General features: G+C 70.8%; 49 protein-coding genes and 1 pseudogene (2 of these 50 only partly in view). 26 read left to right on the forward strand and 24 right to left on the reverse strand.

Annotation, left to right across the window (positions count from 1 at the left end; translation table 11 throughout):
- Together KIK06_RS16395 and KIK06_RS16400 are read right to left on the reverse strand one after the other, a co-directional pair.
- A protein-coding gene (locus KIK06_RS16395) for a DNA helicase (protein ID WP_268643887.1) crosses the window boundary here: on the reverse strand, positions 1–1,095 show its start. Its footprint begins 2,025 nt before the window's first position; 1,095 of the gene's 3,120 nt are visible here — the first part of the coding sequence; the start codon lies at positions 1,093–1,095; its stop codon lies beyond the left edge, outside the window.
- A gap of 200 nt (positions 1,096–1,295) precedes the next feature.
- Positions 1,296–2,738, reverse strand: coding sequence for a PucR family transcriptional regulator (locus KIK06_RS16400; protein WP_268643888.1), 1,443 nt, complete (start codon positions 2,736–2,738; stop codon positions 1,296–1,298).
- Between the two features lie 155 nt (positions 2,739–2,893).
- Between KIK06_RS16400 and gabT the strand changes: the two genes are divergently transcribed.
- Complete coding sequence (gene gabT / locus KIK06_RS16405; protein ID WP_268643890.1) at positions 2,894–4,231, forward strand: 4-aminobutyrate--2-oxoglutarate transaminase; 1,338 nt, start codon at positions 2,894–2,896, stop codon at positions 4,229–4,231.
- Positions 4,232–4,571: 340 nt separating this feature from the next.
- Here the strand turns inward: gabT and KIK06_RS16410 are convergent, their stop codons facing one another.
- Both KIK06_RS16410 and KIK06_RS16415 read right to left on the reverse strand, forming a co-directional pair.
- Entirely contained in the window at positions 4,572–5,060 is a 489-nt protein-coding gene (locus KIK06_RS16410; protein WP_017596730.1) for an Lrp/AsnC family transcriptional regulator, read from the reverse strand.
- Between the two features lie 154 nt (positions 5,061–5,214).
- Entirely contained in the window at positions 5,215–6,819 is a 1,605-nt protein-coding gene (locus KIK06_RS16415) for a PucR family transcriptional regulator (RefSeq protein ID WP_268643893.1), read from the reverse strand.
- A gap of 183 nt (positions 6,820–7,002) precedes the next feature.
- Between KIK06_RS16415 and KIK06_RS16420 the strand changes: the two genes are divergently transcribed.
- Both KIK06_RS16420 and KIK06_RS16425 read left to right on the forward strand, forming a co-directional pair.
- Positions 7,003–8,289, forward strand: a complete 1,287-nt coding sequence (locus tag KIK06_RS16420) for an aspartate aminotransferase family protein (protein WP_026127259.1) — start codon at positions 7,003–7,005, stop codon at positions 8,287–8,289.
- Positions 8,290–8,740: 451 nt separating this feature from the next.
- On the forward strand, positions 8,741–10,249 hold the full coding sequence (locus KIK06_RS16425) for a CoA-acylating methylmalonate-semialdehyde dehydrogenase (RefSeq protein WP_268643894.1): 1,509 nt from the start codon (positions 8,741–8,743) through the stop codon (positions 10,247–10,249).
- 756 nt (positions 10,250–11,005) lie between these two features.
- On the opposite strand, the gene KIK06_RS16435 is transcribed toward KIK06_RS16425, so the two are convergent.
- Positions 11,006–11,833, reverse strand: a complete 828-nt coding sequence (locus tag KIK06_RS16435) for a carbon-nitrogen hydrolase family protein (protein WP_268643896.1) — start codon at positions 11,831–11,833, stop codon at positions 11,006–11,008.
- Positions 11,834–12,018: 185 nt separating this feature from the next.
- Here KIK06_RS16435 and KIK06_RS16440 point away from each other — a divergent pair, with 185 nt between their 5' ends.
- The 3 genes from KIK06_RS16440 to KIK06_RS16450 are packed head-to-tail and all read left to right on the forward strand — an operon-like array spanning position 12,019 to position 15,266.
- Positions 12,019–12,699, forward strand: coding sequence for a TetR/AcrR family transcriptional regulator (locus tag KIK06_RS16440; protein WP_268643898.1), 681 nt, complete (start codon positions 12,019–12,021; stop codon positions 12,697–12,699).
- 48 nt (positions 12,700–12,747) lie between these two features.
- Complete coding sequence (locus KIK06_RS16445; RefSeq protein ID WP_017596736.1) at positions 12,748–13,671, forward strand: ABC transporter ATP-binding protein; 924 nt, start codon at positions 12,748–12,750, stop codon at positions 13,669–13,671.
- On the forward strand, positions 13,668–15,266 hold the full coding sequence (locus KIK06_RS16450; protein ID WP_268643900.1) for an ABC transporter permease: 1,599 nt from the start codon (positions 13,668–13,670) through the stop codon (positions 15,264–15,266). The genes KIK06_RS16445 and KIK06_RS16450 overlap by 4 nt, the downstream gene beginning before the upstream one ends.
- A gap of 73 nt (positions 15,267–15,339) precedes the next feature.
- On the opposite strand, the gene KIK06_RS16455 is transcribed toward KIK06_RS16450, so the two are convergent.
- Complete coding sequence (locus tag KIK06_RS16455; RefSeq protein ID WP_017596738.1) at positions 15,340–15,819, reverse strand: hypothetical protein; 480 nt, start codon at positions 15,817–15,819, stop codon at positions 15,340–15,342.
- Between the two features lie 19 nt (positions 15,820–15,838).
- Entirely contained in the window at positions 15,839–16,936 is a 1,098-nt protein-coding gene (gene rlmN, locus KIK06_RS16460) for a 23S rRNA (adenine(2503)-C(2))-methyltransferase RlmN (protein WP_017596739.1), read from the reverse strand.
- Between the two features lie 203 nt (positions 16,937–17,139).
- Between rlmN and KIK06_RS16465 the strand changes: the two genes are divergently transcribed.
- The 3 genes from KIK06_RS16465 (at position 17,140) to KIK06_RS16475 (ending at position 20,938) form a co-directional block, all read left to right on the forward strand.
- A complete protein-coding gene (locus KIK06_RS16465) occupies positions 17,140–18,243 on the forward strand; it encodes a suppressor of fused domain protein (protein WP_268643902.1) in 1,104 nt (367 codons plus the stop codon).
- Between the two features lie 126 nt (positions 18,244–18,369).
- Entirely contained in the window at positions 18,370–19,536 is a 1,167-nt protein-coding gene (locus KIK06_RS16470; RefSeq protein ID WP_268643904.1) for an undecaprenyl-diphosphate phosphatase, read from the forward strand.
- Between the two features lie 139 nt (positions 19,537–19,675).
- The gene (locus KIK06_RS16475) at positions 19,676–20,938 is read left to right on the forward strand and encodes an MFS transporter (RefSeq protein WP_268643906.1); all 1,263 of its coding nucleotides are present in this window, start codon (positions 19,676–19,678) and stop codon (positions 20,936–20,938) included.
- 26 nt (positions 20,939–20,964) lie between these two features.
- Here the strand turns inward: KIK06_RS16475 and KIK06_RS16480 are convergent, their stop codons facing one another.
- Positions 20,965–21,339, reverse strand: coding sequence for a BlaI/MecI/CopY family transcriptional regulator (locus KIK06_RS16480; RefSeq protein ID WP_026127262.1), 375 nt, complete (start codon positions 21,337–21,339; stop codon positions 20,965–20,967).
- A gap of 547 nt (positions 21,340–21,886) precedes the next feature.
- Here KIK06_RS16480 and KIK06_RS16485 point away from each other — a divergent pair.
- Positions 21,887–25,519 (forward strand): multifunctional oxoglutarate decarboxylase/oxoglutarate dehydrogenase thiamine pyrophosphate-binding subunit/dihydrolipoyllysine-residue succinyltransferase subunit, encoded by a 3,633-nt coding sequence (locus KIK06_RS16485; RefSeq protein ID WP_040687659.1) that lies wholly within the window; start codon positions 21,887–21,889, stop codon positions 25,517–25,519.
- A gap of 15 nt (positions 25,520–25,534) precedes the next feature.
- Entirely contained in the window at positions 25,535–25,714 is a 180-nt protein-coding gene (locus KIK06_RS16490) for a DUF6104 family protein (protein ID WP_017596745.1), read from the forward strand.
- A gap of 65 nt (positions 25,715–25,779) precedes the next feature.
- Here KIK06_RS16490 and KIK06_RS16495 read toward each other — a convergent pair whose 3' ends face one another.
- Positions 25,780–26,367 carry a hypothetical protein gene (locus KIK06_RS16495; protein WP_268643907.1) on the reverse strand — a complete coding sequence of 196 codons (588 nt, stop codon included), beginning with the start codon at positions 26,365–26,367 and terminating at the stop codon, positions 25,780–25,782.
- Between the two features lie 213 nt (positions 26,368–26,580).
- On the opposite strand from KIK06_RS16495, the gene KIK06_RS16500 reads away from it, so the two are divergent.
- Both KIK06_RS16500 and KIK06_RS16505 read left to right on the forward strand, forming a co-directional pair.
- A complete protein-coding gene (locus tag KIK06_RS16500; protein ID WP_017596747.1) occupies positions 26,581–27,432 on the forward strand; it encodes a DUF4097 family beta strand repeat-containing protein in 852 nt (283 codons plus the stop codon).
- Positions 27,433–28,563: a PadR family transcriptional regulator gene (locus tag KIK06_RS16505; protein ID WP_268643908.1), complete on the forward strand. Its 1,131-nt coding sequence runs from the start codon at positions 27,433–27,435 to the stop codon at positions 28,561–28,563. It begins immediately after the preceding gene.
- 73 nt (positions 28,564–28,636) lie between these two features.
- On the opposite strand, the gene KIK06_RS16510 is transcribed toward KIK06_RS16505, so the two are convergent.
- The 3 genes from KIK06_RS16510 to KIK06_RS16520 form a co-directional block, all read right to left on the reverse strand.
- Complete coding sequence (locus KIK06_RS16510) at positions 28,637–28,861, reverse strand: type II toxin-antitoxin system HicA family toxin (protein WP_268643909.1); 225 nt, start codon at positions 28,859–28,861, stop codon at positions 28,637–28,639.
- Entirely contained in the window at positions 28,861–29,070 is a 210-nt protein-coding gene (locus KIK06_RS16515) for a type II toxin-antitoxin system HicB family antitoxin (RefSeq protein WP_268643910.1), read from the reverse strand. The genes KIK06_RS16510 and KIK06_RS16515 overlap by 1 nt, the downstream gene beginning before the upstream one ends.
- A 143-nt stretch (positions 29,071–29,213) precedes the next feature.
- Entirely contained in the window at positions 29,214–30,407 is a 1,194-nt protein-coding gene (locus tag KIK06_RS16520; RefSeq protein WP_017596749.1) for an NAD(P)-dependent malic enzyme, read from the reverse strand.
- Between the two features lie 389 nt (positions 30,408–30,796).
- On the opposite strand from KIK06_RS16520, the gene KIK06_RS16525 reads away from it, so the two are divergent.
- The 3 genes from KIK06_RS16525 to KIK06_RS16535 are packed head-to-tail and all read left to right on the forward strand — an operon-like array spanning position 30,797 to position 33,483.
- The gene (locus KIK06_RS16525; protein WP_017596750.1) at positions 30,797–31,669 is read left to right on the forward strand and encodes an ABC transporter substrate-binding protein; all 873 of its coding nucleotides are present in this window, start codon (positions 30,797–30,799) and stop codon (positions 31,667–31,669) included.
- Positions 31,670–31,720: 51 nt separating this feature from the next.
- Positions 31,721–32,683, forward strand: coding sequence for an amino acid ABC transporter permease (locus KIK06_RS16530; protein ID WP_017596751.1), 963 nt, complete (start codon positions 31,721–31,723; stop codon positions 32,681–32,683).
- On the forward strand, positions 32,683–33,483 hold the full coding sequence (locus tag KIK06_RS16535) for an amino acid ABC transporter ATP-binding protein (protein WP_268643912.1): 801 nt from the start codon (positions 32,683–32,685) through the stop codon (positions 33,481–33,483). Before KIK06_RS16530 ends, KIK06_RS16535 begins: the two co-directional genes overlap by 1 nt.
- A 229-nt stretch (positions 33,484–33,712) precedes the next feature.
- Here KIK06_RS16535 and KIK06_RS16540 read toward each other — a convergent pair whose 3' ends face one another.
- Entirely contained in the window at positions 33,713–34,129 is a 417-nt protein-coding gene (locus KIK06_RS16540) for a DoxX family protein (protein ID WP_268643913.1), read from the reverse strand.
- A gap of 264 nt (positions 34,130–34,393) precedes the next feature.
- Here KIK06_RS16540 and KIK06_RS29390 point away from each other — a divergent pair.
- The 6 genes and pseudogenes from KIK06_RS29390 to KIK06_RS16570 all read left to right on the forward strand — a co-directional run.
- Positions 34,394–34,459, forward strand: a pseudogene (locus KIK06_RS29390) (hypothetical protein); the annotation flags it as partial.
- Between the two features lie 70 nt (positions 34,460–34,529).
- Positions 34,530–34,874: an NAD-binding protein gene (locus KIK06_RS16550; protein ID WP_268646029.1), complete on the forward strand. Its 345-nt coding sequence runs from the start codon at positions 34,530–34,532 to the stop codon at positions 34,872–34,874.
- A 383-nt stretch (positions 34,875–35,257) separates the two neighbouring features.
- Positions 35,258–35,848: a class I SAM-dependent methyltransferase gene (locus KIK06_RS16555; RefSeq protein WP_017596757.1), complete on the forward strand. Its 591-nt coding sequence runs from the start codon at positions 35,258–35,260 to the stop codon at positions 35,846–35,848.
- A gap of 71 nt (positions 35,849–35,919) precedes the next feature.
- Positions 35,920–36,411: a GNAT family N-acetyltransferase gene (locus tag KIK06_RS16560; RefSeq protein WP_017596758.1), complete on the forward strand. Its 492-nt coding sequence runs from the start codon at positions 35,920–35,922 to the stop codon at positions 36,409–36,411.
- A 125-nt stretch (positions 36,412–36,536) separates the two neighbouring features.
- Positions 36,537–36,962 (forward strand): anti-sigma factor, encoded by a 426-nt coding sequence (locus tag KIK06_RS16565; protein WP_026127264.1) that lies wholly within the window; start codon positions 36,537–36,539, stop codon positions 36,960–36,962.
- 41 nt (positions 36,963–37,003) lie between these two features.
- Positions 37,004–37,762: an RNA polymerase sigma factor SigF gene (locus tag KIK06_RS16570; RefSeq protein ID WP_051059085.1), complete on the forward strand. Its 759-nt coding sequence runs from the start codon at positions 37,004–37,006 to the stop codon at positions 37,760–37,762.
- A gap of 25 nt (positions 37,763–37,787) precedes the next feature.
- On the opposite strand, the gene KIK06_RS16575 is transcribed toward KIK06_RS16570, so the two are convergent.
- The gene (locus KIK06_RS16575; RefSeq protein WP_268643916.1) at positions 37,788–38,177 is read right to left on the reverse strand and encodes a hypothetical protein; all 390 of its coding nucleotides are present in this window, start codon (positions 38,175–38,177) and stop codon (positions 37,788–37,790) included.
- Between the two features lie 149 nt (positions 38,178–38,326).
- Between KIK06_RS16575 and KIK06_RS16580 the strand changes: the two genes are divergently transcribed.
- Positions 38,327–39,259, forward strand: coding sequence for a diacylglycerol/lipid kinase family protein (locus tag KIK06_RS16580; RefSeq protein WP_017596762.1), 933 nt, complete (start codon positions 38,327–38,329; stop codon positions 39,257–39,259).
- Between the two features lie 288 nt (positions 39,260–39,547).
- Positions 39,548–39,802 carry a WhiB family transcriptional regulator gene (locus KIK06_RS16585; RefSeq protein WP_017596763.1) on the forward strand — a complete coding sequence of 85 codons (255 nt, stop codon included), beginning with the start codon at positions 39,548–39,550 and terminating at the stop codon, positions 39,800–39,802.
- A gap of 206 nt (positions 39,803–40,008) precedes the next feature.
- Here KIK06_RS16585 and KIK06_RS16590 read toward each other — a convergent pair whose 3' ends face one another.
- Positions 40,009–41,553, reverse strand: a complete 1,545-nt coding sequence (locus KIK06_RS16590; RefSeq protein ID WP_268643918.1) for a PAS domain-containing sensor histidine kinase — start codon at positions 41,551–41,553, stop codon at positions 40,009–40,011.
- Positions 41,554–41,698: 145 nt separating this feature from the next.
- On the opposite strand from KIK06_RS16590, the gene KIK06_RS16595 reads away from it, so the two are divergent.
- Positions 41,699–42,439 (forward strand): GntR family transcriptional regulator, encoded by a 741-nt coding sequence (locus KIK06_RS16595; RefSeq protein ID WP_268643920.1) that lies wholly within the window; start codon positions 41,699–41,701, stop codon positions 42,437–42,439.
- Positions 42,440–42,790: 351 nt separating this feature from the next.
- Here KIK06_RS16595 and KIK06_RS16600 read toward each other — a convergent pair whose 3' ends face one another.
- The 4 genes from KIK06_RS16600 to KIK06_RS16615 form a co-directional block, all read right to left on the reverse strand.
- Positions 42,791–44,125 carry an HD-GYP domain-containing protein gene (locus KIK06_RS16600; RefSeq protein WP_017596768.1) on the reverse strand — a complete coding sequence of 445 codons (1,335 nt, stop codon included), beginning with the start codon at positions 44,123–44,125 and terminating at the stop codon, positions 42,791–42,793.
- Positions 44,125–45,438, reverse strand: a complete 1,314-nt coding sequence (locus KIK06_RS16605; protein WP_017596769.1) for an HD-GYP domain-containing protein — start codon at positions 45,436–45,438, stop codon at positions 44,125–44,127. Before KIK06_RS16605 ends, KIK06_RS16600 begins: the two co-directional genes overlap by 1 nt.
- Positions 45,439–46,278: 840 nt before the next feature.
- A complete protein-coding gene (rsrA, locus tag KIK06_RS16610) occupies positions 46,279–46,635 on the reverse strand; it encodes a mycothiol system anti-sigma-R factor (RefSeq protein ID WP_017596770.1) in 357 nt (118 codons plus the stop codon).
- Entirely contained in the window at positions 46,632–47,306 is a 675-nt protein-coding gene (locus KIK06_RS16615; RefSeq protein WP_017596771.1) for a sigma-70 family RNA polymerase sigma factor, read from the reverse strand. Before KIK06_RS16615 ends, rsrA begins: the two co-directional genes overlap by 4 nt.
- 346 nt (positions 47,307–47,652) lie before the next feature.
- Here KIK06_RS16615 and KIK06_RS16620 point away from each other — a divergent pair, with 346 nt between their 5' ends.
- Complete coding sequence (locus KIK06_RS16620; RefSeq protein WP_017596772.1) at positions 47,653–48,474, forward strand: class I SAM-dependent methyltransferase; 822 nt, start codon at positions 47,653–47,655, stop codon at positions 48,472–48,474.
- Between the two features lie 120 nt (positions 48,475–48,594).
- Here KIK06_RS16620 and thiC read toward each other — a convergent pair whose 3' ends face one another.
- The 5 genes from thiC to KIK06_RS16645 all read right to left on the reverse strand — a co-directional run.
- Positions 48,595–50,271: a phosphomethylpyrimidine synthase ThiC gene (gene thiC / locus KIK06_RS16625; protein WP_083923984.1), complete on the reverse strand. Its 1,677-nt coding sequence runs from the start codon at positions 50,269–50,271 to the stop codon at positions 48,595–48,597.
- A gap of 225 nt (positions 50,272–50,496) precedes the next feature.
- On the reverse strand, positions 50,497–51,354 hold the full coding sequence (locus tag KIK06_RS16630; RefSeq protein ID WP_017596774.1) for an SOS response-associated peptidase: 858 nt from the start codon (positions 51,352–51,354) through the stop codon (positions 50,497–50,499).
- A gap of 10 nt (positions 51,355–51,364) precedes the next feature.
- Complete coding sequence (locus KIK06_RS16635) at positions 51,365–52,402, reverse strand: DUF3068 domain-containing protein (protein WP_268643923.1); 1,038 nt, start codon at positions 52,400–52,402, stop codon at positions 51,365–51,367.
- Positions 52,399–56,850 carry an alpha-(1->3)-arabinofuranosyltransferase gene (locus tag KIK06_RS16640; protein ID WP_268643924.1) on the reverse strand — a complete coding sequence of 1,484 codons (4,452 nt, stop codon included), beginning with the start codon at positions 56,848–56,850 and terminating at the stop codon, positions 52,399–52,401. The genes KIK06_RS16635 and KIK06_RS16640 overlap by 4 nt, the downstream gene beginning before the upstream one ends.
- Positions 56,847–57,671: the 3' portion of a glycosyltransferase family 4 protein gene (locus tag KIK06_RS16645; protein WP_017596777.1), read on the reverse strand. The gene runs 525 nt beyond the window's last position; the window shows 825 of its 1,350 coding nt (coding positions 526–1,350); its start codon lies beyond the right edge, outside the window; it ends in the stop codon at positions 56,847–56,849. Before KIK06_RS16645 ends, KIK06_RS16640 begins: the two co-directional genes overlap by 4 nt.

Genomic DNA, 57,671 nt, shown 5'->3' on the forward strand with positions numbered 1-57,671 from the left:
GGCGGCGCTCAGCACCGCGTACTGGGACTGGTTGAGCGGGGTGGCCGAGACGGGGACCACCGCGGCGGTGTCCTGCGGCTCCCGGGCGGCGGCGGGCGCCATCCCACGGACGGCCCGACCGGCGGAGGAACGGCGGGCCTGGTCCGGATGGAGCGGGCGGGCGTTGGCGGACCGGCCGAGGAAGGGCTCCAGGGCGGTGCTGACGGCCGCCTCGGGGTCGAGCCCGTCCCGGTCGGAGGGGTCGAGGTCGGCGAGGACGCCCTCGACGGAGCCGGGTTCGTGGTCGTCCCCGTCGAGGTGTCCGCCGGGGCCCGCGCGAAAGAGCACGGCGACGTTGTGCGCCCCGTTGCCGAGGGAGGTCGGCCGTCCTCTCGTGCCGAGGGGGTCGATGTCGTCGACCCGTTCGATCTCCAGCCGGGAGAGGAGGGTGCGCACCTTCGTCGCGAGGTCGGCGACGGCCGCCGGGCGCTGCGCGGCGTCAGGGGCTCCGGTGCGCAGGCGGGTGCGCAGTTCGAACAGGTCGTCGGGGTCCGTGGTCCCGAGCCGGGCGAGGAGGGCGGCGTTGACGTCGGGTGAACCGACGGCGCGGACCGCCGCCCCGGCCTCGGCCTGGAGACCGGGCTCGCACGGGTCCCCGTCGAGGTCGTCCACGACGCGCACGTCCGTGGTGAGCAACGGGAGGGCGACGCGGTCGGCCCCCTGCCCCAGGATCACCAGCGGGTACCCGTACCGGAGGGCCTGGCCGCGCGTCTGCGCCAGGCGCATGACCCGGGCCGCCGCAGGGTGCAGGAGCGCGGTCTCCCGGGCACCGCTGAAGAGGGACTCGGGGCCTGGCGGGAGGCAGGCGCAGGAGTCGGAGGAGAGGTCATGGGGTCTCACGACGTGGGTGTGCACGGCCTCACGGCTCAGGCAGGCGCGCAGGTAGGCGAGGACGGAGCGGACCTCGTCGTGGTCGAGCGGAGGCTTCCAGCGCAGCGACGCCGCCCCCACCCCGGACCGGCCGACCTGGGTGGTGACGGGGCCCGGCGCCCCGGCGACCCCTCCCGGCCCCAACGGCCCGCCGATCTGCTGTTCGTCGTCGCGCAGTGACCTCACGTCGCCCCCCGGTCCGCCAACCCGTGATCGGGTGATTACCGCCCGCTAACAGCGCCCATTGTCGTGGAAGAACGCGCCCCGGACCGGCCGAACAGGGAAACCTCCCCGACTTTCACGCTGGGTGACGGCAGTGCTCGCCGTGCGTGTCCGCTCCAGGGTCCGCGGCGCGGCGGCGGAGCGGAGGCCCAGAGAGAACACGACTACCCGATCCCGAGCACGCGCAGTGCGACCCACAGCTCCGCCCGGTAGTCGGGATCGTCGAGGTCCCCGGGCAGCAGGTCCCGGATACGGGTCATCCGGTAGCGGAGGGTGTGCCGGTGGACGCCCAGGGACTCGGCCGCGGCGTCCCAGCGCCCCGCGCTGGCCAGGTAGGCGCGCAGTGAGGACAGGAGTTCGGCGCCCGTGCGCTGGCCTGTGAGCGGCGCGAGGAGGTCCTCGGCCATGCGCGCCCCCACGGGGGTCTCCGCCAGGCCGAGCAGGCCCCCGGGCAGGTCGCCCGCGCGCACCACCCCGCCGTCCCCCTCCCGGGCGACGCTGCGCGCGCGCTCGGCCTCGGCCAGACCGGTGTCCAGGTCGGCGTAGGCGACGGGCTCGCTCACCCCGGCCGGGCCGTCCAGCACCTCGCGGATCACGGCGCCCGAGGTCCCGGCACCGGCCAGCAGCAGGGCGCGGCCCCCGTGCTCGGCGACGAGGACGCCCTCGGGCGGGTGGGACGCCCCGGCGGCGTCGCCCACGCCCACCACCACCGGCTCGTTCGGCAGCATCGCCCGCAGCGGGGCGGAACCGTCGTGGCGGGGGTCGAGCGCCCCGGTCAGCAACGCCACGAGGACGCCCTCCCCCGCCTGCGCGGAGGAACCCCGGCCGCTGCGTTCCAGTTCGAGCGAGAGCAGGGAGACCGCGGCGTTGACCAGGGTGCGGTCGTCCGATCCCAGGGGGCCGCCGGTCCCCACGGCGAGGTAACCGCGCACGCGCCGCCCCGTGGCCAGGGGCTGGACGGACACCCGCTCGCCCGACGACTCCACGGAGGCGCTGGCGCGCACGCCCGCCTCCCGCAGCCGTGGCAGTTCGCCCGCGATCACGCCCGCGTGCCGCGCCGCGCTGGCGGGCGCCGCGTGCCTGACGGCGCCGTCGTCGCCCAGCAGCAGCACCCGGCCGTCGAGATCGCGGGCGAGGCGGTCGACGATCTCCGGCGCTCCGGACAGCGCCGCCCGGGTGAGCTCGCGCTGCGCCGCGAAGGCCCGGGTGAGCCCCTCGTACTCCTCCTTGGCCAGCAGCCGCGAGACCTCCTTGCCCACCGCGATGAACGGCGTCTCCCGCGCCACCTCGACCAGCGGGACCCCGAGCTCGGCGGCGGCCTCGCGCAGGGGTCGGGGGGTCTCGTCCAGGACGACGCCCACCCCGAACCCGAGCCCGGCCACCCGCCGCTCGGCCAGTCGGCGCACGTAGTCGTGGTGGTCGGGGTCGCTGTCCGCCCAGCGCACTCCGGTGGTCAGGACGAGTTCGCCCCCGGCCAGGTAGGGGGTGGGGTCGGTGAGTTCGCTGACCGCGACCCACGCGACCCTCCGGTCCAACTGGTCCTCGCCGTTGAGCAGACGCAGCCGCAGACGCGGTGTCCGCAGCAGGGCGCCCAGGGTCGGGGGCATCCGCTCTCCCTCCGTACGACGTGTCTCGCGCCGCATTGGCGCAGGTCCCTGGATCAATTATCCACTGTGTCCATGTCTGCCCCGTTCCGCGCCGCCTAAGGTCATGGCAGTCGGATCGACTCCCTCACCCGAGCCCGTTCACAGGAGGCAGCCGCATGGCCACGTCCGAGGTCGTCCAGTCACGCCGGATCGTCACGGAGATCCCCGGCCCGAAGAGCCGCGCGATCCAGGAGCGCCGTTCGGCGGCGGTCGCCCAGGGCGTCGGCAGCGTGCTGCCGGTCTACGTCGAGCGCGCGGGTGGCGGGATCGTCGAGGACATCGACGGCAACGCCCTGATCGACTTCGGTTCCGGCATCGCGGTGACCAACGTCGGCAACGCCGACCCGCGCGTCGTCGAGCGCGCCGCCGAGCAGCTCGGCCGGTTCACCCACACGTGTTTCATGGTCAACCCGTACGAGGCCTACGTGGACGTGTGCGAGGCCCTGAACCGCGTCACCCCGGGCGACCACGAGAAGCGTTCGATCCTGCTCAACTCCGGCGCCGAGGCGGTGGAGAACGCGGTCAAGATCGCCCGCAGCGCCACCGGCCGCCAGGCCGTCGTCGTCTTCGACCACGCCTACCACGGCCGCACCAACCTCACCATGGGCCTGACCGCCAAGAACATGCCCTACAAGCAGGGCTTCGGGCCGTTCGCGAGCGAGATCTACCGCGTGCCGATGGCCTACCCCTACCGCTGGGCGACCGGTGCCGAGAACTGCGGCCCCGAGGCCGCCCGGGCCGCCATCGACCAGATCACCAAGCAGATCGGCCCGGAGAACGTCGCCGCCGTGGTGATCGAGCCGATCCAGGGTGAGGGCGGCTTCATCGAGCCGGGCGCCGGGTTCCTGCCCGCGGTCGTGGACTTCTGCCGCGCCAACGGCATCGTGTTCGTCGCCGACGAGGTCCAGACCGGCTTCGCCCGCACCGGCGACATGTTCGCCTGCGACCACGAGGGGATCGTCCCCGACCTCATCACCACCGCCAAGGGCATCGCGGGCGGCCTGCCGCTGGCCGCCGTGACCGGCCGCGCCGAGCTGATGGACGCCGTCCACGGCGGCGGCCTGGGCGGCACCTACGGCGGCAACCCGGCCGCGTGCGCCGCCGCGCTGGCCGCCCTGGAGGCCATCGAGTCCGACGGCCTGGTCGAGCGCGCCCGCCGGATCGGTGAGCTCATGCTGGGCCGCCTGCGTGAGCTGGCCGCCAAGTACGACATCATCGGCGACGTGCGCGGCCGCGGCGCGATGGTCGCGATCGAACTGGTCAAGGACGCGGACAAGACGCCCAACCCGGAGGCTCTGGGCAAGGTGCTGTCCCACGCGCACAAGCAGGGCCTGATCCTGCTGAGCGCGGGGACCTACGGCAACGTCATCCGCATGCTGCCGCCGCTGGTCATCTCCGACGAGCTGCTGAACGAGGGGCTGGACATCCTCGACGAGGCCTTCGCCCGGCTCTGACCCGAACCACCTTGGCGAACATCGCCCGATCACGGCCTCTCGCGACGAGCTACTGGTATGCCCGCGTCCTCCGTGATCTCGCCAAGGCACGGCCCCGTCCGCGCGTCCTCGTTGGGCGCGGGCGGGGCCGCACTAGGCTCCGCCTCCCCCGGCTCCTTGCCCGCGCGGGGGCTCACCGCGCCGCAGGCGTCGTTTGAGGGTGGTGGAGGGTGACGAAGCGGGCGATACCGCGCCGCAGGCGTCGTTTGAGGGTGGTGGAGGGTGACGAAGCGGGCGATACCGCGCCGCAGGCGTCGTTTGAGGGTGGTGGAGGGTGACGGGCGGGCGGGGCCGCACTCCGCTAACGCGTACCCCAGGCGTAGGTCTGCTTGCGGAGCTTGAGGTAGAGGAAGGTCTCCGTGGTGTCCACCGTGTCGATGGCGCGGATGTCCGCCAGGATCTCCAGGAGCCGGGGGTCGTCCTCGGCGACGACCTCCACCAGCAGGTCGAACGAGCCCGCGGTGATCACCACGTACTCCACGCCCGGGATGTCGGAGATGGCGTCGGCCGCCGTGTTCAGGTCACCGATCGTGCGGACGCCGATCATCGCCTGGCGGCTGAACCCCAGCATCATCGGGTCGGTCACACCCACCACCTGGACGACCCCTGCTTCCAGGAGCCGTTGGACGCGCTGGCGCACGGCCGCCTCGGACAGGCCCACGAGTTTGCCGATGGACGCGTAGGACCGCCGACCGTCCTCCTGGAGGAGTTCGATGATGCGCTTGGCCGTGTCGTCGAGAACGATGCCGTTGTTCCTGCGTGCGGGACCGGAGTCCGCCTGGTGGGTCACATGATCCTCCGCTTGCGTCCGCAAGAATCCGATGAATTCTGGCCTGTGGACTTTTGGAATTCGCCGCTGCATCAGCCACCAACGACGGATTCCACATTACTGCACGGTTGTTTCCCGAAGGTGACCGAGCCATGGAACCCTGCGTCGTCGCAGATCAGCGGTCATCGCGCATCGAGTCCAGGGACAACAGGGCCACGTGCAGTGACAGACAGGTCTCCACGGATTCCAGGTCGGCGTCGAGGGTGTTGGAGATGCGCCGAAGCCGTTCGTAGAAGGCGGGCCTGGACAGGTGGGCCCGAGTGGCGGCGAGCGCCTTGTTGCGCCCCGCTCCCAGGTAGCAGCGGAGCATGTCGGTGAGGTCGTCGCCGTGGCGCGCGTCATGGTCGAGCAGCGGCCCGAGTTCGCGCTCGACGTAGGTCTGGAGGCGCTCGTCGTCGCGGAACAGGTGCAGCAGTCCGCGCAGGTGCAGGTCGGGGAGCCGGTAGAAGGGACGCTGGTCGTTGCGGCGGACGGCCACGTCGCCGACCTGCCGAGCCTCCAGGAAGGACCGGCGCACCTCGCGGATGCCGTCCGCCGACGAACCCACGGCCAGCACGGCGGTGTCCCCGATCGCGCTGCGCACCCGGTCGGCGAGCATGTGCAGGGTCGGCTCCAGCCGCTGTTTGCCCGACAGCGGCAGCAGGATGCCCACGCGCAGGTCGTCGAGCGAGCCCACGAGTGCGGGCAGGCGCAGCTCGCGGCAGGCGCGCGCGGCGCCCTCCGCGGTGTCGGACAGCCGGGCCTGCCCCGCCAGCCCCGTCCCGCTCTCACGCAGCCGTAGGACCAGCCCGACCAGTTCGCGCCCCTTGAGCGGCACGCCGACCGCCCGCGCCCGGACCAGTGCCTCCTCCGGGTCGGAGTAGGCGCGGTCGATGATGCCGGAGATGATCGTGCGGTGCGTCTGGCGCTCCAGGCTCTCCTGGTGGCGTTCCAGCAGCCGGCCGAGTGCCAGGGTGGTGGCGGCGCGTTCGATGAGCATGCTCTGACGCCCGGTCGGGGTCGCGCCGGCGATGAGGATCAGACGCCCCCAGTCCTGGCCGCGCGCGCCGACGGTGGTGACCAGCCAGCCGGTGGTGGGGGCGTGGACGGTGTGGCTGCCCGAGCGGATCGCGCGTGAGCGGCTCTCCCACGAGGTGAGCAGCGTGCCGGGGTCCTCCCCGTTGAGGTCGCAGGCCAGGACCTGGTGGGTGAGGTTCTCCAGGACCACCGGACAGCCGGACAGCTGGGCGACCTCGTGCAGGATCTGGGCGGTGTCGGCGCCCTCCACCGACAGCTGGGTGAAGACCGAGTGCAGCTTCTCCGACTCGCGCAGCTCCTCCAGCTGCTCGTTCACCACGCGGATGTGCACGGCCTCGGTGATCTCGACGAACCGCGCCTCGCGGTCGAGCAGGACGACGGGCACCCCCGCGTCGCGCGCGGCGTCCAGGAAGGCGGGCGGGAGCTCGGCGTGGTACTTGCGGCCGAGCTCGACCGCGATCCCGCTGACCCCGGCGTTGGCGAGGTCGTCGATGTAGCGCCGCAGGGCGTCGGGGTCGTCGGGCATGGCGATACCCGTGCTGAGCACCAGCTCGCCACCGCGCAACAGGTGGGCCAGGTCGGTGACCTCGGCGATGTGGACCCAGCGCACGGGGACGTCCAGACGGTCGGAGCCGACCACGACGCGCGGGCGGGCACGTTGGAGGGCGGGCAGCTGGAGGACCTCGGCGAGAGTGGGAAGCACCCTCCCATACTAGGACGCACTGTCAGGTCCCGGGCCCTGACTCCTTACATCCTGAATCACCCTCCGGCCACCTGACCACCGCAACCGCGTCCTCCGCTGTTCTTTACATCTCGTAAAGCCGACCGCCATGTTGTCAACATGGTGATCCTGGTCATCAGCTGGGGGCGGGGCGAGACTGGGGTCATGTCGGAACTTCTCTCGCGCCACCGCGCGGTCATGCCCTCCTGGCTGCCCCTGTACTACGAGACCCCGCTGGAGATCGTCAGCGGTAAGGGGTCACGCGTCACGGACGCCGAGGGCCGCACCTACCTGGACTTCTTCACCGGCATCGTGACCAACATGATCGGCTACGACGTGGCCGAGGTCCGCGAGGCCGTGGAGCGTCAGATCGCCAAGGGGGTCGTGCACACCTCCACCCTCTACCTCATCAGAGGCCAGGTCGAGCTGGCCGAGAAGATCGCCCGGCTGTCCGGAATCCCCGACGCCAAGGTCTTCTTCACCAACTCCGGGACCGAGGCCAACGAGACCGCCCTGCTCCTGGCCACCTACGCGCGCGGCAGCGACGAGGTCCTCGCCATGCGCGGCAGCTACCACGGCCGCTCGTTCGGCACGGTGGCGGTGACCGGCAACCGGGGTTGGAAGAACTCCTCCCTGTCCCCGCTCAACGTCCACTACCTGCACGGCACCGACCGCGCCGCCCCGGCCTTCCGGGGCATGACGGAGAAGGAGTACATCACCGCCTGCGTCGCCGACCTGCGCGACGTGCTGGACACCACCGCGCCCAACGTCGCGTGTCTGATCGCCGAACCGATCCAGGGCGTGGGCGGCTTCGCGATGCCGCCGGACGGCCTGTACGCCGCCTACAAGGAGGTCCTCGACGAGCACGGAATCCTGTTCGTCGCCGACGAGGTCCAGACCGGGTGGGGCCGTACCGGTACGAGCTTCTTCGGGATCGGCAACCACGGGGTCACCCCGGACGCGATGACCTTCGCCAAGGGGCTGGGCAACGGCTTCGCGGTCGGCGGCGTCGTGGCGCGCGGCGACCTGATGGACCGACTGCACGCGCTGGGCGTGGCCACGTTCGGCGGCAACCCGGTGTCGATGGCGGCGGCGGGGGCGACCCTCGACTACGTGCTGGAGCACGACCTCCAGGGCAACGCGCTGCGCCAGGGCGGGCTGATCGTCGACGGTCTGCGCCCGCTGACCGACCTGCCCAGCGTCAGCGACGTGCGCGGCAAGGGCCTGATGTTCGCCGTGGAGATGGTCGACCCGAACACGGGCGCCCCGTCCTCGGAGCTGGCCGGCCGGGTCCTGGAGGCCACGCGTGAGCGCGGACTGCTGGTCGGCAAGGGCGGCGTGCACGGCAACGTGCTGCGGATGGCCCCGCCCCTGACCCTGTCCGCCGAGGAGGCCGCCGAGGGCCGCGACCTGCTCGTGGACGCGGTGCGCGAGGTCGACGCTCGGGCCTGAGGTGCGCGAGGGGCGTACGGGGTTCTGCAGGAGGAGCCGAGCCGCCGGCGAGGAACGAGCCAGGCGAGGGCGACGACGAAGAACTCCGTTCTCCACGCCCCGAGCCCCGTGCGAACTTGTGAGCACGCATGAGCACAGAGGGGCGTACGGGGTCCCGCGGGACGAGGCGAGCCGCGGGCGAGGAACGAGCCAGGCGGGGGCGACAGGAGAACCGCGCCGCAGGCGTCCGTTGAGGGCGGTGGAGGACGACGGGCGGGCAGAACCCCGTTCTCCACACCCCGAGCCCCGGCCGAGCCCGCGAGGCCGCGCGAGCAGGGCGGCGGAGGCGGGGCAGCACAAGGTGGGCGGCTAGTGAGCGCCCCCTTGTTAATAAGCAAACACGGTGTGCGGCGGGTGCGCCAGTCCGGACTGGCCGCCTGTGGACAACCGGTATCCGACGAAGAGGAAACGCATGAGCGAGAACGTCACCCACTGGATCGGCGGAGCCCGTCACCAGGGTCCCGCGGAGCGTCGCGCGGACGTGTACAACCCGGCGACCGGGAAGGTGTCCGGCACGGTCGACCTGGCCGGTCAGGCCGAGATCGACGCCGCCGTGCGCTCGGCGAGGGAGGCTTTCCCCGGCTGGCGCGACACGTCGCTGTCCAAGCGGGTTCAGGTCCTGTTCCGCTTCCGTGAGCTGCTGCGCGCCAACAGCGACCGTCTCGCCGAGGTGATCAGCGCCGAGCACGGCAAGGTCGTCTCCGACGCCAAGGGAGAGGTGGCGCGCGGCCTGGAGGTCGTCGACTTCGCCTGCGGCATCCCGCACCTGCTCAAGGGCGGCTACTCCGAGAACGTGTCCACGGGCGTGGACTCCTACTCCATCCTCCAGCCGCTGGGCGTGGTCGCCGGGATCACCCCGTTCAACTTCCCGGCGATGGTCCCGATGTGGATGTTCCCGGTCGCGATCGCCTGCGGCAACACCTTCGTGCTCAAGCCCAGCGAGAAGGACCCGTCGGCGTCCCTGCTGATCGCCGAGCTGTGGGCCGAGGCAGGGCTGCCCGACGGGGTGTTCAACGTGCTCCAGGGCGACAAGGTCGCGGTGGACGGCCTGCTGGAGCACCCGGACGTGGCGGCGGTCAGCTTCGTGGGTTCGACCCCGATCGCCCAGTACATCTACGGCCGGGCGGCTGAGAACGGCAAGCGCGTGCAGGCGCTGGGCGGCGCGAAGAACCACATGGTCGTGCTGCCCGACGCCGACCTGGACCTGGCCGCCGACTCGGCGGTCTCGGCCGGGTTCGGCTCGGCCGGTGAGCGCTGCATGGCCATCTCCGCGGTCGCGGTCGTGGACTCGGTCGCCGACGAGCTGATCGCGCGGATCCGCGAGCGGGTCGAACGCCTGCGTGTGGGCCCGGGCGACGACGACCGCAGCGAGATGGGGCCGCTGGTCACCCGCGAGCACCGGGACAAGGTGGCCTCCTACCTGGAGTCGGGTGTCGAGCAGGGCGCGACCCTGGCCATCGACGGCCGCGTGCACCCGGTCCTGGGCGGGGAGTCCGACGGGTTCTGGCTCGGACCGTCGCTGCTGGACCACGTCTCCCCGGAGATGGACTGCTACCGCGACGAGATCTTCGGTCCGGTGCTGAGCGTGGTGCGGGTGTCGGACTACGACGAGGCGGTCCGGCTGATCAACGACAACCGGTACGGCAACGGCACCGCGATCTTCACCAACGACGGCGGCGCGGCGCGCAGGTTCCAGAACGAGATCCAGGTCGGCATGGTCGGCATCAACGTGCCGATTCCGGTGCCGATGGCCTACTACTCGTTCGGCGGGTGGAAGCAGTCGCTGTTCGGCGACTCGCACGCGCACGGCACGGAGGGTGTGCACTTCTACACCCGGACCAAGGCGGTCACCGCTCGTTGGATCGACCCGGGCAAGCGTCCCGAGGGCGGCGTCAACCTGGGCTTCCCCACGAACGGTTAGGATGCCCTAACGGGAATTCGGGACGGATCTCTCTTACTGACGGTCGATCGCGGGCAACACGGAGTATCGTTGGTGGCGGCCACTCCTCACCGGGAGTGGCCGGCGGAGGAGACCACGGAGACCATCCTGGAAGGACGCGCTCAATTCCCCTCCTCCCCATGGAAGCGGGCGCGTCAGCGGAAGCGCTCCGGGTCCGACTCTCCCCCTGGACCCGGAGCGCGACCGTGTCCGTCGGGCTCCCGAACGGCCGCCCCCGGACTCCTGCCTCGCTAACGGGCGGCGTACACCGGTCGGCCGGAGGCCGCACCGGGCCCCGCTCCGACGAGGTCCGCGCACTCACGGCATCCGAACACGTGGCATCCGTCCGGCAGCTGCCCGAGGACCCGACGGGGTCGGGGCCACTGGGTGTGGCAAACAGCGCAGGCGTCCCCCATACGCTGGTCCCCAGTCAGCGCCTCCGGGTCGTAGAGGTAGGTTTCCGACGTGTCGTCAGGCCGTGCACCCGTCGCACATACAGTGCTCGTTCCGCGCAATGTCCTTGCTCCCCCCGTGGTTTAGGACAGTCTGGCGGGCCGATAGTTACCGGCTCTTTATCGAATCAGAGGCTCCCGGCACTGGGAAGTGTCCGGACCGATCCAAATCACTCCGTGCACGGAAATCATAACCCTACGTAACGAACCCTGGGAAGACCCCAGTTCGGAGACGTGGAATCATCTGATTTGCCCGATGCCTACTGAGTAGTAGGGGTACGGGGCCTCAGTCCAGGTCGCGCGGTGTGACCGCGAAACGGCGCAGGGACAGGGCCGGATTGATACTCCGCACCTCTTCGACCCGCGCGGCCGAAACCTCCGCGGAGGCGACCGCGAAGCGCTGCTCCCCCAACGCGACGGTCGGCGTGCCCATCGGGTCGACCACCATGCTGCCGCCCGCCCCCGACGGCGCCGCCTGTCCGGCCGCCGCGACGTAGACGGTGTTCTCGATCGCCCGCGCCCGGGCCAGCGTGCGCCAGTGGTCCTCCTTCAGAGGGCCCGGAACCCACTGGGCCGCCAGCAGCACCACATGCGCCCCCGCGTCGGCGATGCGCCGCGTCACCTCTGGAAACCGCAGGTCGTAGCAGGTCTGGATACCGAAGACCACGCCGTCGACGGTGAAGGTCTCCGGCTCCTCGATCGGCCCGGGGCGGACCACGTCCGACTCACGGACACCGAACGCGTCGTAGAGATGGATCTTGCGGTAGAGAGCGCGCCGCCCACCGTCCGGACCGAGCACGACGAGCGTGTTGATGAAGTGGGTGGCCTCACCCGCCTCGTTCTCCCCGACAGTCGCCTCATTGACCCCCAGCACCAGGTGCACGCCCTCCGAGCGGGCCGTGTCGGCGGCGGCGGAGAGGAAGGGACCGTCCAGGGATTCGGCGGACTTCACGTACCGGTGGTCGGTCCGCGACGCGGTGAACATCGCGTACTCGGGCAGCAGGACGACCTCGGCACCCTCGGCCGCGCCCCGGGCCGCCAGTTCGGCGACCGAGCGCGCGTTCTCCGCCTTGTCCTGGCCCGGCGCGAACTGGGCGACCGCGATCCGCACCATGGGTGCCTCCCTCCTCGACGCCGGAGCGTCTGGGGCGCCCCGGACCGTGCCCCGCAGTCTACGGGGACGGAGAGGTGCTCAGTCGGGTGCTCGGCCAGCGGACGGACCGCCGCCCCGCCGTCAGAGCATCCGAGGAGGAGAAGGGTGACTAAACATCTTGCCAGCATGCTGAACATGTGTTTAGCATGATGAACATGAATTCAATTTCAGGGAAGCCCCCCGACCGCTCGGAGGACCTCACCGCACGCGCGCGTATCCGCGACGCCGCCGTCGACTGCTTCGGACAGCGGGGATTCGACGTCCCGGTCCGCGAGATCGCCGAGCGCGCCGGGGTCTCCCCCGCCCTCGTCATGCACCACTTCGGCACCAAGGCCAAGCTGCGCGTCGCCTGCGAAGAACACGTCATGCGCATCATCCGCGAGGTCAAGACCGAGTCGATCACCACCAAGGACCAGACGACCGTCCTGCACCACCTCGCCGAGGCCGAGGAGTTCGCCCCGTACATGGCCTTCCTCTTCCGGTGCCTCCAGGCGGGAGGGGACCTGGCCCGCACGCTGTACGAGCACATGGCCGCCGACATCGAGGCCTACCTCGACGCCGGGGTGAAGGCGGGCACCGTCCGCCCGAGCAGGGACCCCGAGGCCAGGGCCCGGTGGCTCGCCGCGACCGGCGGCGGGTCACTGCTGATGCTCGTCACGCTGCGCCACCCCGGACCCGACGTCGACTTCCGCAGGGTCATCCGCGAATGGTCGGAGGAGTTCACCCTCCCGGCCCTGGAGCTCTACACCGAGGGTCTGCTCGCCGACCGGTCGATGCTCGACGCCTACCTCCTGTACGTGAGCGACCCGCCGGAGGACTCGTCCTGAATCCCCGGAACCCACGTTCACGATCACCACCCACCAGGAGGGACACCCATGTCATCCCCCGCCATCGACGTGCGCGGACTCCAGAAGTCCTTCGGGAGCCTCAAGGCCCTCGACGGCCTCGACCTCACCGTCCAGCCCGGCCAGGTAGCCGGGTTCCTCGGCCCCAACGGCGCCGGGAAGTCCACCACCATCCGCGTCCTGCTCGGTCTGCTCCGGGCCGACGGCGGCACCGCCCGACTGCTCGGCGGTGACCCCTGGCGGGACGCCGTCGACCTGCACCGCCGCCTGGCCTACGTGCCCGGGGACGTGGCGCTGTGGCCCAACCTCACCGGCGGCCAGGCCATCGACCTGCTCGGACGGCTGCACGGCTCGGTCGACCCGGTCCGCAGGCGCGACCTGCTCGGCCGGTTCGAACTCGACCCCTCCAAGAAGGCGCGCACCTACTCCAAGGGCAACCGGCAAAAGGTCGCCCTCGTCGCCGCCCTGGCCTCCGACGCCGAACTCCTCATCCTCGACGAGCCCACCTCCGGCCTCGACCCGCTCATGGAGTCGGTCTTCACCGACTGCGTCCGCGAGGTCAGCGCCCAGGGCCGTTCGGTCCTGCTGTCCAGCCACATCCTGGCCGAGGTCGAAAAGCTCTGCGACACCGTGACCATCATCCGCAAGGGCCGGACCGTCGAGTCCGGGACCCTCGACGAGATGCGCCACCTGACCCGCTCCACGGTCCGCGCCACCACCGACGGTGACGCCAGCGCGCTCGCCGGCCTCCCCGGCGTGCACGACCTGTCCGTCGACGGCGGCAGCGTCACCTTCGACGTCGACAACGACCGGATGGACCAGACCCTCCGTGCCCTGACCGAGCTCGGCGTCCGCTCGCTCGTCAGCAACCCGCCCTCCCTGGAGGAGCTGTTCATGCGCCACTACGGCGACGAGCTGGCCGCCCTCAACGGCGAGGGGAGGAGCGCGGCATGAGCACGTTCACCGGGACCGGACACCTGGTCCGGTTCATCCTGCGCCGCGACCGGGTGCGGATGGCGGTCTGGACGGCCTCCCTGGTCGGCCTGCTCGCCATGACCGTACCGACCTTGGCGGAGATGTTCGCCGAACCCGCACAGAGGATGGCGCGCGCCGCCGTCATGGAGACGCCGACCGGCATCGTCTTCGGCGGCCCGGGATACGGGCTGGACGAGTACCGGCTCGGCTCGATGGTCGCCAACGAGATGACCCAGACCCTGGTGGTCGCGCTGGCGGTCATGAGCGTCCTGCACGTGGTCCGCCACACGCGGGCCGAGGAGGAGAGCGGGCGCGCCGAACTGCTGCGCGCCAACGTGCTCGGCCCCAGCGCCCAGATGACCGCCGCACTCGCCACCAACGCCCTGGTCTGCGGTGTCATCGGAGGGCTCCTGACACTGGTCATGGTGGCCAACGGCCTGGCCGTGGCCGACTCGGCGGCCTTCGGCGGGGGCGTCGCGCTGGCCGGGGTCACCTTCGGCGCGGTCACCGCCGTGTGCGCCCAGGTGTCCGAGCACGCGCGCGGCGCCAGCGGGTTGGCCTTCCTCGCCGTGGGCGTGCTGTTCATGTTCCGCGTCGTCGGCGACATCGCCGAGCGCGGCGGCAGCGCCCCGTCGTGGTTCTCGCCCTTCGCCTGGGCGCAGCAGACCCGGATGTTCGACGACCTGCGCTGGTGGCCGCTGGCGCTCTACCCGTTGGTCATCGCGGCACTGTTCGCGGTCGCCTACTCCCTGGCGGGCCGCCGCGACCTGGCGGCGGGACTGGTCGCCGCGCGGCCGGGACCGGCCGGGGCGGGCCCGCTGCTCAACGGGGTGTTCGCCCTGCACCTGCGCCAGCAGCGCGTGTCGATCATCGTGTGGACGGTGGCCGTGGCGCTGTTCGCGCTGTCCTTCGGCACGCTCATCTCCGAGATCGACGTGATGATCGAGCAGAACCCCGAACTCCTGGGGCGCATGGGCCTGGACGCGGAGAACATGGCCAACGGGTTCCTCGGCATGCTCATCCTCTACGTCGTGATGGCCGCGGTCGCCTTCGCCGTCCTCTCCGTCCTGCGCACGCGGGCCGAGGAGAACACCGGACGCGCCGAGCTGACCCTGGCGGCCGCCGTGGGCCGGATCCGATGGATGGGCTCGGCTGTCCTGGTCAGCGCGCTGGCGTCGGCCCTGATCCTGCTCCTGGGCGGGCTGGCGATGGGGGTCGGCGCGGGGCTGGTGACCGAGGACCCCGACTGGATCCGCTCGGTGGCCGAGGCGGGCGCCGCCCAGCTGCCGGTGGTGCTGCTGTTCGTCGGGCTGGCCACCCTGCTCGTGGGGATCGCGCCGCGCCTGGTCGGGCTGGTGTGGGCCTGGTACGGCTACGGGCTGGTCGTGACCGTCTTCGGTCTGCTCATGGACCTGCCCGAGTGGATGCTGGACGCCGGACCGTTCCAGATCCTGTCGCAGCTCCCGGTGGAGGAGTTCGACGCGGTGCCCTTCCTCGCCGTCCTGGCCGCGGCCGGGGCCGCCACGGCGGCGGGCCTGGTCGGCTTCCGCCGCCGCGACCTGGTCAGCACCTGAGCGGGCCGCGCCCGCGGGCGCTCGCCCGCGGGCGCGGTTCCGGACGCCCGGCCCGCGACGGCCGGCCCCGGTGTCACCCCGGCAGGAACGACATCGCCCAGGCGGGCGCGAACACCACCACGAGGAAACGCGCGGTCCGAGTAACCCACGTGACCAGGAAGAACACCATGACGTTCTGCCGCACGACCCCTGCCAGGACCGACACCACGACGAACGGCGGGACACTCGCGAACGAGCTGAGCGCGACCAGCCCGACCCCCCACACCGGCTGTTCCTGCGCCCTGTCCCTCCAGCGCGCCGCCCGCTCGGTCCAGCGCCCCGGGGTGGCGGCCCTGCGGCGCAGCCACGGTAGGGAGATACTGCCCCGGCCCACGTAGTAGTAGGGCAGTTTGCCCAGGGCCTGCCCCAACCCGGCGGCGGCCGCCATCGCCGCGAGGGTGGGGGCGCCGCCGTCGGTCAGGGCGACGGCGCCCACCAGGTACACCTCGATGTTGATGACCGGGACCAGGCCGGAGAGGGCGGAGACCGCGAAGGCCAGCAGGGTCTCGGTCACGGGGCTCTGTCCCGGCGGCTCAGCGCTCGGCCGCGGCGAGCTGCCCGCAGGCGCCGTCGATCTCCTGGCCGCGCGTGTCGCGAACGGTGACCGACACCCCGTGCGACTGGAGCCGCCGGACGAACTCGCGCTCGTCCTCCGGGCGCGAGGCCGTCCACTTGGAGCCGGGAGTGGGGTTGAGCGGGATGAGGTTGACGTGCACCAGGTGGCCCTTGAGCAGCTCGCCGAGCAGGTCGGCCCGCCAGGCCTGGTCGTTGATGTCCTTGATCAGCGCGTACTCGATCGACACCCGGCGACCGGTGGTCCCGGCGTACCGCCACGCGGCGTCCAGGACCTCCTGGACCTTCCAGCGGGTGTTGATCGGCACCAGCTCGTCGCGCAGCTCGTCGTCGGGCGCGTGCAGGGAGATCGCCAGGCGCACCTGCATCCTCTCGGCGATGAGCTTGTCGATGGCGGGCACCAGCCCGACCGTGGACACCGTGACGCCGCGCTGGGAGATACCCAGTCCATTCGGCACCGGGTCGGTGATCCGGCGGACCGTCTGGAGCACCCGCTTGTAGTTGGCCATGGGCTCGCCCATGCCCATGAAGACGATGTTGCTGATCCGGCCCGGCCCCCCGGCGACCTCGCCGCGCGCCAGGTCGCGGGCGCTGGCCACCACCTGGTCGACGATCTCGCCCGTGGACAGGTTGCGGGTGAGCCCCGCCTGCCCGGTGGCGCAGAACGGGCAGTTCATCCCGCACCCGGCCTGGGAGGAGATGCACAGGGTGACGCGGTCCGGGTAGCGCATGAGCACCGACTCGAACATCACCCCGTCGAAGGCCTTCCACAGGGTCTTGCGGGTCATCCCGTTGTCGCAGGTGATGTGCCGGACCGGTGTGAGCAGGGTCGGCAGCAGCGCCTCCCCCAGCCTCTCCCTGGAGGCCTCGGGAAGGTCGGTCATCGCCGAGGTGTCCGACTCCAGGTGGCCGAAGTAGTGCTTGGCGAGCTGCTTGGCGCGGAAGGGCTTCTCCCCCAGGCCCGACACGACCTCGGCCCGCTCCTCGGGGCTGAGGTCGGCGAGGTGCCGCGGCGGCTGGGCGCGGCGGGGGGCGACGAAGGTGAGCTCGGCGGGCATAGGTATCCGTAAGGGAGTGGCGACGGTGGTCTGGGCCCGGCTCGGGGACGGCGCGGAGTCGGTCGTTATACGACTTATACGCGGTTGCGCTGCGGCTCCGCCCGTCAGGGCACTACCGTCGATTCTACGCACTGTCCGGACGGGCCGGGCTGGTCCGGCGCCGGACGCGGGTGACAACACGGGTACGGCACGCGGGAGGGCCGGTGACAGGGATCGACGTCCTGCTCGACGAGGTCAGCCCCTACCAGAGCCGCCGTGTCGTCGTCGAGTGCGACTCCCGCACCACGGCCGCCTACCTCCTCGACGCGCGCGGTCGCATCCGTGTCCCCGTCTGGCTGGCCAACCACGACGTCGCCCCCGTGGTGAGCGAGGAGGGCGGCCTGTTCGAGGGCCGCGCCCCGCTGATGCCCGAGGCCTACACCAAGCACCCGCAGGGACGACCGCGGTTCGACCCCGCGCACCTGCGCGCCGTGTGGTTCGAGGAGGGGGACGGGGTCGCCCTGATCGACGAGGAGGGGCTGCTCGCGGTGATCCCCGGTTGGGCCGAGGCCGACAGCGGGCTCCCCGGTTACGCGCGTGAGGCGATCGGACGCAGCGCCTTCGCCTGGGACCTGGACTCGGTGCGTGACCAGCTGTGGCCGCGGGTGGTGCACGCCGAGGCCTACTGGGACTGGCGACGGGCGGCGGGCGCGTGGCGGAGTGTGCAGCGCACGGTGCTCAGCCACCTGAACCGTCGGGTCGGAGAGCCCGGACACTACTGGGACGTGTCCGACGGCCACCCGCCGCTGCTACGGCTCTCGGAGCGGCCGCCCGGCGCCGAACGCCCGTTCACGGTGTTGTCCACCGTGGGCATGTGCGGGCAGCGCATGCCCACGCTGGACCGGTACATGGCCAACACCTCCCAGCACGCCCGGGTGGAACTGGCACTGGCCACGACGATGCCCGCGCACCGGGCCGCGCGGATCTTCCGGTGGATCGGCGCGTTCCCGTGGCGGGCGGTGACGTGGTTCGGGACGGGGCACACGGTCAAGTGGCTGGACAACCCCGAGGACCGGGCGATGCGCGGCGACGCGGGGGCGGTGCTGCTGCTGGAGGATCCGTCCGATCTGGTCACACGGACCGACCATCGACCACCGGACACCTCGGGGCTCACCTTCCAGGGCGATCCGGTCCGGTGGCTGTGGATCGTGCCGATCACCCGGCCGGAGCACCTGTTCGCCAAGGAGCACGACAGCGCGACGCTCGTGGAGAAACTCGCCGCCGAGGGGCGCAGCTGGGTGCTGGGGCCGTCTCCCTCCCGCCCGTGACGCGCTCGGGGCGCAACTCTGGATAGGCTGCCCAGGTCACCCCTTCCAGATATCGCCACGGCCCTTCCGCCGTGCGTGCCCCGGCTGCCTCCCGCCGAGGGCTTCCACCACGGAGCGACCACCGACATGTCCCTGCTCGAAGCGATCATCCTTGGCCTGGTCCAAGGGCTGACGGAATTCCTGCCGATCTCCTCCAGCGGCCACCTGCGCGTGGTGTCGGCGCTCTTCGGCTGGCCCGACCCCGGAGCCGCCTTCACCGCGGTCAGCCAGCTCGGTACGGAACTGGCCGTACTGATCTACTTCCGGCGAAGGATCTGGGCGATCCTGTCGACGTGGACCAGGTCGCTGTTCGTCCGTGAACTGCGTGGCGACATCAACGCCCGGATGGGTTGGTACGTCATCCTGGGCTCCATCCCCATCGTGGTCCTGGGCCTGCTCCTGGAGGAGCAGATCGACAGTGTGTTCCGTGACCTGCGCCTGGTCGCGCTGAACCTGATCATCTTCGGCGTCTTCCTCGGCCTCGCCGACAAGTACACGCGCAAGCACCGGGGGTTGGCGGACCTCACCGTCTCCCGGGGTCTGACCTTCGGTCTCTTCCAGGCGCTGGCGTTGATCCCGGGCGTCTCCCGCTCCGGCGGCACGCTCACGGGCGGGATGCTGCTCGGCTTCAACCGCAAGGACGCGGCGGAGTACTCCTTCCTGCTGGCGCTGCCCGCGGTCTTCGGCGCGGGCCTGTACAAGCTCACCGACATCGGCGGCGACGAGTACGCCGGCTGGGGCGCGACCCTCGTGGGCACGGTCATCGCGGGCGTCGTCGGCTTCGTCGTCATCGCCTGGCTGATGAGGTTCATCTCCACCCACAGCTTCATGCCGTTCGTCTACTACCGCGTGGGCCTGGGCATCCTCATCCTGGCCCTGGTGAGCTGGGGCCAGCTCGACCCGGAGGGCGGCGCGGAGTCGCAGCTCGGCCAGAGCGAGGTCATCGCCGAGGAGCAGGACACCGGGGACCGGGAGGAGCCCGAGCCCGAGGAGGACCCCTCGCCCGAGCCCGGCGCCGAGCCGGGGGCCACCTCCGAACCCTCCGCCGGCCCCTCGGCCGAGCCGACGGCGACCCCGGAGGTCGACCCGGTGACCGGTTGGGAGATCGACCCCGACTCGGGTCTGCTCCGCAACCCCGGGACCGGTCTGCTGCACGACCCCGACCTGGGGATGGACGTCGACTACGACCCCGCCACCGGGCTGGCCACCAATCCGATCACCGGCGAGACCTACGACCCCCGGACGGGCGGGTGAGCGCACCCGCCTGACCCGGTGAGCGACCCCGGCCGACCCGTCGACTCTCTGCCGACCGCAGAAACCGGTGGACGCCCCGCCTCCCGTCCTGTCATCGTGCTCCGGCAAGGGCCGGGCGAGACGGGACGTGAGGCGCGACGTGACGGAAAGGGACGACACCGTCCCGCGGACACCCGCGGGACGGCACACCGGGACGGGCGTGCTCTCCCCACTACGGCACCCGGCGTTCCGGGCCCTGGCGCTCGGCCGCTCCCTGATGTACCTGGGCAACGGGATGGCCTCGGTGGCGTTGGCCTTCGCCGTGCTGGACACGACCGGTTCCCTGGTGAACGTGGGCCTGGTGGTGGGCGCCAGGTCGGTGGCCAATGTGTGCCTGCTGCTCCTGGGCGGGGTGATCGCCGACCGGCTCCCCCGGTCCCTGGTGCTGCGCGGCGGCTGCGCGCTCGCGGCCGCCAGTCAGGGCGTCCTGGCCCTGACACTGCTCACCGGCGCCGCGTCCCTTCCCCTCATGATCGGCCTGAGCCTGGTCAACGGCGCTGCGGCCGCCGCCAACCTGCCCGCCGCCGCGGCGCTGACCCCGCAGACCGTCCCGGCCGGGCTGCTGCGCCCGGCCAACGCGATGCTGCGGGTCGGCACGCACACGGGCATGTTCGCCGGAGCGGCCCTGGGTGGCGCGGTCGTGGGCCTGATGGGGGCCGGATGGGCGATCGCCGCGGACGCCGTGCTGTTCACCCTGGCCGGAGTGGCCTTCCTGTTCCTGCGGCTGCCCGGCGGAGCGCTCCACGCCGCCGGGGAGGGCTCGAACGTCCTGCGCGATCTGCGCGACGGGTGGAGCGAGTTCATCGCCCGCCCGTGGGTGTGGATCATCGTGCTGCAGTTCATGGTGGTGAACGCGGGCTGGTCGGCGACGACCTCCGTCCTCGGCCCGGCGATCGCCGACGCGACCTTCGGGCGCACCCTGTGGGGGGTACTGATGGCGGTCAACAGCGCCGGACTGCTGCTCGGCGGGGTGTTGGCGGCCCGGTGGCAGCCCCGGCGGGCCCTGCTGTACGGGACGGCTCTGATCCTGGTGCAGACGGTGCCGCTGTTCGCGCTGGCCGGACCCACACCGCTGCCCCTGCTCTTCGCCGCGATGTTCGTGGCGGGCGTCGCCGTGGAGCAGTTCAGCGTGGCGTGGGAGGTCTCGGTCCAGGAGAACGTCCCCCAGCAGAAGCTGTCACGCGTGTACTCCTACGACGCCCTGGGGTCGTTCGTGGCGATGCCCGTGGGTCAGATCGCGATCGGCCCGCTGGCGGAACGGATCGGCGCGGAGTCGTCGATCGCGCTGATGGCCGGTCTGACGGTGGCCGCGACCCTGGCGGCGATCGCGTCCGGGAGCGTGCGGAACCTGCGCCGCCGCTGACCGGGGACACGGGGCGGCGACACGGGTCAGCTGGCGATGCCGCGGCGGCCGCGGGCCTGGTCGAGCAGCCGGTGGAACCGGGCCATGTCCTCGTCGCTGAACCGCTCCACGAAGCTGAGCAGGGTCGCGCCCGGATCCGGCCCCTCGTTGAGCACCTCGTCCATGACGCGTGCGGTGTACTCGGCGTGCGTCTCGCGCGGCCAGTACACCCAGGCGCGCCCGGCCTTCTCCCGGTCCAGCAGCCCCTTGTGGAAGAGGATGTTGGCGACGGTCATGACGGTCGTGTAGGCGATCTCCCGGTCATAGACCATGGTCTCGCGGACATGGCGCACGGACAGCGGCTCCTCGGACCGCCACAGCGCGTCCATGATGGCTGCTTCGAGTTCCCCGAGCCCCCTCACGGAGCCCCACCCCCTGCCGTGTGTCCCCAGTTCGTATCGAGATCGTAGGCGTGGGAACGGCTCTCGCGTGGGGAAACGCCGGAGAGCGCACAGATCCGTACACCCGCGGCGGGTACGACCGGCGTTTCGCGACCCGAAGCGGCCCCCGGGGCGTGGAAGCAGCCGCCCGACGCCTCCGGACCGTGGTCGCCACGGGAAGCGTGTGACACGCCACATCTGACATGGCCGGACTCGGTCAGTTCACCTGCACCCTGAAATCCCTACAAATCAACACATTCACGACATATTAATCACCCTCCGCTCGTGTATCACCACGAAGAGACAACGGGACTGTGAAAGATTGTTAGCTATCTCCTAGTTTCAACAACGCCCGCGTTCCCCGCTTGGAGGGCGGTACAAGTAGCCTGGGACCAGGACGAGTGCTGGCCAGGTCAGATACTCCCCGGACCACGGGGACTACCCATGTGTTCATTGAGCCCGCCTTGCCAGCAGCCACCCGTCTTCATACACATTCACTAGCGAGCTGCGGAAGTGGGCGATCTCCGCCGTGTCGTCTGAGGCGTCTCAACCCCTGACAGATTTCGGCCCCAACGAGTGGTTGGTCGAGGACCTCTATCAGAAGTACTTGACCGACCCCAACTCCGTTGACAAGGCCTGGTGGAACTTCTTCGCGGACTACAAGCCCGCGGACTCCGGCGCGAAGGGCGGAGGAGCCACCAAGCCCGCCAAGGCCCAGAAGAGCAAGGCCCCCGCGGCCCCCGAGGCCCCCGCGCCGAAGAAGGCCACCAAGGCCACCGAACCCAAGAGCGACGATGCGCTCCAGGTCAAGCAGGAGCGTCTGCGCGGCGCACCCGCGCGGACCGCGACCAACATGGAGTCGAGTCTGGCGCTGCCGACCGCGACCAGCGTGCGCGCGGTCCCGGTCAAGCTCCTGTTCGACAACCGCATCGTCATCAACAACCATCTCCGCCGCGGGCGCGGGGGGAAGGTCTCCTTCACCCACCTCATCGGCTTCGCCATGGTCAAGGCGCTCAAGTCGATGCCGGAGATGAACCACTCCTACGTCGAGGTCGACGGCAAGCCGGGTGTGGCCAAGCCCGAGCACGTCAACTTCGGCCTGGCCATCGACCTCCCCAAGCCCGACGGCTCCCGCCAGCTCGTCGTGCCCTCCATCAAGGGCGCCGACGAGATGGACTTCACCGAGTTCTGGGGCGGTTACGAGGACCTGGTCCGCAAGGCCCGCAACAACAAGCTGGGCGTGTCCGACTTCCAGGGCACCACGATCAGCCTGACCAACCCGGGCGGCATCGGCACCGTGCACTCCGTGCCGCGCCTGATGCCCGGCCAGGGCACCATCCTCGGCGTGGGCGCCATGGAGTACCCGGCCGAGTTCCAGGGCGCCTCCCAGGACACCCTGAGCGAGCTGGGCATCAGCAAGGTCATGACGCTGACGTCCACCTACGACCACCGCATCATCCAGGGCGCGCAGTCCGGTGAGTTCCTGAAGCGGATCCACCAGCTCCTGCTGGGCGAGGACGGTTTCTACGACGAGATCTTCCACTCCCTGCGCATCCCCTACGAGCCGGTGCGCTGGGTCCAGGACATCCACGTCAACACGGCCACCCAGCTCGACAAGACCACCCGGGTCCAGGAGCTCATCCACGCCTACCGCGTGCGCGGCCACCTGATGGCGGACACCAACCCGCTCGACCACGACGTGCGCCGCCACCCCGACCTGGACGTCCTCCAGCACGGGCTGACCCTGTGGGACTTGGACCGCTCCTTCCCCACCGGGGGCTTCGGCGGCAAGCAGGTCATGAAGCTCCGCGACGTGCTGGGCGTGCTGCGCGACACCTACTGCCGCACGGTGGGTATCGAGTACATGCACATCCAGAGCCCGGAGGAGCGGGAGTGGATCCAGGCGCACGTCGAGCGTGAGCACGAGAAGCTCGACCGCGACGAGCAGCTGCGCATCCTGCACCGGCTCAACAGCGCCGAGGCCTTCGAGACCTTCCTGCAGACCAAGTACGTCGGTCAGAAGCGCTTCTCCCTGGAGGGCGGCGAGTCGCTGATCCCGCTCCTGGACGGCGTGATCTCCAAGGCCGCCAAGGCCGAACTCGACGAGGCCGTCATCGGCATGGCCCACCGCGGCCGCCTCAACGTCCTCGCCAACATCTGCGGCAAGTCCTACGGGCAGATCTTCGGTGAGTTCGAGGGCAACCTGGACCCGCGCAGCGCGCACGGTTCGGGTGACGTCAAGTACCACCTGGGCACCGAAGGCGTCTTCGAGACCCCCGACGGCGACAAGATCCAGATCTCGCTGGCCGCCAACCCCTCCCACCTGGAGACGGTCGACCCGGTCGCCGAGGGCATCGTCCGCGCCAAGCAGGACCTCCTCAACAAGGGTCCGCACGGCTTCACGGTGCTGCCGATCCTCATCCACGGTGACGCGGCGTTCGCCGGTCAGGGCGTGGTCGCCGAGACCCTGAACCTGTCCCAGCTGCGCGGCTACCGCACCGGCGGCACGGTGCACGTCATCGTGAACAACCAGGTGGGCTTCACCACCTCGCCGTCGGACAGCCGCTCCAGCGTGTACGCCACCGACGTGGCGCGGATGGTGCAGGCGCCGATCTTCCACGTCAACGGGGACGACCCCGAGGCCGTGGTCCGGGTCGCGCACCTGGCCTTCGCCTACCGGCAGGCGTTCAACAAGGACGTCGTCATCGACATGGTGTGCTACCGGCGCCGCGGGCACAACGAGGGCGACAACCCCGCGTTCACCCAGCCGCTGATGTACGACGTCATCGACGCCAGGCGCTCCACCCGCAAGCTGTACACCGAGGCCCTGATCGGCCGCGGCGACATCACGGTGGAGGAGGCGGAGTCGGCCCTGCGCGACTACCAGAACGAGCTGGAGCGCGCCTTCACCGAGACCCGCGAGGTCGAGAAGAAGCCGATCGAGCCCGGTTCCGTGGTCAAGCCCGAGGTGTTCACCGAACGCCGTCTGGACCACTCCGTGGTCGAGACCGCGATCAGCACCGAGACGGTCAAGCGGGTCATCGACACGCAGGTCAACCTGCCCGAGGAGTTCACGGCGCACCCGCGGCTGGCGCCGCAGATCGCCCGCCGGGCGCAGGCGGTCGAGTCCGACTCGATCGACTGGGCGACCGGTGAGCTACTGGCCTTCGGGTCGCTGCTGCTGGACGACCACACCGTCCGCCTCATCGGCCAGGACAGCCGTCGCGGCACCTTCGGCCAGCGGCACGCGACGCTGATGGACCGCGACACGGGTGAGTCGTACACGCCGCTCAAGCAGTTCGACAACGGCACCACCCGCTTCCACGTGCACGACTCGCTGCTGAGCGAGTACGCGGCGCTGGGCTTCGAGTATGGCTACTCGCTGACCCGCCCGGACGCGCTGGTCATGTGGGAGGCGCAGTTCGGTGACTTCGTCAACGGCGCCCAGACCGTCATCGACGAGTACATCAGCGCGGGCGAGCAGAAGTGGGGCCAGCGCTCCAGCGTCACCATGCTGCTGCCGCACGGCTACGAGGGCCAGGGGCCGGACCACTCCTCCGCCCGCATCGAACGCTTCCTCCAGCTGTGCGCGCAGGAGAACATGACGGTCGCCATGCCGAGCACCCCGGCGAGCTACTTCCACCTGCTGCGTTGGCAGGCGAAGTCGCCGCTGGAGCGCCCGCTGGTGATCTTCACGCCGAAGTCGCTGCTGCGCCTGAAGGCCGCCACGTCGGCCGCCGAGGACTTCACCTCGGGCCACTTCCGGCCTCTGGTCGGGGACGACAGCATCGCTCCGGAGAAGGTCCGCCGCGTGGTGATCTGCTCGGGCAAGATCTACTACGACCTGGACGCGGCCCGTCGCAAGAGCGGCGACAAGCACACCGCGATCATCCGCGCGGAGCGGCTCTACCCGCTGCCGATCGAGGAGATCCGGGAACAGCTCAAGTCCTTCCCGAACGCGGGCGAGGTCCTGTGGGTCCAGGAGGAGCCCGCGAACATGGGCCCGTGGCCGTTCGTGGCGCTGGTCTTCTCCGAGCAGCTCGACCGTCCGTTCACCCGGATCTCGCGTCCGGCCTCCTCGGCTCCGGCCGCGGGTTCGGCCAAGCGGCACGAGGCGGAGCAGCGTGCCCTGGTGGACACGGTGTTCCCGCCCGCGGACTAGAACTGGCGGGGCGTCGTGTACTACACCGATCGCGGAATCGAGGAGTTGGAGAACCGCCGCGGCGGCGAGGAGGTCAGTTTCGCCTGGCTCGCCGAGCAGCTGAGGGCGTTCACCGACATCAACCCCGAGTTCGAGACGCCCGTCGACCGCCTGGCCACCTGGCTGGCCCGGCTGGACGACGAGGACGACGAGTAGGGCCGTAGCGAACGCGGAAGGGGCCCGGGTCATCGCGACCCGGGCCCCTTCCGCGTGTTCGGGCCTCAGGCCCGGGTGTCGGTGGCGCGCAGCCAGTCCCGGCTGGACCGCAGAACCCACAGCAGCACGAGGAAGAAGCCGGGGAGGACCAGGTTGACCACGAGGCCGACGATCCAGGCGACCACCGCGGTCACCCAGTGGTCCACGAGCGGATCGGTCGCGGTCAGCACCGTGGTGTCGATCAGCACCCGGACCGTGTCGAGGGCCAGAGCGGTGAGCACGGCGCCACGCGCGGACCTGCCGCCCCGGCCGAGTCGCGCGGCGGCACGGAAGTAGAGGACGGCCAGGAGGGGGCACACCACCACCCAGAACCAGAGCCGGGGGACGGCCATGCCCCACTCGGCGTACCACTCCGCCGTCATGTGGGGAGAGCTGTCCAGGCTCAGGAGCAGGAGGACGGCGACCGGAACCGCGAACAGGGTGAGGGTCGCGTACAGGACGCACAGGACGCGCAGGAACCTGAGGGGGAGGGGCATCCGGTCGGTGCGTACCGTCGGCACGCGGTACGGCTGGCCCTGTGGCCGCGGTGGCGGTGGGAGGAGGTAGGGCTCCTGCCTGAGCGGAACGGGATCGGGGTTCGGGGGATGGTGCATTCTCGGGGACTCCTGGGCAGGTCTTCGTCCGCACCGGCCGGGTCACCGGGCGAACCTCCCGAGGAAACCACAAAAAGATGACAAAAGGAGCAAAAGCTACTCTCAGGGTCCCCCCGGCACACCCCTGAGACACCCCCGAGATCCGCGACATATCTTGAGTTCGGCCCACTCGCGACATATCGTGAAGCCATCGAGCGAGCGAAAGGGTGCACGATGGCACGTTGGACCATCGACAAGCCGATGACCCACACACTCGACGGCATCGTCGCGTTGAAGGTCAGGATCATCGGCGGTCACGTCAACATCCTCCCCACCGACGACCCGGTCACCTTCGAGGTGACCGACATCGTCGGCGAACCCGTCCTGGTGACCCAGGAGGCGGGGATCCTCACCATCCACTACGAGGACCTCACGAGCCAGGGCCTCCTCGACCGGCTGCGGCCGATCCAGCTCAACAGCTACAAGGGCATGGGCGGCCGCAAGGCCACCGTGAACCTGCGCATCCCCGCGGACTGCCCGGTGGAGGTGAACACGGTCAGCGCCCCCGTCGTCGGCGCGGGCCTGGGTGCCCGCACCAGCGTCAGGACCGCCTCCGGCGAGATCACCCTCGACGACTCCTCCGGCGCGACCGACATCACCACCGCCAACAGCCAGGCCTCGGTCCGCAACCCGTCTGGCTCCCTGACCTTCAACAGCGTCAGCGGCCAGCTCGCCGTCGCGGGCGGACGGCTCTCGGACTTCAACGCCAAGACCGCCTCCGGCCAGATCCTCGCCGACACCGACCTCGCCCCCTCCGGACGGGTCCGCCTCAACTCGGTGTCCGGCGAGATCGCCCTGCGCGTCCCCGCCGAGACCTCGGCGACCGTCGAGATGCGCTCCATCACCGGCAAGCTCGACACGGACTTCTCCCTGGACCGGCGCAGCGCCCCGGCCCGCAGCGTCCTCAGCGGGAAGATCGGCCCCGGCGTCGACCCCGCGTCCATCTCCACCAACACGGTGTCGGCGCGCACCGCGCTGCTGCGCCGCGCCCCCGCGACACCCGCGGCTATCCCCGAGGGGGCCTGAATGAGCACCATCTTCGGCCACGGCAGGCTGCGGCTCTACCTGCTCAAGTTGCTGGACGAGAGCCCGCGCCACGGCTACGAGATCATCAGCCTGCTCCGCGACCGCTTCCTGGGCGTGTACTCCCCCTCCCCCGGCACCATCTACCCGCGTCTGGCGCGGCTGGAGGAGGAGGGGCTGGTCACCCACACCGAGGAGGGCGGACGCAAGGTCTACCGCCTCACCGACAAGGGGCGCCAGGAGCTGCGTGAGCGCAGCGGCGACCTGGACGACCTGGAGCGGGAGATCACCGACTCGGTGCGCGACATCGCCCGGGCGGTCAAGCAGGACGTCCGCGCGACCATCAGTTCGCTGCGGGAGGAGCTGAAGTACGCGTCCAGCGGTCCCCGCCGCCCGGCCCCCGAGGCCGAGTCCGCCGGAACTCAGGAGACCGGGCAGGCCCGCGAGGAGCGCGAGCGGGCCGAAGCCGAGGACGGGGGCGCCCGGGAGGCCCGGCGCTCCGACACCTCCGGCGCCTCCAGCTCGGAGGGGGCCGAGGAGGCGGCCGGCGATGAGCGCCGGGAGGAGGGCCGGCGGGAGCGCTGCCGCGACGGCGGCCCCTGGGCCCGTGAGTGGGAACGCTTCGCCCAGGGGTTCAGCGGCGCGTTCGGCGCGGCCTGGGGCCGTGGCTCCGAGCGCTCGCACACCCCGGAGTTCGACCAGGCCCTGCGCGACTTCTCCGAGCGCGTCCGCGACGTGGCGCGGGAGGCGGGTCACGTCGGCGAGGCCGCCGCCACCGACCTGCGGCGCATCCTGGACGACACCGTCGAGGTGATCCGCCGGGACATGCGCCGGTGGGGTCCGGCCGCCGACCGCCCCGAGGAGCGCGAGGACGAGGAGAGGACGGAGGAGGGGTCGGCGGACACGACCGACGGCGGCACGACCGCCGCCGGGACGACCGGCTCCGCCACCACCGGTGAGCGCTCCGAGGAACCCCGTGCGGAGGAATCCCGTGCGGAGGAGCCCGGGGCCCGGCCGATGCCACCCGTCGACGGGGGCTCGGCCGCCGACCCCTGGGGCACCGCGGTCAGCGAACAGGACCGCCCCGGGTCCGACGCGGACGGGAACGGCGGGGACGGGAGGCGGGACGAGTAGGAACCCGGGAAACGCGTGAGGGGCCCGGAGACGCCGCGGGGGCGTGCTCTCCGGGCCCCATGTCACATGTTGTTCAGAGGAGTTCACCCAACTCGTCGACCGACATCCCGCAGTCGGCGAGTATCCCTCGTAGCGTCCCCTTCGCGACATCCCGGCCTCGATGAACCGGCACGGTGGTGCCTCGGCCGTCGGGATGGCGCATCACGTGGTGGCTTCCTCGTATACGTGTCAGTTGGAAACCCGCTCGTTCGAGCGCCTTGACCACCTGGTCGCCCCGCACAGCCGGTACCGGAGGCATCAGGCCACGTCCAGGGTGAGCGCGAGTTCCTGGGGCGGACCGAACTCCTCGATCAAGGCGATGAGGGCCTCGCGCAGGTCGGTGATCGCGCTCTCGGGATCCTCCCCCTCGCCGTGCGCGCCGACGCCGGGGCGAAGCTGCGCGTGGGCACACCACACGCCATCCTCGTCCTGTTCGATCGTGTAGGGCACGTGGATCTCACGGGACATCCGGGCTCCTCCCAGGGGACGTGACCCAAGATTACCGAAGCGTGCCCCGGCACGGCGCGGATTCGACCCCGAAGACGCGTGAGGGGCCCGGAGACGCCGCGGGGGCGTGCTCTCCGGGCCCCACCCGTGTCCGGGTGCCCGCGTTACCCGCCGACGACGCCGTCCTCGCGCGCCTGGGCGGCGACGGCGGCCGCGACGGCGGGGGCCACCCGCTCGTCGAACGGACCGGGGATGATGTAGTCGGCGGACAGGTCGTCGCCGACCAGGTCGGCCAGCGCGGTGGCGGCGGCCTGCTTCATGTTCTCGGTGATGTCGCTGGCACCGGCGTCGAACGCTCCCCGGAACACGCCCGGGAAGGCCAGGACGTTGTTGATCTGGTTCGGGAAGTCGCTGCGGCCGGTGGCCACGACACTCGCGTACTTGCGGGCGACGTCCGGGTGGACCTCCGGGTTCGGGTTGGCCATCGCGAAGACGATCGCGTTCTGCGCCATCGTGGCGACGACCGACTCGGGCACCTCACCGGAGGAGAGGCCGATGAAGACGTCGGCGCCCGCCAGAGCGCTCTCGATCGAGCCCTGGACCCCCGCCTTGTTGGTGAGGGCGGCCAGTTCCCGCTTGACCGGGGTCAGCCCCTCGCGGCCCTCGTAGATCATGCCCTTGGAGTCGGCCACGGCGATGTCGCCGATGCCGCCGTCCAGGAGCATCTTGGTGACCGCGACACCGGCCGCGCCGGCCCCGGAGACCACCGCGCGCAGGTCGCCGAGGGACCGGCCGGTCAGGCGGGCGGCGTTGCGCAGCGCGGCGACGGCGACGATGGCGGTGCCGTGCTGGTCGTCGTGGAAGACCGGGATGTCCAGGCGCTCACGCAGCTTGCGTTCGACCTCGAAGCAGCGCGGCGCGGAGATGTCCTCCAGGTTGATGCCGCCGAAGGACGGGGCCATGCGCACGACGGTCTCGACGATCTCGTCGACGTCGGTGCAGGCCAGCGCGATCGGCACGGAGTCGACACCGCTGAACTGCTTGAACAGCAGCGACTTGCCCTCCATGACCGGCAGGGACGCCTCAGGGCCGATGTTGCCCAGGCCCAGGACGGCGGTGCCGTCGGTGACGACGGCGACCAGGTTGCTCTTCCAGGTGTAGGTGTCGACGAGCTCCGGGGTCTCGGCGATGGCGTCGCACACGCGGGCGACACCGGGCGTGTAGGCGAGGGACAGGCTCGCCTGGTCGTTGACGTCGACGGAGGAGGTCACGTGCAGCTTGCCGCCGCGGTGCAGGGCGAAGGCCGGATCCTGGTCCAGGGCGGTGGACGTGTCATGGGTATGCGAATCAGTGGACAACTTCTCAAACCCCTCAGGTTTCGCGTGTACGCCCGACGTCGGCCATGACGAGGGCGGACTTGATAGCGGCGGGGGCCACGCGCGAAGACGTGTGAGTGCTAGGGGAGCCTCCACGGCACCGGTCCCGTAGGACCGGAGGTGCGTTCCGGGGAGGGCCGTTCTTCGCCGGACTCCTATGTGAGTTCTGCGCGGCCGCCTCTCACGGGGTTGACCCGTTACGCAATCCTCTCACAACGGTGACCACAGGAACATCGCGGGTGGCCAACATTGACGACACCCTAGTATCCCCCTTTTGTACAAAATGTCGTGGATGTTGCCTGGAAACTGGCGATCGGGTCCCTTCCCGAGTCCTCGACCAGGCACGACGTGCGCTCGAAGGAGACCCCACCATGGCCACGCACACGCCCCGGTCCGCACGGCGGACCCTCCTCGGTGCCCTCTCCCTCACCGGTGTCCTGGCGCTCACCGCCTGTGGCGGCGGCAGCGGGGACGGAGGCACCGACGCGGGCTCCGAGACGGGTTCCGACGACACCACGGTGGTCATCGGCGTCGAGGCCGCCTACCCTCCCGGTGAGTTCCTGGAGGACGACGGCGTGACCGTCCAGGGCTTCAACGTCGACCTCGTCGAGGCCGCCCTGGCCGAGATGGGCCTGGAGACCGAGTGGGTCCCCACCACGTTCGACTCCATCATCATCGGTGTGCAGAGCGGTGAGTACGACCTCGGCTCCTCCTCCTTCACCGTGACCGAGGAGCGCATGCAGGCCGTCAACATGGTCAGCTACTTCTCCTCCGGCACCCAGTGGTTCGCCCAGGCGGGCAACCCCCAGGACGTCGACCCCGAGAACCCGTGCGGCATGCGCATCGCCGTGCAGTCCAACACCGTCCACGACGAGGACATCGAGGCCCGCAGCCAGGCGTGCGTCGACGCGGGCGAGGAGCCCGTCACCATCGAGAAGTTCCAGAGCCAGCCGCAGGCCACCGAGACGGTCGTCTCCGGCCTCAACGACGCCTCGCTCGCCGACATGCCCACCTCGGCCTACGCCCTGGAGCAGACCGGCGACGGCGTCCTGGAGTTCATCGGCGAGCAGTACGACGCCGCCCCCTACGGCATCGTCGTACACCAGGACGACACGGAGTTCGCCGACGAGCTCGCGGCGGCCTTCAACACCGTCATGGAGAACGGGACCTACGACGACATCCTCGCGGAGTGGGGCATCGAGGCCGGCGCGATCGAGGCCGCCGAGGTCAATCCCTCCCTCTAGTCGGCGGCTCCCGAACCCCGTTCTCCCGCCCACCGAGTGAAAGACCGAGACGTGTCCTCACCCAACGAACCGGCGGGCGGTCCGGAAAAGGTCCAGACCCCGGACCCGGACCGCTCCGCCGGCCCCATCACCGCCGTCCCCGTCCGCTACCCGGAACGGTGGGTGGCCGCGGGCTTCATCCTGCTCCTCGCCGCCATGTTCGTGCACATGCTGTTCACGAACGACGCGTTCAACTGGCCGTTCATGTTCGGGAACATGTTCTCCGAGCCGGTCGTGCGCGGTGTGTGGGTCACCCTGAGCGCCACGCTGCTGTCGATGGCGATCGGCATCGTCCTGGGGATCGTGTTGGCGGTCATGCGGCTGTCCGGAAACCCCGTCCTGGTGTCGGTCTCCTGGCTGTACACCTGGTTCTTCCGTGGCGTGCCCCGCCTCGTGTTGGCCGTCCTCTTCGGCAACCTGGCCATCCTGTACGCGACCATCGAATTCGGCGTGCCCTTCGACACCTACATCATGGCCGCGTTCGGTTTGGAGGGCGACCTCCGGTTCTTCTCGATCGACGCCCGTACCCTCCTGAGCGGCTACACGGCGGGTCTGCTCGCCCTGTCGCTGTCCGAGGGCGCCTACATGGCCGAGATCATCCGGGCGGGGCTCCAGTCCGTGGACAAGGGACAGACCGAGGCCGCCCAGGCGCTCGGGATGAGCCGCGCCAAGGTGCTCTGGCGGATCACCCTGCCGCAGGCCATGCGCGTGGTCATCCCGCCCACCGGCAACGAGACCATCGCGATGCTCAAGGACACGGCGCTGCTCGCCTACGTGCCGGTGACGATCGAGCTGTTCTACCAGCTCAAGGCGATCGGCACGCAGTCCTACCAGGTGTTCCCGATGCTGGTCGCGGCGTGCCTGTGGTACCTGGTGATCACCAGTGTCCTCATGGTCGGCCAGTACTTCATCGAGCGCAGGTTCAACCCGAGCCAGAACAGCGTTCGGAACCGTGTCGTCGGAGGTGCGCACTGATGGCCGAGATTTCCGAGAACCCCGTGCCCCCCGGGGACGCCGACGCCCTCGTCGTGGCGGACAACGTCCACAAGCGGTTCGGACGGCTGGAGGTCCTGCGCGGGATCGACCTGACCGTCAAGCGCGGCGAGGTCATGTGCGTGATCGGCCCCTCCGGTTCCGGCAAGTCCACCTTCCTCCGGTGTATCAACCACCTGGAGAAGCTGTCCGCCGGGCGGCTCTGGGTGAACGGCGAGCTGATGGGCTACCGGCAAAAGGGCGGGCGGCTGTACGAGCTGCGCGACCATGAGATCGCGGCCCAGCGCCGCGACATCGGGATGGTGTTCCAGCGGTTCAACCTGTTCCCGCACCTGAGCGTGCTGGGCAACGTCATCGAGGCCCCTGTCCAGGTCAAGCGCGTTCCCAGGGCCCAGGCCACGGAGAAGGCCATGGAGTTGCTGGAGAAGGTCGGGCTGCCGGACAAGGCCGACGCCTACCCCGAGCAGCTGTCCGGCGGGCAGCAGCAGCGGGTGGCGATCGCCCGGGCGCTGGCCATGGAGCCGTCGCTCATGCTGTTCGACGAGCCCACCAGTGCCCTGGACCCGGAGCTGGTGGGTGAGGTCCTCGACGTCATGCGGGACCTGGCCGAGGGCGGCATGACCATGGTCGTGGTCACGCACGAGATGGGGTTCGCCCGGGAGGTGGGCGACTCCCTGGTCTTCATGGACGAGGGAGTCGTCGTCGAGTCCGGGGATCCGAGGGACGTGCTGACCGACCCCCAGCACGAGCGGACCCAGGCGTTCCTCTCGAAGGTGCTCTGAATCCCTCAGGGACGGGTGCCCCGTGAGCCGTTCGGCTCGCGGGGCACCCCCTTTCTCTCAGTCCCGCACGCGACGTCCTCGAACGGCCCCGGCACCCGTCCGTCCCGGGCTCGGGGCTCCTCCCAGGTGATCCGCGGGGCGGCCCGGCGGACCCGGACCTCCACCGCCCTCCCCTCCTTCCCCGCAGGAGAGCACGGGCTGCGGCCGTCAGGACCGTCCGAAGCACCCTCTAGCCCCGGCCGCCCAGCAGGCGGACCAAGCGCGCGGTGCGCGCGCGGCGTCCCCAGGCGACCAGGGCCATCGGCACGAGGTAGGCGACCGGGAACAGCGCGGTGGCCGGCTCATCCACCAGCAGCTGGGTCACGGTCGCCCCGACCAGCAGCGCGGCCAGGCCCAGCGCGGCCGGGCCGCTGAGCGCCGGGACGAGCAGCGCGACCGCGCCCGCCAGCTCGACGACGCCGATGGCGTACATGAACCACAGGCCCAGACCGATCTGTTCGAAGCCCTCGACCGCCTGGGGTGTGGCGGCGAGCTTGGTGTAGGCCGCCATCAGGAAGGCCCCGGCCAGCAGGACCTGGAGGACCCACAGGCCAACGTTGGCCGCGCGGCCGGGGGCGTTCGTCTTCACGGTGTCGATGGTCGTCATGTCCCTGTCCCTCGTTCGTATGACCTTCGTGGCGGACTCTCACCCCAAGGTCGAACGGGCCGGGCCGAGATCGACACGTCCGACAGAATTTCCCGAAGCGGCGAGGACACCCCGACCCACCTGGGACCGGACCTGCGCGCGGGCCCGTCCTGGCTACGTTGTGGGGCGTGCCGTGCCGACGGAACGGGAGAGGTGACGCAAGTGCCGGGATTCCATGACGAGGAGCCCGCGGTCGATCTCGGGGATCTGAGGTTGTTCGCGGTGGTGGCCGAGGAGTTGCATTTCGGCCGCGCGGCGGCTCGGCTGCATCTGAGCCAGCCGGGTCTGAGCTACCGGGTCAAGGCGCTGGAGGACTCCCTGGGGTACCAGGTGCTGGCCCGGAACCGCCGCGCTGAAACTCATCGTGAACGCGTCCTTGGCCGCCCAGGTCGCCACCATGGCCGAACTGCTCGGCGTCGCCCGCCGCGCGGGCCTCGACCCCGCCGAATCGGCCGGCTTCCTCAGCGACCTGCCGGTGACCAGCCCGGCCGCCGCACGCGCGATCGGCGTCATGGCCGCCGGTGACTTCACGCCGAACTTCCCGGTGCGGCTCGTGGCCAAGGACCTGCTCTACCTGACCGGGCTCGCCGAAGAGCTCACCGCTGAGACTCCGATGACCCGCGCCGCGCTGGCCGCCCATCAACGAGCCCGCGCCACCGGACAGGCCGACGACGACCTCACCGCCGTCGCGGCGACCTACCGGTGATCCCCCGCTGGTCCCGGGATCTCCTCATCGGGCGGGCCCCGTCGCCTCCTCCCCCGGCGTCGGTCACCATGGTTCGCCGGCACAGGACCGGTCGACCGTCCCGCCGCGGTTCCCACGGATTCGTACTGGCCGGATCAGGACACTTGGACCAGCCTCGCCATGAGCGACCCCAGGACGGGTAGGGGGCAGGGGAACACGACAGGAAGGCGCCCATGCACTCCTCCACGAACCCGACCGCCAGCGCGGGCGGGCGGCGCCCGACGGGGCCGCCCGCCGTGCGCTCCGGAACCGCCGGGAAAACACCCCCCGCCGCGCTTGACCCGGCGGCGCCGCCCCAGCAGAGTCGTGACGCAGGGGCACCAGCACGGCCTTCGGGGGACGACATGGACCCGCGCACCGAGCGCGCACGCAATCTCTGGAACCGCAGAGCCGCCCGGTACGACCTCAGCGAGGCCCTGGAGGGCCCCGTTCTGCGCCGTACCCGCGAGATCCTGTGCGCGGGCGCACGCGGGCGCACACTGGAGGTCGCCATCGGCACCGGCCGCAACCTCCGCCACTACCCCCCGCAGGTCGAACTGACGGGCATCGACCTGAGCCCGGAGATGCTGGACCGGGCCCGAGAGCGCGCCGACGGCCTGGGCCGCCCGGTCCGGCTCGTCGAGGGCGACGCCCAGCGGATGGAGTTCCCCGACCGCTCCTTCGAGACCGTCGTGTCCACGCTGTCGCTGTGCGCGGTGCCCGACCAGCGCCGCGCGCTGGAGGAGATGTACCGCGTCCTGGTGCCGGGCGGCCGTCTCCTGTTGGTCGACCACGTCGAGTACACCCGCTTCCCCGCCACACTGCTGGAACGGCGCCGCGAACACCCGCGCAGGCTCCCCCGGGAGGTCGCGTCGGAGGTCGGCTTCGAGGTCGGCCACCACGACCGCCTCCTGCTCGGCCTCGTCGAGCGGGTGGTCGCCCACCGCCCGACGTGAACGGCAGCGGAAACATCCTGGCCACGGCATAGGCTGGAGGGGTTCGTTTCCTTCCCGACCGAGGTGATCCGATGATCCGCCCCGCCCGTCCCGAGGACGTTCCCCTCATCCACCGGATGATCGGGGAGCTCGCCGAGTACGAGAAGGAGCCGGAGTCGGCCACCGCCACCGAGGAGGACATCCACACCGCCCTCTTCGGCCCCGGGGCCGCCGTGTACGCGCACGTCGCCGAGCATGTCGGGGAGGGCGGAGAGGTGGAACCGGCGGGGATGGCCCTGTGGTTCCTCAATTTCTCCACCTGGACGGGTCGACACGGCATCTATCTGGAGGATCTCTACGTCCGCCCGCACCTGCGCCGACACGGCCACGGCCACGCCCTGCTCAGGAACCTCGCGCGGATCTGCGTGGAGCGCGGCTACACGCGGCTGGAGTGGTCGGTCCTGGACTGGAACACGCCCGCGATCGACTTCTACTCAGCGCTCGGATCCCATCCGATGGACGGGTGGACGGTCCGTCGTCTGGACGGCGACGCGCTGCGCGAACTGGGCTCCCGAACCTCCTGAGAAGGGCCGTTCATCTCACGTTCGTACCGGATCGGGCGGACACGATCTCACTTCCCTGCGGCGGTGGCAGGGTGAAACGAGATACATTGCAGTCAAGCGGCAACCTCGCCCCCCGAAGGAGGGACGTGACCGAAGAAACCGCTGTGCCCACGGCCGACGCCATCGGCGTCCGGGACGCCGTCACCGTCAACATGCCCGCGGACAGCGCCTATCTGTCCGTCTTGCGGACGGCGACGGCGGGTCTGGCCGCACGCCTCGACTTCACCCTCGACGAGATCGAGGATCTACGGATCGGGGTCGACGAGGCCTGCGCGATGCTGCTGGCCCAGGCTCTGCCCGGCACAGAACTGACCACGGAGTTCGAACTCACCCCCGAGGGGATGCGGATCTGCGTCTCGGTGCTGACCGCCGACGGCCGCCTCCCCGAGCGTGACACCTTCGCCTGGACCGTCCTGTCCGCCCTGGCGGGCGAGGTCGATGCGGGCGTCGGACCGGATGACCGGGTCCACATCGTCCTGTACAAGCGTCGCGGCACGCTGGAGTCCGCGTGAGCGAGAGGGGGCCCGCTCTGACAGCGAAGACCGAGCACGCGGTGCCCGACCGGGCCCGCGCGAGAGAGTTGTTCGAGCGCCTGAACGAACTCGACGCGGACTCCGAGGAGAGGCGGCGTATCCGTGACGAGCTCGTGGAGCTCCACCTGCCCCTGGTCGAGTACCTGGCGCGCAGGTTCCGCAACCGCGGGGAGTGGCTCGACGACCTGACACAGGTGGCCACGATCGGGCTGATCAAGTCCATCGACCGGTTCGACCTGGAGCGTGGGGTGGAGTTCTCCACCTACGCCACCCCGACGATCGTCGGTGAGATCAAACGGCACTTCCGTGACAAGGGCTGGGCGGTACGGGTTCCCCGGCGCCTCCAGGAGCTCAAGCTCTCGCTCACCAAGGCGGTGAGCGACCTGTCGCAGCGGGAGGGACGCTCGCCGACCGTCGCCGAACTCGCGGCGCACCTCCAGATGACCGAGGAGGAGGTGCTGGAGGGCCTGGAGTCCGCCAACGCCTACTCGACGGTGTCGCTGGACGCACCCGACAGCGGGGACGAGGACGCCCCCGCGGTGGCCGACTCCCTGGGGATCGTCGACGAGTCCCTGGAGGGTGTGGAGTACCGAGAGTCGCTCAAACCGCTACTCGAACAACTGCCCCCGCGGGAGAAGCGCATCCTGCTGCTGCGCTTCTTCGGCAACATGACCCAGTCACAGATCGCCCAGGAACTGGGAATCTCCCAGATGCACGTGTCGCGCCTGCTGGCGCGCACCCTGGCTCAGCTGCGTCAGGCCCTGACCACGGACGACTGACCGGCGACCACCCGCGGCCGCGGAGCTACTCCCCCTTCTCGGGAGGGAAGAGCACCGCGGTCGTCGGTGGAGCCAGGACGGCCCCCGCGGCGCACAGGGCCACCGCCAGCAGGACGCCGCCGATGAGGAACTGCTCGCTGGTGAACATGTAGTACGCCACCACCGCGAGGAACAGCTGGGTGACCACCACGGGCGTGCGGGCCCACTCGCGCAGCAGCAGCAGGCCGCGCGCGACGAACACCAGCACGGCACCGGCTCCGACGCCCAGGAAGGCCAACGGGATGGCCGAGGTGACCGACGCGGCCTGACCGGTGGCCGCGGTGACGAGGCTGTAGACGCCGCCCACGGCCGCGGCGAGCCCGATCAGGGCCTCCAGCGCGGCGGCGACGACGAGGGTGACGGGACGCGTAGACACCCGACGAGCCTATACGCGCGCGGCGGCCGCCCTTCCCCGACTCCCCTCCCAGGTCACGCCCGATTCCCCGCCCCCACGACGGGATCGCGCCCTCCGCCGGGCACCGAGGAGGCCGAAAGCCCGGGGGAGCACCGCCTAGACTTGGGGCTGTGCGCGCCCTTTTCATCGTGAACCCCCAGGCGACCACGACGACCACTCGCACCCGAGAGGTGATCGTGGGCGCCCTGACCGCCGAGCTGGACGTCACCGTCGTCGAGACCGCCTACCGCGACCACGCCAGCGAGCTGGCCCGGAAGGCCTCCGCCGACGGTTTCGAGCTGGTCCTGAGCCTGGGCGGCGACGGCACCGTCAACGAGGTGGTCAACGGACTCCTGGCCACCCCCGGCGACCTGCCACGCCCCCGCTACGCCGTGATCCCCGGCGGCAGCGCCAACGTGTTCATCCGCTCCCTGGGCGTACCCGGAGACCCGGTCGAGGCGACCAGCGCGGTGCTGGAGGCGATCCGCGAGGGCCGCGAGCGCGAGATCAACCTCGGGCGGATCACGAGTGACCAGGACGACCGGTACTTCACGTTCTGCGCCGGTTTCGGGTGGGACGCCGACGTCGTCCAGCAGGTGGAGAACGAGCGCGCCCACGGCCGAAAGGCCACGCCCGCGTTGTACGCGGAAGTGGCGGTAAAGCTGTTCTTCCGCGGGGATATCCGCGACCCCTCACTGCGTGTGTCCGCGGGCGGACCGCCCCGGGACGGGGCCTATTTCGCCCTCGTCACCAACACCACGCCGTGGACCTACGCGGGATCACTGCCGCTCCAGCCGACGCCGGCGTCCCGTTTCGAGCTGGGCCTGGACGCATTCGCGCTGACCAACTCCTCGCACGCGCTCACCGGCTGGGTACTTTCGCAGATGTTCTTTCCCAAGGGGCTCCCCGCGATCGGTGACGGGTACCTCACCTGGCACGACCTGGACTCACTCGAGATCTCGTCGTCCCACCCCAGAGCGTTCCAAATCGACGGTGAATACCTGGGAGACCGAGAACAGGTCAACTTCCACTCGGTACCGAAGGCATTACGAATCATCTGTTAATTGGCTCGAAAGACACCATTCACGGGCACTGTGACGCACCCGACACGCCGATCGGGACCTTTGACCCCGGGAGCTCTTGCACCGATCCTGCGAGCCTGTCACGCTCAAGTTATCGCCATGAGTTACGGGCGAGTTAATTGGGGCGCTTCCCACATGGCCGTGGGGTGAAACCTGACCGTCTCGGCCCTGACACCCTCCGGTGGGAACCATCCACCGGGCGCCCTGCGCATCGACCGATCGTGAAAATGTTCACAACCCCCGATCGCCTCACCGTGAGGAGTGGACCGCATGGACTGGCGCCATGACGCAGCCTGCCGTGACGAAGACCCCGAGCTCTTCTTCCCCATCGGAAACTTCGGCCCCGCACTGATCCAGATCGAGGAGGCCAAGGCGGTCTGTCAGCGCTGCCCTGTCAGCTCGGCGTGTCTGAAGTGGGCGCTGGAGAGCGGCCAGGACGGCGGCGTCTGGGGCGGCATGAGCGAGGACGAGAGGCGCCTGCTGCGCAAGCGCGGCACCACGCGCCGTCCGATGGTGCGGGCCTAGGCCGTATCCTCCTGGGCCCGCCGCTCCGCCTCGGCCCGCCCGTCGCCCCCCACCGCCCTCAACGGACGCCTACGGCGGAGCCCCATCCGCAGGAACCCCGTCGGCGCCCGAACGACGACCCCCTCAGGCGACCGTTCCGAGAAACGGAACCGTGGGACCCCGGGGCTCGGCTCCCGCGGTGGGCGAGACGAGCCCCGGGAGTGGCCTCAGGGCACCTCCCCCTCCTCGTGCTCCAGGGGGAGGCTGATCGCCACCTCGGTCCCCCCGTCCTCCCTCGGCTTGATCGCCAGGGTTCCGCCCAGTTCGCCCACGATGAGCGTCCGCACGATCTGGAGACCCAGACTCGTCGTCCCCTCCAGGTCGAAGTCCTCCGGCAGTCCCCCGCCGTCGTCGAACACCGCCAGTTCCAGGCTGCTCGTCCTCGGGTGGCCCGGCACGGCGTCGAAGCGGCGCACCCGGACCTCGATCTTCCCGGGGCCCTGCCCCAGGCCGTGCTCCACCGCGTTCTGCACCAGCTCCGCCAGGACCATCGACAGCGGTGTGGCCACCAGCGCCGACAGCAGGCCGAAACCGCCCTCCCGGCGCGGCACCACCGTGCTGCCGGTCGAGGAGACCTCGGCGGCCATCTGCATGACGCGGTCGGCGATGTCGTCGAAGTCGACCACCTCGTCGGGCGTGTGCGACAGCATCTCGTGCACGATCGCGATCGACCCCACCCGGCCGACCGCCTCGTCCAGCGCCGCCCGCGCCTCCGGCACGTCCAGCCGCCGTGACTGCAACCGCAGCAGCGCCGCGACCGTCTGGAGGTTGTTCTTCACCCGGTGGTGGATCTCCCGGATGGTCGCGTCCTTGGTCAGCAGTTCGCGTTCGCGCCGCCGAAGTTCGGTGACGTCGCGGACCATCACCAGCGCGCCGATCCGCACCCCGTCGATGACCAGCGGTATGGCGCGCAGTTGGACGGTGACCCCCCGCGCCTCCACCTCGGCCTCCTGCGGCGCGCGGCCGCTCGCGGTGTAGGTGAGCGCCTCGTCGCGGGCCTCACCCGGTGCGGCCAGCTCCAGCGTGGTGCGGTCCAGCCGGGCCCCGACGAGGTCGGCGGCCAGGCCCAGCCGTCGGTAGGCCGACAGCGCGTTGGGGCTCGCGTAGACCACCTCGCCGTTCTGGTCGAGCCGCAGCAGCCCGTCGCCGACCCGGGGCGAGCGCACCATGAGCGGCCCCTGGTCACTGAACGGGAACGCGCCCTCGGCGATCATCTGGGCCAGGTCCCCGGCGCTCTGGAGGTAGGTGAGCTCCAGCCGGCTCGGGGTGCGCGCGGAGCTGAGGTTCGTGCTGCGCTGGATCACCCCGATGAGCCGGCCCTCGCGGCGCACGGGGATGGTCTCCTCGCGCACGGGGACGCCGCCCGACCAGTCGGGGTCGCCGTCCCGGCAGATCCGCCCCTCGCTCCAGGCGCGGTCGATGAGGGCGCGGCGCCCGATCACCCGGGGCGCCGACCTGGACGTGACGTCGGTCATGTCGTCCAGCAGCGCGGTCTCCACCAGGTCGTCCTGGAAGGCCGTCGGCCCCGTGGTCGGTCGCATCTGGGCGACGGCCAGCCAGCCGTCGTCGCCGCGCAGCCGCACCCACAGGACGAGATCGGCGAACGACAGGTCCGCGAGCAGCTGCCAGTCCGAGACCAGGGAGTGGATCCACTCCAGGTCCGCCTGTTTGAGTGACGTGTGACGTCGGATGAGATCACTGAGGTGAGGCACTCACAAATCATCCCATGAAGGCGTGCATACTCAAGAGATACGCACTCGACCAGTGGTCCACACCAGTCGGCGGCCCGCACGGCCCGCCGCGCCGACCACACCGGAGGGGTGTGTGGACGGAGTCGGGACGCGTGGGAGGACACCGATGACAGGCCAGCGCACACTGGACGGCAACCCCAGGGTGCCGAAGTACTACCAGGTGAAGAAGCAGCTCCTGGAGCTCATCGAGGCGATGCCGGCGGGCAATCCCGTGCCCCCCGAGCGCGCCCTGGCCACCCAGTTCGAGACGTCGCGCACGACGGTGCGCCAGGCGCTGACGGAGATGGTGGTCGAGGGTCGCCTGCTGCGGATCCAGGGCAAGGGCACGTTCGTGGCCAAGCCGAAGGTGGCACAGATCCTCCAGCTGACCAGCTACACGCAGGAGATGCGGGCGCACGGCCTGCACCCCGCCACGCGCATCCTCGACGTCAGCTACATCAACGCCGACGACCAGCTCGCCGAACTGCTCGCGATCCGCTCGGGCGGACGCGTGCTGCGGATCGAACGGCTGCGGTTGGCCAACGGCGAGCCGATGGCCGTCGAGACGGCGCACCTGGCCGCGCGGCGCTTTCCCGGGCTCCGCCGTCAGCTCGACCGCTACGCGTCGCTCTACGAGGCTCTCGCGAGCGCCTACGACGTGTCCCTGGCCGAGGCGGAGGCGTCGATCGAGACGGTTCTGGCCACCCCCAACGAGGCACGGCTGCTGGGTGTGGACGTCGGTCTGCCGCTGGTGCTGCACTGCCAGCACAGTTTCGACGCGGACGGCCACCCGGTCGAGTGGGTGCGTTCGCTCTACCGCGGTGACCGGTACAAGTTCGTCACCCGCCTGCGTCCCCCGACGGACTGAACCGGGAGTATCTTTTTGGGCCTGCCGCTTCGCTTCGGCCCGCCCGTCGCCCGCCACCGCCCGAGGGCCGCTCCGCGGCGGAGCGGGCACCCTCAATCGACGCCTCCGGCACGGTACTCACTTTGTTCGGACGCCCCGAAGGCAGGGATTCTTCATCCTCGTCCTCGCCCGCCCGTCGCCCGCCACCACCCTCAACCGACGCCTACGGCGCGGCCCGATTCATGCTCGTTCCTCGCTCGCGGCTCGACTCGCCCGCCCGTCGCCCGCCACCACCCTCAACGGACGCCTGCGGCGCAGTCCCATCCACAAGAACCCTGCCGGCGTCCTCACGCCGCTCCCCCGCCGGCGCCCTCACGCGCGAACGAGCACGGTGGCCAGGGCGTCGACCACCCTCGGGTCGTACTCGCTCTCGGTGTCCATCCGGAGGCGCTCCAGGACCGCGGCCCGGCGCTCGTCGTCGCCGTTCTCCCCGACGAGGTCGTCGAAGGCGTTGGCCACCTTGATGATCCGGCTGCCGAGCGGCGGCACGCCCTCGTCGCCGTCCCCGGCCAGCGGCTCGCACTGGCGGCGAACGACCTCGGCGACGCTGTCCAGAACCCCGGTCTCCCGGATGATGGCCGACCCCAGTTCGGCGATCCGCCGCTGCTCCCGGGGTGAGGCGAGCACGGTCGCGCCGCCCGCGATGGGCTCGCGCAGGGACAGCTGCCCGATGTCGTGCATGAGGGCCGCGTACTCCAACTCCAGCAGTTGGGCCTCGGAGAAACCCAGTTCGCAGGCGATGCCGTGGGCCAGGTGGCTGACCCTGCGCGAGTGCCCGTTCTCCACGTACCCGCCGACCTCGGTGACCCGCGACAGCGCCCGCACCGTCTCCAGGTAGGTGCGCCGTACCTCCGCGTGGCGCCGGAAGGCGACCTGGGAGACCAGGAGCGGGGCGCTGAACACCAGCAGTCCCACCAGTCCGGTGACCGTGCAGGCCAGCGCGATCAGTACGCCGCTGGCGCCGATCGCCGCGCCCGTCGCGAACTGCGCGCGCACCTCGTCGCGCACCGCGACCAGCAGGTTCGTGCGCAGACGTTCGGCGCGCAGCACACCGGCCATCACGGCGTCCACCAGCCAGGTGAGCAGCACCAGCGAGGCCATGAGCAGCGTGACCCGCACCGAGGGCTCCGTCAGTGACAGCTGCGTGACCAGCGGGCGGAAGGCCACCGCGATGAGTATCACGGCCAGCACCCGCCGGGCCAGGTCCTCCAGGCGCGGGCTCCGGCCCACGGCGACGTGTGGCAGCTCCCCCAGCGCCAGCCCGAGCCCGACCACGGCGACCACCTGTGACGCGGAGTGCTCCACGGGCACGTCGCCGAGGCTGACCAGGAACGCGTAGCTGATCGCTCCGGCCGAGGCGATCGGGGCGACCTCCCGGTGCCCGGGCAGGGTGATGCGCGCGAGCTCTCCGACGGCGATGACGAGGCAGAAGGTGAGCGCGACGTAGGGCTCGACGGCCCCGTGCGCGGCGGTCCACACGACGGCGGCCAGCGTGCCCGCCCCGGCCGCCGCGACGAGCACGGCGCGGATGGGGCGCGTGGTGCGCCAGATCGGTCCCCGCGGTCGCTGGAGTCCGAGCGCCCCGCCCTCGAGTCCGGTGAGCGGCGGGCGGGGTGACGAGGCCTCGTCGGACTGGCTCTGGGTCATCATCGGTCACGCCCACCCGGAACGGCCTCGGCGGGTGCGGGCGCCGAGCCCTCGGCGGCCGGTTCTCCGGTCCGCCCGACCGCCTTCTCGGCGGCCTCGTAGCAGCCCCCCGGCGGCTCGGCGATGTCCGGGGTCTTCCAGCCCTCACGCTCGACCGCCCGGACGAGCGCCTCGACCATCCGCCCGTCGAACTGCGTCCCGACGCAGGCCCGCAACTCGGTGATGGCGTCCTCCACGGACCACGCCTTGCGGTAGGAGCGCGTGGAGGTCAGGCAGTCGAACACGTCGGCCACGCTGATGACGCGGGCGGACTCGGGGATCTCCATCCCCACCAGGCCCATGGGGTAGCCGCGTCCGTCCAGCCGCTCGTGGTGGTGGCGGATACCGGCCAGTGCCTCGTCGAGGAAACTGATCTCGCGCACGATCTCGTAGCCGCGTGTCGGGTGCAGTTTGATCGCCGCGTACTCGTCGTCGGTGAGTTTCCCGGTCTTTTGCAGCACCTTGGTGGGCACCCCGAGCTTGCCGATGTCGTGCAGCATCCCCGCGTAGCGGATCTTCTGCACCCGTTCGGCGGGCATACCCAGTTCGCGCGCGATCATGGCGGCGCCCTCGGCGACGCGCATGCAGTGGCCGCGCGTGTAGTAGTCCTTGGTCTCGACCGCCTGGCACAGCGTGGCGAGCGTGGCCTCGTGGGCCCGCGCCTCGTCGGCCTGCTGCGCGAAGGTCCAGCGCGCGATGAACAGGGGCAGCAGGACCAGCAGGGGCGCGATGATCCCGACCCCGCCCCAGACCGCGGCGATGGCCAGACCGAGCATCTGGTAGCCGATCGAGGACAGCTCGACCGCCACCAGCGGGCGCCAGTGGATCGGGCTCTTGCGCCGGGCGCGGACCGCGCCGAGCGTCCACATCAGGACGCCGACGAGCGCGGAGTTGACCACGGTGTGGGTGATCACGGCCGCCACGTACGGCAGCAGGATCATGGGAAAGTCCTCGCGCACCGGTTCGCCGACCGTGCCTCCGCACAGGAGGTAGACGTGTCCGGCCGCGTAGGCGGCCAGGGCGAACTGCGCGCCGTTGAACGCCCGCTTGACGAGGATCTGCTTGCGAATGGTCAGGCAGGAGGCGAAACCGACGACCGCCGCCCCGACCGGCCCCACCAGAACGATCGCGGCCAGTGACACCGCCGAGCTCGGCGACATCCCCATCTTGCCGTTGGAGACGACGATGGTGCTGATGGACTCGGCGACCACGAAAAGGACGGCCACGAGGACCAGGGTCTTCAGGTCGATACCCGAATACGGCCCGACCAGCACGATGGTGACAGCACTGACAACGATGATTCCGACGTAGACACGCGCGCCCCCAGGAAGAGCCCGCACCCCCGTTCACCCCCCGCCAACGACGACCGGACTGTCATGATTTCACCGGTTCCGTTCTACCACCAGGACCATCCGGCGAAGGCGGATACCGTCCAAAGAACCATCATCGCTACGTGCAGCATGCTGATGAACACGGTTGTCCCCTCTCCCCCCGATGCCGCGCGCCCCCATTCCCCTGGACACGCGGCGTAAATTACCCCATTCGTTGGATATGGCGTCCAGTTTAACGGGCCAACACGGGTCCCGGATTACCCCCAACCCGAACCGCCACCCCGACGAACACCCCAACTGACCAGTAGTTCCGGAGTATGGAATTACTAATTCAAGTCGTAATTTCAGATGATAACTCTGAGTCACCACACGCCACTGGCCAGCGATGCCGAAAAGTCCACAGCGAAGCCCATCTCGCCCCACCCTTCCAGTCGCTTCTACCTGCACTGACTACGCATGGTAACTGTTCGATCGAAGAGTGCCGATCAGCGGGAAAAAACATTCCGAGTCGGTCACGACACGAAAGAGGGCGAGCGCGCCGGGCGTGTCGACACCCCTCACCCCGCTCCACTCGGACAGGCACGTGTCCAAAACCCCCGCAGACACGGGGAATCCGACTCGACATACTCCCAAACAACTACAGACCACGCATGACACGACATCGCACGACAATTCAAGACAGCAGGCTATAACGCATACAAAAGGTGGCGGTGACTGGAAATACAGTCACCGCCACCGCGTGTCACGGCCGTTGGGGCGTCCCCGGGAGCCGAGGACCCTGGCTTACTCCGAACTTGCCTCGCGCACGAGGTTTTCGCCGTCCTCTTTCACCTCGCGCACGAGGTTTTCCCCGTCCGCATTCGCCTCGCGCTCCAGGGATTCCTCACGCGCGCGCGCCAGCCGGCCGAGAACCTTGTCCCGCAGATCCAGGGGAACCGGGTCGCACCCGCAGTGCTTGGCGACGATCTTCTTCACCGCCTCCTCGAGCCCGTACTCGTCGAGGCAGGGCGCGCAGTCGTCCAGATGCTCCCTGATCTGCTCGCAGTTGCCCTCCTCCAGCTCCCCGTCGATGTAGGTGTAGAGCTTGTCGAGCACCTCGCTACAGGGGGTTTCGCTGTCCTTGCCGTGGCCGCCGCTCATTGCCGATCTCCTCGATCCGACCCGTTCGCCTGTCCCCGACCTCCCGCGGACGTACCCGACGCGACGGCACCGGCGGAGGCCTCCGCCCGCGCCGTCGGCAGGAAACCGCGGTCCACCGCGTACTCCTCCAACAGGGACCGGAGCTGGCGACGCCCCCGGTGCAACCGGGACATGACCGTCCCGATCGGCGTGCCCATGATCTCGGCGACCTCCTTGTAGGCGAAGCCCTCGACGTCGGCGAGGTACACCGCGATCCGGAAGTCCTCGGGCAGCTCCTGGAGCGCCCGCTTCACGTCACTGTCAGGCAGGTGTTCGAGCGCCTCGGCCTCGGCCGACTTGAGCCCCACGGCCGTGTGCGAGGCGGCCTGGGCCAACTGCCAGTCCTCGACGTCCTCGGTTCCCGCCTGCTTCGGTTCCCGCTGCTTCTTGCGGTAGGAGTTGATGAAGGTGTTGGTGAGGATGCGGTACAGCCACGCCTTGAGGTTCGTCCCCTGCTTGAACTGGTGGAACGAACCAAACGCCTTGGCGAACGTCTCCTGAACGAGGTCCTCCGCGTCGGCGGGGTTACGGGTCATCCGCAGCGCCGCGGAGTAGAGCTGGTCGAGGAAGGGCAACACGTCCCTCTCGAAGCGCTCCTCCCGCTCACGTGCTGTCTCCTGGCCCTCTTCCAAGCCCGTCGGCCTCCCTGCGCTGGTCTCGGCTGGAGCATCCATATCCCCAAGATACGGCTCCACACCCAGGACCCGCGCACCGGCGCCGCGTGGCGCGGACACGGCCTCCTCGCGCTCCAGGCACGCGCTGGCGGTCGACATAGCCGAAGATTCCTCCCCAACATCCGTTGCCGCGCGCCGGACCCTGCGTCCCGCGCGGTGTCGGTGACAACAACGCCCTTCGCACGCTGATTCCAGCCGGGCGGGGAGAAGCGGGCCACCGCGCGGTGAACTTTGTCGTTTGGCGTCATCGGCGGAGGTAGGGCATGGGAGAGTGCGGGTAGGACCACACAAGGATGGGAGAGGAGTGCACGTGCGACCGTCCTCGACCCCGGCATCGGACCGCCCACGGTCCCCGGCCGCCCAGTTCGCCACACCCGACCAGCTGTCGGACTACTGGCGCTTCTACTGGGCCGTCGCCGAGACGCAGATCGCGCGGTGGCTTCCGCCCGCGCCCGCCCGGCTGCTCGACCTGTCGAGCCCGGACTTCCAGGGCACCCACCGGGCCGTCGCCGCCGGACACGACGTGGTCACCCTGCTTCCGTCGGAGGACGTGGCGGTGCGTCGGCCCCTGACCCTCGTCAACGGGCACGCGGGGGTGCCGCGTCCGGCCCGCCGCGGGCGGTTGCGGCACGTGGTGGGCGACTCCGCGCTGCTGCGCACGTTCGCCTCCGGGGTCTTCGACGGGGTGATCGCCGACAACCGCGTGCTGTCGCGGCAGTTGGCCACGGAGTCGTCGATGACGGAGATCGCGCGGGTCCTGCGCCCGGGGGGACGGACACTCGTGTGCGTGGACTCCGTGGTGCTCGGGATGGCGCTGCTGGCCGAGCAGGACTGCTGGCCCGAGCTCAGCCACGCACCCAGCGCCGACGTGCTGTTGGTGCCCTGGCCGGACGGCTCCATCACTCGGTGCTTCACCTCCGAGCAGCTCACCGAGACCCTCGCCGACGCGGGGCTCGAGCTGGAGTGGATCAAACCGCGCACGGTGCTGTCGCCGTCCACGGTGGAGGGGATGCTCGCCCGCGACCCCCGGTCGATGGGCCGCCTGGTGGAGATGGAGACGCGCGCCACCGAGTCCGACGACTACGTGGGCGTGCACCTGGTGGCCAGCGCGCGCAAACCGGGCTGACCCCGCTTCCCTGCGGCGGCGCCGCTCCGGCCGGCCCGGGCCGACGACCGGGCCGGGAGGGAGCCCCGCCTCCGTTCGGGGCGCGGATCCCTCCCGGGGTTCCCGGGGCCGTCGGACGGGTCAGTCGGCCAGCGGCAGGTACACCCGGTTACCCGAGGCCGCGAACTCCTCGGACTTGTCCGCCATGCCCTTCTCGATCGCCTCGACCGTGTCCAGCCCGTTCTCCTCGGCGTACTTGCGCACGTCCTGGGAGATCTTCATCGAGCAGAACTTCGGCCCGCACATGGAGCAGAAGTGCGCGGTCTTGGCCGGTTCGGCGGGCAGCGTCTCGTCGTGGAAGGACTGCGCCGTCTCCGGGTCGAGCGACAGGTTGAACTGGTCCTGCCAGCGGAACTCGAACCGCGCCTTGGACAGCTCGTCGTCCCACTCCTGTGCCCGGGGGTGGCCCTTGGCCAGGTCGGCGGCGTGCGCGGCGAGCTTGTAGGTGACCACGCCGGTCTTGACGTCGTCCCGGTTGGGCAGGCCCAGGTGCTCCTTCGGGGTGACGTAGCACAGCATCGCCGTGCCGTGCCAGCCGATCTGGGCGGCGCCGATGGCGGAGGTGATGTGGTCGTAGCCGGGGGCGATGTCGGTGGCCAGGGGGCCGAGCGTGTAGAACGGCGCCTCGCCGCACAGCTCCTCCTCCAGGCGCACGTTCTCCGCGATCTTGTGCATCGGCACGTGGCCCGGGCCCTCGATCATCACCTGCACGTCGTGCGCCCGGGCGATGTGGGTGAGCTCGCCCAGGGTGCGCAGCTCGGCGAACTGGGCCTCGTCGTTGGCGTCGGCGATCGAGCCGGGCCGCAGGCCGTCACCGAGGGAGAAGGTGATGTCGTACTCGCGCAGGATCTCGCAGAGTTCCTCGTAGTGGGTGTAGAGGAAGCTCTCCTTGTGGTGGGCCAGGCACCACGCGGCCATGATCGAACCGCCGCGCGAGACGATGCCGGTGACGCGCCTGGCCGCCAGCGGCACGTAGCGCAGCAGCACGCCGGCGTGGACGGTCATGTAGTCGACGCCCTGCTCGGCCTGCTCGATGATGGTCTCGCGGTAGATCTCCCAGCTCAGCTGGGTGGGGTCGCCGTTGACCTTCTCCAGGGCCTGGTAGATGGGGACCGTGCCGATCGGGACCGGCGAGTTGCGCAGGATCCGCTCGCGGGTCTCGTGGATGCGCTTGCCGGTGGACAGGTCCATCACGGTGTCGGCGCCCCAGCGGGTGGCCCACACCATCTTCTCGACCTCCTCGGGCACCGACGAGGTGACCGCGGAGTTGCCGATGTTGGCGTTGATCTTCACCAGGAAGTTCTTGCCGATGATGGTCGGCTCGGACTCCGGGTGCCTGCGGTTGACCGGGATGACCGCGCGGCCGATGGCGATCTCCTGGCGCACGAACTCGGGGTCCATGCCCTCGCGCGCGGCCACGAAACGCATCTCGGGAGTGATGGTCCCGGCCTTGGCGTAGGCCAGCTGGGTGACCGCGCCGTCGACGGGTTCGCGGGCGTCGATCCAGGCCTGCCGCGCGGCGGGCAGGCCCCGGTGGACGTCGATGTCGGCGGTGGAGTCGGTGTACGGACCTGACGTGTCGTACAGGTCGAAGTGGCTGCCGTTGCTGAGTTCCACCCGGCGTTGCGGGACGCGGAGCGTGAAACCGGCGGGGTCGTCGATCTCGCGGTAGACCTTCCGTGATCCCATGATGGGACCCGTGGTCACCTGGTGCTCGTCAGCGGTGGAGCTCGCGGCGCGGCTGTCCATAGCCGTCATGGCATGCCTCCCTACGTCGGAATTACCCGAACAGGTTCTGCGGTCGGCGACACCGTTGAGCCGCCCTCTCAGCCCGCCATGGCGCGAGCTCCCGCGTTGCGTATTCACATATGCGCACGTCGGGAATGGGATGAACGACGTGCGTGCGCCCCGGAGGGGGCGCTGGCCGTGTGGCCTCGCACACCATACACAGAGGTCCCCGGGCAGTGTCCAGCCGCCCCCAGGTCAGAAAAGTGTGTCGGACCCGTCATCCCCCGCGGCGGGCACGGGGGCCAGGAGCTGGGGGCCGTTGTTCTTGATGCTGTTCACGTCGGTGGAGACCTCGTCGAACACGAGCCGCTGGGCCGGTGTCCCAGCCATGGCGTGGGCCAGATCGTCCGCGCCGGAGTCGGGGTCCAGCCAGGTCGCCCAGTCGTCCCGGGACAGGATGACGGGCATGCGCTCGTGGATGTGGGCGAGTTCGGGCGCGGCCTCGGTGGTGATGACCGCGCAGCTCCACAGCCAGGCGGCGGGGTCGTTCTCGTCGACCTCCGGATCGCGCCAGCGCTCGAAGATCCCGGCCATGGCCAGCGGTTCGTCGTCGCCGTAGTGCACCGCGAACGGCTTCTTCGCGGCCTTGGCCTTGCGCTTGCGGTGCTGGGGGTCGGTCGCGGGCGAGGTGCTCGGCTCGGCTCGGCCGTCGGCCCCGATGAGCTGCCATTCGTAGTAGGCGTCGGCGGGCACCAGGCACCGGCGGCGGCGGAAGGCCGCGCGGAAGGCGGGTTTGTCGGCGACGGTCTCGCCGCGCGCGTTGATCATCCGGTAGCCGACGTTGCGGTCCTTGGCCCAGGAGGGGACGAGTCCCCAGCGCAGGGTGCGCAGGTGGCGCGGCCCGGCGGGCTCGTCGGTCTCCCCGCTCCCGCGCGGGGGCGGACCGAGCACGGCGTAGACGGTCCTGCCCGGGGAGACGTTGTAGTCCGGGGACAGGTCGTCCAGCGGAGGCCAGGCCCGGGGGTCGGCCTCCTCCGGGATGGTCTCCTCGGGGAGGTCGAAGGCGAGCCGGAGCTGCTGCTGGTTCCGAGACTGGGCATAGCGACCGCACATGTGTCCGATCCTAGGGCGTTCTCGGCTCCTTCCCGAGCCCGTCCACCCAGTCAACGTGTTCGTGCATGTCACGCCTCCGCCGCAGCGCCGTCTCCCGGGTCCGCCACGCCTGGACGAGGCCGGCCAGGACGGCCAGCGCGCCCAGCGGGCCGAGGATCCAGGGCGCCCAGGTGTCGAGGACGGTGAGCAGGAAGGCGCGGACGCGGGCCTGTTCGGCGAGGGCGGCCACCTGCCCCTCGGACAGGGTCAGCTCGGCCGCCAGCAACCCGACCTCACCGCCTCCGCCGCGCGGGCGCAGGGTCTCGGACCGGGTCTCCTGGGCGTTGACGACCAGACCGCTGACGGGCTCGACCCAGTAGACGCGGGTGATCTCCACCCACCGCGCGGCGGTGACCGTGCCCTCCGCGCCGGGGGTGAACAGGGCCGCGGGCACCGACCGGGCCGAGCCGGGGACCTGGGTCGACTCGACGGTCTGGGTGTAGCGTCGGGCCGTCACCCCGGCCACCTGGCCCTCGGTCTGGAACTCCAGGCGCGGCGCCGAGCGCACTTCGGCGTCGTAGTGGGTGACGTCCTCGGCCGGGGCGCCCGCGGGCCAGTGGAACACCAGCCCCGCCTGCCGGACCGCCCGGTCTCCGTTGACGTGCTCACCGCAGCAGTTGACGGCGCGGCCGGTCACGCGGTCGACGATGACGCGGCGGCTCCAGTGGTCGATCATCCGCTCCGGGGTGGACACGTCCACGGACATCTCCCAGGCCGACCAGTCACCGCCGTGCGGGGCCGCGTCCACCCTGACGACCCGCCGGAGTTCGACGCCCTGGCGCAGGGACCACGTGGACGCGTCGAGGTAGGCGGCGTCCTCGTCGACCATCCTGAGCTCGAACTCGGCCGAGGCGGGCAGGAGCGCCACCCGGTCGTGGACGTAGAGGGGCAGCAGGGCGGCCAGGGTCAGCAGGAAGGCCCCCACGGCCACCAGGAGGGTGCCTCGGTGGATCGGGCGGTCGTCGGTTCCCGCGGAGCCGCCCGCGCCGACCTTGGTCAGTGCGCTCATGTGCGGGCCTCCTCGACGTCGGAGTCCGGTGCGGGCGCGGACTCACGGGCGTGGCCGTTCCCGTTCCCGTCGGCCGCCGCCCCAGCCGGGTGGTCGGGTCCGCCGAAGGGCGCCGTGCGGAGCCGTTCGGCGGTCCGGGCCCGGGGGGCCGCCCCGGGGTCCGGGGAGTCGTCCCCTCGCTGGCCGAGGGCGAGGACGAGCCTGGCCAGGGCGGGCAGGCACAGCGCTTGGGCGGCCCAGCCGCGCAACGCTCCCCCGAACACCTCGGTGACGTCGTGGAAGGGCATGTACAGGGCGAGGTGGGTACCGACCGCCATGGCCAGACCCGCCAGCGCCAGCGCGACCGCGACCGGCCACGGCCCGGCCAGGTGGGGCAGGGTCCGCCCGCCCAGCGACGGCCGCCCCGGCCGGGCGTGGCGCAGCCCCTTGGGTGCCTGGCGGCCGAGCCACCAGACGCACAGCAGGATCACGGCGACGACGGCGGCTCCGGCGGCGCCCGCGACCCACACGCCGTAGGCCAGGCCGAGGGGCAGGACCGCCCACCGGTTCAGCCAGCCGGGTCCGGCGGCGGGCAGTGCGCGCCCGGAGCGGCCCGTCGACCCGGCCGCGCGGGCGAACGCCGGCGCGAGGGCCGTGGGGACGAGGCGTCGCGGCCACAGCGCCAGGACCACCAGGAGCCCGGCCAGCCCGGCGCCCGCCGCGAGCGCGGACCGGTAGGCGGTGTCGGGCGCGTAGGTGAGCGTGACGGTGCCCTCGCTCCCGGCGGGGAGCACCCAGGCCTGCTTCCAGCCCTCCAGCCGGACCGGTTCCAGCGCCCCCTCGGCGCCGGACAGGGTCGCCTCCCAGCCCTCGTTGAAGTTCTCGTTCACGACGAGCAGGCTCTCCTCGTCGACGGCGACGTCGAAGCGGCGTTCGTCCGGTCCCCAGGCGTGGACCTCCTCGACCTCGGCCGTCTCCACGGGAACTCGGTCGGCGAGGGAGCTCTCGGTCTCGACGAGGGCGGAGCGGACGTCGTACCGGTTACCGGGGTCGACGATGATCCGGTTCTCGCCCTCCGTCAGGTCCAGGTCGGTGCAGCTCTCGTAGCGCAGCGGGCGTCCGGTGAGCTGGTCGGCGAGCGTGCCGTCGGAGATCCGGGTCTCCACGCGCCGGCCGTTGACCCGCAGTGTGGGCCCCAGGCCGCAGGCGGTCGCGGCGTCGCCCTCGGGAAGCGGCTCCACCGGGTCGACGCCGGGCAGGGTGATGGTGCCGATCTCCAGGTCCTGGCCCTCGGGGCGCTCGAAGGTGACGCGCACGGAGTCGGCCGTCAGCTCCGCGAAGTCCACGCGGCCGCTGCCGTCGAGCCACCCCTCGCGGATGGTGTCGCCGCCCTCGACGGTGACCCGGATGGGCCGGAGCACGCTGTCGGCCCGGGGGAAGGCGACCTCCAGGTGGTCCAGTTCGGTCGGCTCGCCGAACTCGATGTCGAGCCAGGGGTACTTCTCCTCCGGGTCGGGGTACCAGACGGTGGACTCGTCGTCGTCGAGCGCGCCCCGGCCCATCGCGGCGGGGTGCTCGACGGCGGTGGAGGAGGCGGTCACGCGGGGGTACGGGCTCGCCCGGTTGGCGGCGTTCTCCGCCTCGCGGGGGTCGGTGAGCACGACCTCGCCGGACACCCGGTGCGCGCTCTCCGCCGAGTCGGCGGAGAGCGCGAAGGTGCGGTCCAGGCGGCTGGCGTCCTCGCCCTGGACCTCCAGGCGGGAGTTGCACACCCACACGTGGGAGCCCTCCACGCACCCCGGAGCGGTTCCGGTGGAGCCGGTGAACAGCAGGGTGTCGGCGTCGGCGGGGCCGGGGACGCGCAGGGTGCGGGTGGCCTCCAGCCCCGGCAGGGACAGGGAGGTGATGCCCACTCGGGTGCCGAAGCGGTACTCCGGCTCCCAGGCCAGCTCGTCGACGCGCACGCGCAGGGTGGAGGTCGGGCCGGGCGGGGCCATGAGCTCCTGGGGTTCGTCGGTCTGCGCGACCGGCGCCTCCGTCTCGCCGTTGTCGGTGATCACGGTGACGCGGGAGGGCGGCGGCTCGCCGGGCAGCTGGTCGAAGGCGATGGTGAGGCCGTCGACGTCGCGGGGCTCGGCGAACTCCACCTGCAACCACTGGCCGAGCGCGCCGGTGAAGGCGCTCGAACGCCAGCCGGTGGTGAGGTCGTCGTCGAGGGCGGCGTGCGGCGCGTGGCCGGGGTCGCGGTCGGAGCCGCGCGCCCCGGCGCCGCTCTCGGAGGAGGAGGCGCTGACCGATGCGACGCCCAGGTCCTCGGCGTGGGCGACGTAGGGTTCCCACGCCGGGTCGAGGACGTCGGGGGCGGGGACGTCCCTCTCGAGCTCCTCGTCCTCGGTCAGGGTGGCCGAGACGTTGCGGCGCACGTCCGGGTAGACGACCTCGCGGCGGCGCGCGGAGTCGGTGACGACCGTGTCCTCGGGGGCGATCGCGTCCGCGCCCGGGTCGTCGCCGAGCAGGACGGGGCGGTCGTCGTTGACCAGGCCCTGTTCGGCCAGGTGGAGGAGGGACTCGGGGCCCCCGGTGACGCGGATGGCCTCGTCCGCGGGGACGGTGCCGACCGTGGGCGCGGCGCCGGCGACCTCGTAGATGGTCAGCGCGGGATAGGGCTGGTCGAACCAGCGCGCGGCGGGCTGGTGGTCGAGGGAGCCGATGACCGGACCGAACTCCGCGGCCCGGGTGATCCCGGGTGAGTCGCCCAGGGCCTGGTGGACACGGGCGGGCCAGCCGCCGTTGTTGCCGGTGCGCTGGAGGTCGTTGCGGACGATGAGGTGGGTGACGCCCATGCGGGCGAGGGTGTCGGCGAGTCCGGCCGATCCGCGCCCGGAGGAGACGCGCTGGTCGATCTCGTGGGTGAGGCGGGAGACACCCGCCGAGCCCCACGGGATGATCTGGTGGTTGGTCCAGGCACCGGTGAGCAGCGGCTGCATGGGTTCGTCGAGGGGGCGGCCCCACTCGTACTCGCCCCGGGCCGAACCGGGCAGGGCCATGGTCATGCCGCGCTCGTCGGCGCGTTCGTTGAGCCAGTCGGTGGCCTCGCGCCAGTGTTCGGGGAGCGATTCGTAGCCGCCGTGGGGGGCGATGCCGACGGTGCCGATCGGCAGGAGGGTGGCCAGGAGGACGGCTGCGCTCCCACCCGCCACGGCCCGGTACGCGCGGGGTGCGGCGACGGCGCCCCGGCGTTCGGCCCGGTCCCGGGCCACGACCACGGGCAGGTGGGCCAGGCCGAGGACGAGCGGCAGCCGGATCAGGGCGTCGAACTTGTGCACGTTGCGGAAGGGCGCCAGGGCACCGTCGAGCAGGTCGCGCATGAGGGGGGCGAAGGGGCCGGTGAGGTCCCCGGTGAAGCCCGCGACGATGATCGCCGTGCCGGTGAGGACGCAGGCGATGAGGAAGAGGCGTTCGGGAGTGCGCCGGTTGATCAGCCCGGCCAGGCCGAGCCCGGCGACCAGGGCGGTGAGGGCGATGAGCCACGGGGTGGTGGACAGCGCCGCGCCCGAGGGCAGCGCGGTGTTGCCCTGGTCGGGGAGGAAGCCCATCCAGTTGGAGGTGCCGCGCACCGCGTTGAGCAGGGATGTCACACCCGTGGTGACGGTCGCGTCCTCGGTGTAGGGCATGAACGAGAACACGTACCGCGACATGAGCACGAGCGGCACGACGTACCAGAACGAGGCGAGGACGAGCGCGCCCGTCCACCACGCCATGAGCCGCCGCTTGCGGGGGCCGTTGGCCCGGGTGAGCAGGTAGAGGCCGGGCACCACGAGGACGGCCAGTTCCGAGGCGGCGTTGGTGCCGCCGCACATCAGGAAGGCGAGTCCGGACAGCAGGGCCGCGCGGGCCGGGGAGAGCCCGCCCCGGGCGCCGAGCACCAGCGGCAGCAGGATCCACGGCATGAGCAGCATGGGCTGGAGCTCGGCCGAGTTGTAGGAGAGCAGGGTCAGCACGCGCGGGGCCAGCGCGTAGGCGACCCCGGCGAGGATGCGCGTGTTGACCGTGCCCAGGCCGAGCGCCCCGGCGACCTTGTAGACGCCGGTGAAGGCGGCGATGAGCAGGACCGCCATCCACAGCCGCTGGGTGATCCAGTCGGGTGTGCCCAGGGTGTCGAAGAGCAGGTGGAAGGGGCCGTTGGGGAACAGGTACCCGTAGGCCTGGTTCTGGATCTGCCCGAAGTAGGCGGCGTCCCACAGGTGCAGGGCGCGCTCCAGGAACCCCCGCGGGTTGGCCGTCAGGTCGAGCTTGGTGTCGCTGACGATCCTGCCTGGGTCGATGCTGGCCGCCAGTGCGCCCAAGAGCAGACACACCGTGAGGACCTTGAGCCGCGAGAGCAGCGTGTGGTCCAGCGATCCGCCGGGGGCGGACGGTGCTCTGGAATCCTCCGGTTCGCGCCTGGCGGTGGATTCCGCCGAAGTCAATTCCCCGCCTTCTCCCCCGTCGCGGTGTCGGTCCCGTCCTCCGCCTCGGCCAGGCCGAGTTCGGCGGCGACGAGACGGGTCATCCGTGCGCCGCTGGCCGCCCAGGTGAACTGTGCGGCCCACACGCGGCAGGCCCGGCTGACCTCCTCGGCGCGGTGGGGGTCGGACAGCTCCTTGAGCGCCCGGGACACCACGTCGGTCAGTTCCTCGCCTTCGCGCACCAGCCAGCCGGTCTCACCGTCGCGGACCGAATCGCGAAGTCCGTCCACATCGTAGGCCACGGTGGGGATCCCGAGCCTGGCCGCCTCGATGACGGTCAGGCCCCAGCCCTCGAACCGGGAGGCGGTGACGTGCAGGTCGCAGGCGGCCAGGACGGCGTTCTTGTCGGCTTCGGGGAGGAATCCGTGCAGGTGGACGCGGTCGTGGAGGCCGTCGCGTTCGACCTGCTCGGCGAGGTGTTCGCCCTCGGGGCCGCGGCCGATGATGTGCACGCTCAGGCCCGGGTACCGGTCACGGAGGTCGGTGGCCAGGTCGACCACGCGGGAGACGCGTTTTTGGACGACGAGGCGGCCCAGACTCACGACCGCCGGGCGGGAGGGATCGTGCGCGGGCGTCCGCCCGGTCTCGCGCGGTTCCTCCGGAGCGGGGAGACCACCGTTGTGGACGATCTCGATCGGCGCGCGCCAGCCGAGTTTGTCGCGCATGGCGGTGCGGGAGGACTCGGAGACGGTCACGGTGGTGCAGTTCCGGTAGACGCGGGAGGCGACGGCGGACTCCACGAAGCGCCCGAACCAGGCGAGCGGCGCCGGGAAATAGGCGTT

This window comes from Nocardiopsis sp. EMB25 (genome assembly GCF_026797795.1).
GTDB lineage: Bacteria > Actinomycetota > Actinomycetes > Streptosporangiales > Streptosporangiaceae > Nocardiopsis > Nocardiopsis lucentensis.

Coding starts and splice junctions, on each gene's coding strand:
- KIK06_RS16400 (WP_268643888.1), bottom strand. CDS start 2,738: ATGCCCCCGACCCTGGGCGCCCTGCTGCGGACACCGCGTCTGCGGCTG.
- gabT (WP_268643890.1), top strand. CDS start 2,894: ATGGCCACGTCCGAGGTCGTCCAGTCACGCCGGATCGTCACGGAGATC.
- KIK06_RS16420 (WP_026127259.1), top strand. CDS start 7,003: ATGTCGGAACTTCTCTCGCGCCACCGCGCGGTCATGCCCTCCTGGCTG.
- KIK06_RS16425 (WP_268643894.1), top strand. CDS start 8,741: ATGAGCGAGAACGTCACCCACTGGATCGGCGGAGCCCGTCACCAGGGT.
- KIK06_RS16435 (WP_268643896.1), bottom strand. CDS start 11,833: ATGGTGCGGATCGCGGTCGCCCAGTTCGCGCCGGGCCAGGACAAGGCG.
- KIK06_RS16440 (WP_268643898.1), top strand. CDS start 12,019: ATGATGAACATGAATTCAATTTCAGGGAAGCCCCCCGACCGCTCGGAG.
- KIK06_RS16445 (WP_017596736.1), top strand. CDS start 12,748: ATGTCATCCCCCGCCATCGACGTGCGCGGACTCCAGAAGTCCTTCGGG.
- KIK06_RS16450 (WP_268643900.1), top strand. CDS start 13,668: ATGAGCACGTTCACCGGGACCGGACACCTGGTCCGGTTCATCCTGCGC.
- rlmN (WP_017596739.1), bottom strand. CDS start 16,936: ATGCCCGCCGAGCTCACCTTCGTCGCCCCCCGCCGCGCCCAGCCGCCG.
- KIK06_RS16470 (WP_268643904.1), top strand. CDS start 18,370: ATGTCCCTGCTCGAAGCGATCATCCTTGGCCTGGTCCAAGGGCTGACG.
- KIK06_RS16495 (WP_268643907.1), bottom strand. CDS start 26,367: ATGCACCATCCCCCGAACCCCGATCCCGTTCCGCTCAGGCAGGAGCCC.
- KIK06_RS16500 (WP_017596747.1), top strand. CDS start 26,581: ATGGCACGTTGGACCATCGACAAGCCGATGACCCACACACTCGACGGC.
- KIK06_RS16505 (WP_268643908.1), top strand. CDS start 27,433: ATGAGCACCATCTTCGGCCACGGCAGGCTGCGGCTCTACCTGCTCAAG.
- KIK06_RS16510 (WP_268643909.1), bottom strand. CDS start 28,861: ATGCCTCCGGTACCGGCTGTGCGGGGCGACCAGGTGGTCAAGGCGCTC.
- KIK06_RS16515 (WP_268643910.1), bottom strand. CDS start 29,070: ATGTCCCGTGAGATCCACGTGCCCTACACGATCGAACAGGACGAGGAT.
- KIK06_RS16525 (WP_017596750.1), top strand. CDS start 30,797: ATGGCCACGCACACGCCCCGGTCCGCACGGCGGACCCTCCTCGGTGCC.
- KIK06_RS16535 (WP_268643912.1), top strand. CDS start 32,683: ATGGCCGAGATTTCCGAGAACCCCGTGCCCCCCGGGGACGCCGACGCC.
- KIK06_RS16540 (WP_268643913.1), bottom strand. CDS start 34,129: ATGACGACCATCGACACCGTGAAGACGAACGCCCCCGGCCGCGCGGCC.
- KIK06_RS16555 (WP_017596757.1), top strand. CDS start 35,258: ATGGACCCGCGCACCGAGCGCGCACGCAATCTCTGGAACCGCAGAGCC.
- KIK06_RS16560 (WP_017596758.1), top strand. CDS start 35,920: ATGATCCGCCCCGCCCGTCCCGAGGACGTTCCCCTCATCCACCGGATG.
- KIK06_RS16585 (WP_017596763.1), top strand. CDS start 39,548: ATGGACTGGCGCCATGACGCAGCCTGCCGTGACGAAGACCCCGAGCTC.
- KIK06_RS16595 (WP_268643920.1), top strand. CDS start 41,699: ATGACAGGCCAGCGCACACTGGACGGCAACCCCAGGGTGCCGAAGTAC.
- KIK06_RS16600 (WP_017596768.1), bottom strand. CDS start 44,125: ATGACCCAGAGCCAGTCCGACGAGGCCTCGTCACCCCGCCCGCCGCTC.
- rsrA (WP_017596770.1), bottom strand. CDS start 46,635: ATGAGCGGCGGCCACGGCAAGGACAGCGAAACCCCCTGTAGCGAGGTG.
- thiC (WP_083923984.1), bottom strand. CDS start 50,271: ATGACGGCTATGGACAGCCGCGCCGCGAGCTCCACCGCTGACGAGCAC.
- KIK06_RS16630 (WP_017596774.1), bottom strand. CDS start 51,354: ATGTGCGGTCGCTATGCCCAGTCTCGGAACCAGCAGCAGCTCCGGCTC.
- KIK06_RS16635 (WP_268643923.1), bottom strand. CDS start 52,402: ATGAGCGCACTGACCAAGGTCGGCGCGGGCGGCTCCGCGGGAACCGAC.